This is a genomic window from Bifidobacterium sp. LH_417 (assembly GCF_056357035.1).
The window spans coordinates 57,672-115,342 of sequence record NZ_JBKEVI010000005.1 but is presented as its reverse complement, the minus strand read 5'-3'; the positions used below and the strand labels follow the sequence as shown (position 1 = coordinate 115,342).

The window sequence follows — 57,671 nt, the reverse complement described above, 5'->3', positions numbered from 1 at the left end:
GCACCAACGTCGGGCTCCACCCGAGGCGGGCGGCGAAACCGCTGCACACGCCGCCGAACCAACGGTCGTCGCCGCGCACCACGCCGGAGGCGCGGAACCAGGCGAACACCTTGGGCAATATCTTGTTGTTCTCGTTCATGTCTCCATTACATCAGCCGCACGCTTGCACAACCGTCGGGGAAACCCCTGATTCTTCCCTGAACCCCGGCTAGGAATCCCGATTCGGCACCCCGAAGCGGGCACAATGGAGGCATGACCGCCTCCATGAACCAGCCGGACCCGCGCATGGCATCCCCGGCGCCCCAAGCATCCCCGGCGACACCGCCGCCCCTGCATCCGGCGAAGCTCCCGCTCATGCGCCCTCGGCGCGGCCGCCGCATCGCCGGCGTATGCAAGGGCGTCGCCCTGCACCTCGGCGTATCGGCCGCCCTCGTACGCCTCGCGTTCGTCGTACTCGCCTTCATGGGCGGCGCGGGCATCGCCGCCTACCTGTTCCTGTGGATGTTCGTACCGGCCGGCGACCCGTTCGCCGCGGCCGCCATCCAATCGCAGGCCGCGGCGAACGTCGCGAACGCGCCGCTAGCCTCCGGCAACCGCGATATGGCGACCGGCCGCACACGCGCCGAATCGGACGCCGCGACGGTGCACGGCTCGTCGGAGAGCATGGTCACGGCGTTCAGGAACGTGCCTCTGCCGGCGCTCGTCGCGTGCATCGGCGTCGCGCTCGTCGCGATGAGCGTCGTGCTGGGCGGCACCGACCATGCCGACCTCATCGTCCCGCTGCTGCTCGCCGCATGCGGTCTCATCGCCGCGTGGTCGCGCTTCGACGCGAAACAAGGCCGTCTCCCGACGATGGTCGCCGGTCTCATCCTCATCTTCCTCGCCTACGTCGCCTACGTGACGACCGTCATGTATTCGGGCACGCCGTTCCCCCGACGCATCATCGCCGCCGGATTCCTCATGCTCGTCGGCGTCGTGCTCGCGATCCTGCCGTGGGCGGGCGCGACGCTGCGCACGCTGACCGCGGAACGCGCGATGAAGGAGCGCGAGGAGGAACGCGCCGACATGACCGCGCATCTGCATGACGGCGTGCTGCAGACGCTCGCGCTCATCCAGCTGCACAGCGCCGAACCGGACACCGTGTTCACGCTCGCGCGCGGCCAGGAACGCGAACTGCGCGCGTGGCTGTATCAGGAGCGCGTCACGTCGGACCGTTCGGTGAGCGCCGGCGTGAAGGCGATCGCCGCCGAAGTGGAGGACGGTCACGGCCGCGCGATCGACGTCGTGACCGTCGGCGACGCGCGTCCGAGCGCCGCGACGGACGCGCTGCTCGACGCGACGCGGCAGGCGCTCGTCAACGCGGTCACGCACGGCGGCGAGCCGGTGTCCGTCTACTGCGAGGCGGGCGCACGCGAAGTCGAGGTGTATGTGCGCGACCACGGCGACGGCTTCGACGTGGACGCGATTCCAGCCGACCGGCTCGGCATCCGCGAGTCGATCGTCGGGCGCGTGCGGCGACGCGGCGGTACAGTGGAGATCGTGTCGAGGCCCGGGTGGGGCACGGAGGTGCGCATGCGCATGCCGCTCGCCGCCGCACCGAGCGGCGACGGCGCGGACGGCGCGGCGCACACGTCGGGGACGACGGGAACGGCAACGAACGGCAAGGAGCGATGATGGACGGGACGACGAACGACGCGATGACGGACGGAATCGTCGACGCACCGCGCGACGGCGCAGGCGATGGCGCGGGAGGCGGCGAGACCGGCGGCACGCGCATCCGCGTGGTCGTGGTCGACGACCATGAGATGTTCCGCGCGGGCGTGACCGCCACGCTGCGCACCGAATTCGACATCGTCGGCCAAGGCGCCGACGTGGACGGGTCGATCGCGATGATCGCCGCGACCAAACCGGACGTGGTGCTGCTCGACGTGCACGTGCCAGGCGGCGCGGGCGGCGGAGGCGCGGAGATCCTGCTGAAATCGAAGGCCTACTCCCCCGATTCGGCGTTCCTCGCATTGTCCGTGTCCGACGCGCCACAGGACGTGGGCGCGGTGATTCGCGCCGGTGCGCGCGGCTACGTGACCAAGACGATCACCGGCGCGGACCTCATCTCGTCGATCAAGCAGGTGCATGAAGGGTATGCGGTGTTCTCGCCGAAGCTCGCCGGATTCGTGCTGTCCGCGTTCCAAGGCGCGGGCGGTGGGTTCGGCGGTGCAGGATACGCGTCGGGCGGCGCGAGCGGCGCCCCCGCGCACGACGAGGAGCTCGACCGGCTCTCCCGCCGCGAACAGGACGTGATGCGTCTCATCGCGCGCGGCTACACGTACAAGGAGGTCGCCGCCGAACTGTTCATCTCCATCAAGACCGTGGAGACGCATATGAGCGCCGTGCTGCGCAAGCTCCAACTGTCGAACCGCACCGAACTCACCCGGTGGGCGGCCGACCGTAGAATCGTGTGAATGGCATACGAGACTCCCGCCGACACCCCTAGCACCGCACCTGCCGCCGCACCCGGCGTACCCGCTTCCGACGCGGCCGGCACGCACGCGCAATCCCCCGCACGCCCCCGACCGGCGCGCGGCATGCGCAACATGCGCGTGGAGATGCTGCGCGTCGCCGCGATCGTCGGCATCGCCGTGTTCCACACGTTCCAACCATGGTTCACCGTGGTCGCCTCGACGACGCCGATCGACCAGCTGCCGGAAGGACTGCAGCCGGTCGCGGCGAATCCCGTGGCGATGTGGATACTCGGCATGACCGCGCTGCTCGGCGCGTGCGGCAACCACATCTTCTACATGATCTCCGGGTTCTATCTCATCCCATCCGCTGCGGGAAGATCCCTGCGCACGGACGGCACGGGAGATGCGAACGGCAAGGGAAGCACGGACGGCGAGAACGGCGCATGCGACGCGGAAAACCGTCGCACCGCCACCGGTTATTGGCGCGGGCAATGCGCGGCAACGGTGCGACGGGCCGCGATCATCATCCTGTCCGTACTGTTCTACGTCATCGTGTGCGCCGTGATCAACACGGTCGTCCCGGTGCCGCGCTTCGGTGCCATCGGCTGGTGGGGCATGGGACTGGAATTCGTCTGGCTGTATCTCGTGTTCGTGGCCGTCTCGCCGTTCGCCGGCTGGGCGTTCGCGCGCATGGACACACGGCTGCTGCGCGCGCTCGCCGCCGTCGCGCTCACGGTCGTGTTCGCGCTGAACGCGTACATCGCGTTCGTCGCGCCGGAGGGCGGCCGCGGACTGACCGACTGGCGCAAGCTGATGAGCGCCGTCACGTATCTGACATCGTTCCTGTTCGCCGGAATCCTCGGCATGCGCGTGCGCGCCGCGGCCCGCACGCGCGACGAGGCGCGACGAGGCGCGACGATGTCGCCACGGTTCTGGCGGCGTGCGCTGGTCGCCGTCATCATCGTCACGGCGATTCTCGAAGCCGTGTTCGCTGGCACTCTGGTACGCGGCCTGCTCATGGCGATGTCGTTCAAATCGACGTCGCTGGCGTCGTTCCTCGCCGCATGGTTCGCACTGATGACGGCGGCGAGCGGCGGCGAGACAACGGCCGCCCGCGCCGCCGCTCGGTCCGGTGCCACCGGCGGCACCGGACCGAGCGGCGGCACCCGCGGCGACGGGCCGGCGGCGTGCCCGAGGATCGTACGCTTCGCGGGCACGGTCGCATCGGGCATTCTCGGCTTCTATATCGCGCAATCACTGCTCAACGGCCTGTGGCATGACGAGTGCACGGCGTTCATGACATCGATCGCCATGCACGGAGGCTGGCATGTCGCCGCCGCGATCGCGTTCGGCATCGTGTTCTCGATGGTGTTCGTACTCGTCGTGACGATGGTCGATCGGTTCACCCGACAGCCGCTGCTGCGCGCGATGAGGTTGCTGCGCTAGACTGTTGCGCGGTTTCGACGACATTGCAGGATACATTGCAGGATATCGCAGGATTGGTTCCATGACTCACATTCCGATGACTCACCAGCACGATCGCATCACCCGTTGGGCGCCCTTCATAGCCGGACTGATCGGCATGATCGTAGCGTTCTGCATCGTGCTCGCATGGTTCCCGACGGCCGTGTGGGACAAACCGATCCAAGGCATCGACGCGCCGTCGCACTACTATTTCATCCGCAAACTGCTCAACCGCGGGCCGGGCGTACTGCTTACGCTGCAACCGCACGACGGCTTCTACCCGCCGCTGTTCCACACACTCGCGGCACTGCTCGTGAAGGTCGGCGGCATGCTCGGCATTCCCGCGCTCACGGGGAACATGGCGGTCATCGTCGCGGTCAACTGCGTGTGGATCCTCGGCGCCGGCATCCTCTGGCCGCTTGGCATGCTGCTGCTGTGCTCGTATTTCACGCGCCGCGCGTCGATGCCGGTACGATGCGCGCTGGCGGTCGCCGCGCCGATCCTCGCGGTCGGTTCCGGCGTCAACCCGTACCAGATGCTGTACGCAGGGCCGCTGCTCGCCTACGGATTCGCCAGTAACATGCTGCCGTTCCTCATGCTCGCCACTCTGCACCTGTTGGACGCGTTGGAGGACGCGTTCGCGGCTCGCGGGGCTACCGGCACGGCGGAAGGCTCCGCTTCCGGTCCGACACGACGACTGCGACTGCCGGCGGAGCTGCGCGCACGGCTCCTGCGCACGCTCGCGCTGACCATGCTGGCCGGATTCCTCGTCGCCGTCACCCAACCGAAGGTCATCTTCACGTACATCCTCATCATGCTGCCGTTCGTGCTGGTGCGCATGCCATGGAAGCTGGTCCTCGGCGTGTTCGCGACGCTTGCAGTGTTCGCGGCCGCGTTCTTCATCTACGCGTTCACATTCATCAAATCGGACAAGTACTTCCATCCGGAACGCTGGTTCCACACGCACAAGCCGGACATGTCGCTGCGCACGTCGCTCACCTACGCGTTCACCGACGGACTGGTCTCCGGAGACCCCGCCAACGGGCTGATCTCGTTCAACGTGCCGACCGTAGCCGGCTGGGCGATGATGGTGCTGCTCGTCGGTTCCCTGGTGATCGCGGGCATCACGGTGGCGCGCTGGTGGCGGGGGCCGCGCGAGGAATCGGACCGTCACCTCGGCGCGATCGCACTGTCGCTGATCCTGTCGTTCCTGTTCGTCCTGTTCGTGTTCGAGTGCAGTGCGACGTTCACCGGCGCGATCGCGAACATCGCCACCGCGGTCTGGTATCGCAACGAAGTCCGCACGATGACGTTCCTTCCCTACGTGATTCTGCCGCTCATCGCGTTCGCCGCCGCGCGTCTCGACGCATGGCTCGCGTCGCGGCGAGACGACGCGGAACGCGACGATGCGGCGGCCGCGCGCGAAACCGGTTCCGGCGCGGCGCAGACGCGACGCCGGAACCGTCCGCTGCGCGCGGTCGCGGCGATCGGAGCGGTGCTGGTGGCCGTCGCGACGATTACGGCGCCGATCGGCAACCCCGTCACCCGCGAGATGCACGCGGCGCTGACCGACGCGGCCCGACTCGACAAGGTCGATCCGAACGAGCAGCTGACCGGCGACAAACTCGACGCGCTCACCCGCATCGTGGACACGGTCGGCACCGACGCGCTCATCATCTCCGACCCGCTCAACGGCTCCATGTACGGTACGGCGCTGTTGAACGCGAACATGCTGTACCCGGTCTACAATCCGCAGGACACGATCCACGGGGCGATCTTCGGCCAGGTGGAACGCGACTTCGCATCCGGAGACCCCGCGACGATGCTCGCCTCGCCATGTTCGATCACACCGGGACGACCCGTCTACTTCCTCGCGATGGGACCGCAGGCACCGAGTCTGCAGATGTTCACGTACAAGGCACAGTTCTACCAGTTCCATGATGCCGGACTCATCGACACCTACGTGAAGGCCGGAGCGCTGAAGCCGGTGAAGGGCCTCGACCTGACCAGGTACGGTCAGCACGCCAAGGACTGGGGCCTCTACCAGATCGCCTGCCCGGCGCAGTAGGGCGCAGTAACCGCCCCACATTTCGAGCCTTGCATGGCTGGGTTAAGGGGAAAGACGGAAAGAAAAAGGTCTGGGCGTGATGCCCAGACCTTATTTGCGGACAGAGCGAGATTCGACGCAAAATAAGCTCTTACCCGTTGCAATCATTAGCGTGTCGCATAATTACAGAACATGCACGCCCCACATTTTGCCCCACTTCCCACGTTTTATTACGGTATTTCAGGGGTCTCGGAACAGGTTCGCGAGCGCTCGCCGGCATGATGTTCAGGTTACGGGCGCGACGCCCGATAGCGAGCGCCGCGCCTTAATGAGACGCTACACGAGCAGTCTCAGCAGCTGGTAGAGCTGCCATAGGCTGCGCACGTTGAAGTGCGTGCCGTCAACTGTGGCGGTTGCCTCGTGATCGCCTATATGGACGGTCACGGTGCGCCCGTTCACGGTGAGCGTGCCGTGCATCGTGATATGATTCATTTCGTAACCTTTGGTTAGGGGCGTAAGCCGATAACCACATCAAGGCCCGATGTTCCAGCACCGGGCCTTTTTGCTACCAGCTTCCGCCGGTAACGGCCCGTCATATCAACGGGGACACCGCATGTTACGGCGTCGCAGTCCAATCTATCAGCACACACGAATACACACGACAGCGCAAGCCCTGAATGTTTAATTTCGGGAAACTTGCGGCTCGCCTCACCGGCGGTCTGCGACTGCGCCCGTGGGGGTCTCCCCCTACCCCGGCGTATCGGGCTATCCCCAGCGACATAGCGCCAGCATCTCCCCGGCGATTTTCCCACACAACAGGCCGTGACGAACACCGTTAACCGTTAGCAGTCGCCGTTATCGAATCGTTATCGATTGACGTCACGCTTATAGGCGCGAACGCCAATGATTGCAAGGGATTACGGCCTATCCGTGACGTTAACCGTGACGCGTAAAAACGCCGGGGAGAGAACGGCCCTGCGCCCGAGGGGGCCGCGCCGGGGCGGGGCGGGGTGCTTCCCCCTACCCTTGGCGGTCGGTTCACCATTCGCCGCTAGTGCTCAGATCGAGCGTGGTGAACGGTATCGAGGTCATCGGCGGTTGCGGCTTGTGTGCGAGCCGGGCGCGCGCCCAGTCGTCCGTTTTATCGTTCTTGAGCCGGTTGCAGCGCCGGTGCACGAGACGGCAGTTACTGAAGGCGAGCGGGTCGCCGCCACGCGACACCGGCACGAGTTCGTCAACCTCCGCGCTCATTGGGTGCGGCGTCCTCAGGGTCTTGTCTACCGGCTTGCTGCATATCGCGCATGTGTCGTATGCGGCGAGTACCCGCTTGCGTAACTGGGTGCGTCTCCAGCCGTTCGCACGGCGCGGATTGCTGCTCTTGCTCATGGTCTTGTCATCTCTCCTATCCACTAGATCTAGCCGATGGGGGCGCTCGCTGACAGCGCCGCCGCGAATCTTTGAACCCCGCATACTTCTTGCAGACCTCACCGGCGGTCACATCCCCAGCGGGAAATAACCCCCTCCCCCGGTCTCGGGGGATATCGTGACACTCGCTGGATACAGACGGCAAACGTAATCGCGGCAACGGTTCCGGCTTTTTCGTCACCCCGGCAAAAAACGGCCGTCCGGACGGGGGAAAACAGGGATTCGCGGCGTATGCATGATCTGAAGTGCTATCCAGCGGTATCTTCCGCGTCTTATGGGAGACCTCCCCCACCACCGGGCCGGCACGTCGGGGGACGTCCGGCCTCGCAGCACGTTCGGCGTGACGCGAGCGTGACGTGAGCGCGTCACGGTGTGACATGCCGCCGACATGAGGGCCGGCGAGCGCGGCGGCGTTCCGTCGAGTCCTCGCGCGCGATGGGGTACCCGTTGTCGGAGGGAGAGGAAGAGCGGTCATGCGGGTGGTATTCCGACCTCGCGTGGTTTCGGGATTTTACCGCCCCTATCATCCGTCATGCCCGTGAGCGCTTGGGGGTGTGGTGTTGCTGTTGTTTCGTTATCGCACGGGTAGACGCGTCTACCCGTCTACCCGTTGCGGCAGTAGGGTTGACGGGCGTCTACCGTGAGCGTCTACCCGTCTACCATGCTGGACGCCGGACACTGTGGGTAGACGGGTAGACGGTATGGGTAGACGCCCGTAAGCCGTTGCAATCATTGGGGTAGACAGGTAGACGCGTCTACCTGCACTAGGAACCTTCAGACACACGCCATTTCGAGCCCGATATGGTGTCTCCGGCTTGCGTGCATGTCACCTTCGGCGGGTCGGCCTTCGCCATGCCGGCGAGCGCGTCATAGACGAACGGTCGCCATTGGGGGCGCACGCCGTTGCGTATCTGTTTGCCGGTGAACGATTGTCCCCGGCGTTCCTTTGTCGTGAGGAATCGGGTGATTTTGGCGGGCGTGCCTTCGCGTAGTTCCGCCTGTTCGTCCCGTGCCTCGCGGGCGGCGGTTTGCTTCAGCTTCGCGTATTCCGTGGCCTGTTCCCGGCGTGTGGCCTGTTCGGCCTCCATGCAGTGCCGGCGCGTGGCCTGAGAGTAGGCGAGTATTTCGCCGGCAAGCCGCCAGTCGTCCTCGGTCACGGTGTAGGGGTCTTCGCGGTTGGGGTCGAGCCACGGCAGCAATGCCGCCACCTTGAGCCGTAACAGGTTGCCGTGGGCGTCCAAACGGTCGCCAGCCTCTCCCACGAGATTGCGGCGGCGTTCCTCGAACGTCTCGCGCTCGGCGGTCTGCGGGTAGCCGATCTCGCGCAACGGGTATGCGCTGCCGTGGTCTATCATGTTCCACCGGTCTCCGGCGCGGTACAGGGCCTGAATTGTTTCAGGGTCTGCGGGGAAACGCGACATGTCAACCAATGGGGTGATAGGCGTATGCCGTCGCCACTGTTCATAGGTGATGGCATACGCCGGGCTGTCCTGCGTGTACGCCCATAGGATTCGTTGTGGCAATCCGGTTTCCGCCTCGTTGAACAGGACGCCGGCGTTGCCGTACTGCACGCCGGTTATCAAGCCGAACCGGTAGCCGTATCGGGGAGCTGTGAACGTTCCCGCCGCGTACTTGGTGTGCGAGCCCAACGGCTCTCCGCTCCATGCCTTCGTGAGTTCGCCGGCCAGCGTGGAGCCCTGCCGGGCCATGACAGCGCCCAACGCCTTCACCTCCGGGATGGACAGCAAGGCCCGGCTGTTCGCGCACTGCAAGATCGTACGCGCCTTGTCGTCGCCGTTCCCGCTGCCGCTTTCGTCGGCTATGCGCTCGCAGAACATCGTCACGAGTCCTTCGCCGCTGCCGGGCTGGGATGTCACGGCTCCCCGGATATCCGGCATGAGTGTTTCGGCCACGCCTTCGGCAGCGCCCTTGCCCTTGCCGCTGGGCCCCACCAACGCCACGAACAGGTTCAGCGACGCGGGGTGTGTGCCCACGAACGCGGGCACCACCACGTAAGGCGGCAGCGCGGTGGAGACGCGCGCCAGCAAGGCCATGAACACCGCCCAAGGTGCCGTAGACGATTGCCGGGCCGCGTCCCTTATCCGGGTCAGCCACGGCGTTTCAAGCCAAAACCGCTCGAACCGCTCCACATCCCCGGTATCGTCGCCGGCATCGTCTTCCCCGCTCTCCGGGGTGTCCTCGGCCTGTTGCGGGGTGATGGCCTCCAGCAGCTCGAACCATTCGCCCGGCACGTTCGCCATGATCGCGTCCGTCGTGTCATGCGCCCCTCCGGCGGCTTGCACCATTGTGAGAGACTTCACCACCGGGGTGAGCAAGGCAACGATCTGCGAGCGCCATTTAGCGCCCGTCGTGTCCTTGTCTGCAACGGCGATGACGTGAGCGCCGCCCAACGTGGCCTTGACGTTCTCGGGGTCGAGCACGCGCGCGAGGTTGCCGCCTCCACCGGGCGCGGTGGTCGCGGCGTACCCGCAAGCCCACAATACGGCGGCGTCCTTCTCGCCTTCCACGAGGAACACGGGACTGCCGGCCTTCGCATAGGGTGTCACATGGTCGGCCAGCCATAGCGGGTGCTTGCCCTTCGTGTTGCCGTGCTGCCTGATCTGCTTCGCCGGCGAGCGCGACACGGTAAGCCCGTCCCCGTACTCGTAGACCACGCCTCGCGGCGTATCGTAGGCCATGACTTCCAGCCCGTTCGAGCACACGCACGCCCGGTCTAGGCGTAGGGCGCTCGCCAGCTTCGCGGCGTATTCCTCGCCTCCGTGGCAGCTCTTGCACCTGAACAGGGTCGCACGCTGCAAGGGCGCGTACAGGACGCACAGCGCATCCATTTCACCGCATACCGGGCACACGGCCTTGAACGGCCTGAACGTCGGTATGACCTCCAGTCGTTCGCAGATCGCGCGGAACGCTTCGGACAACACGCCAAGCTCGGCAGCGGGCACGCATGGCTTCGGCAGCGCGAACGGCTCCACGCCGCCTGTCGGCCCCGTGGCGGCGTCCCGCGCCGTCGTATGGGGCTTATCCGCGAGCGCTCGCAGTTCCTCGGTGGTGAGCCTGTCCCAGCGGCGTGAGTACGCCTTTCGGGCCGCGTCCCGGCCCTTGGGGGCGTCGTACAGGTCGGGCCAGTCAAGCCCCAGCGCCTGAAGTATTTCAAGCGTAAGGTGCTTGTCCGTGCCGTCGTGTTGGTCGCAGATCATGGTGCAGCCGTCGCCGGCCCTGTAGGTGACGTGCACGCTCGGGCTGTTGTCCGGCTCGTGCACCGGGCATTGCATCATGTAGTCGTCCGTATGCGACTGCCTGACCTTCAGCCCGCGAGCGCGGGCCGCGTCAAGAACGCGTTCTATCGAGGTGGCAGTGGTCATGATTTCACCTCTTCAGCGAGGTTATTGTGTTGGTCGGCGGTAGAATAGGTGTGCTTGGTAAGCCCCTTGAAGCCTTGTGCTTCAGGGGTTTTCTTCTTGAATAGCATGCGGTTCAGCCTTCCACATATTTCACGAGGGACTGATAGGACACAAGGAATATGCGCCCTGACTTGCGAGCTTTGAGCTTGCCTTGGTGGATGAGGTTGTAGGTGCTCTTCGTGTCCTTGAAGCCGAGAAGGCGGGTGGCTTCAGGGACGGTTACAGAGATGGGCTTGAGCGTTGTTGCCGCTGTCGTAGTGGGCATGGGGGTTCCTTCCCGGCGAGCGCATACATGGGTATGCGTCCGCTTTGAACGTAGTGATAGCTAACCCATCGGAATGGCTTTGACGTGCCACAGCCGATGCTCTGTTATTCCGGGATTTTCCGTGTTGCCACGGGTGCAGCTCGGACTCTGCATAACCGTTCTTGTCGGAACGGGGCACGTCTAATGACGTGTCAACACTTAAGGATACAGCAAGACTCGGTGGAATCCAGTTGCCACCGAGTCTTAGCAGTTGTTGGGATTATTTAGCACCGAGTCTCTTTGCTGCTTCGGGGAATGGCGCTTTGCCGTTCTTGTATGCAGCCATGAATTTCTCTAGGGCTTCGGGCACGTTGCCTCCGCTCCACGAGCGTGAAGCACCGACTTGTGAATCTCTCCAATCGTCGAAATAGTCCCAGTTTCCTTTTTCGTGTTCATCTTCGGGGAACCATTCGATGCTTGTGTGCGTCGTGGCTAGGCGTTTCTCGATCTTCCAATGCGCATACGCGATACCCGCAAGCTCCAATATGCCTCTGCATACGAGGTTTTCGTCATCCGGGCTTTTCCTTATGGCTTCCAAGAATGCAGCACAGACACGATTAACGAAATCCTTCCGTCGCCGGCTTTCATCCTCAATCAGCCACTTGTGAAGCTCCGGGTCGTGCTCGATCATGGCATAGCCGCCTTGGTCTTCGACCAATAATCCCGGCCAATCCTTCTCCACAGACAATCTCATTGAGTGAGCGCCAAACTCAGCTATCTGAATGAAGGTTGCGCGCGCCACACTGTCGATTTCTTCGCGCTCGGACTCATCCGTGACGATCTGCCTAGCCTTATGCCAAATCTCCCACATGCCATTAGTACCTAGATTGATGCCATTCATAGTGCCCGCATATCGCGCGTTGTACCTCTCTGCCACCTCTGAAGGGTGCCATGCGCGCTCATCCTCAGCGACACCGGGATTCGTGCGCGTAAGCAGATAATGAATTTCCCAAATGTCATAGCGCTCCAATGTGCCTAACTCCAGCCCCAAGGCCACGAATTTCTTAAGGGTGCGCTTCTGCTCCTGTGTAACCTGCACCATGATCTATGCCACCTCTCTGAGTAGTTGGGTCATCGTCTCCGCCTGAGCCTCGGGACTGAAGCACGCGAGCACTCGCGAGCGCTGCGCCGTATCGTCCAAGTTCCTGAGCACCTGCACGCGAACAGGCAACGCCATACCTTCCAAGGCGCTCGCGAGCGCTCGTACCTCACCGTCAGGCTCCGAAACGGCTTGCGCGCCAGTCTTCGGGGTAGGCCGTGGCGCGCTCGCCGTCGGGGTGATTACCTCGCTGAGCTGTTGGCTTACCTTGCCGGTGATCTGTTGGGAGAAGGACTTGGTGACGCCATCCTGATATTTGCCCGCTACTTTGATATCGCTGTGTCCGGCTACCGCCATGACCATGTTCAGGGTAGCGCCGCTCTCCACGAGGTGCTGCAAGGCCGTATGCCTGAGGTCGTGGAACTTCATTTCGCCTTCGCGTAGTCTCGGTACGGCGGCACGGGCCTGACGCCAGTAGTACGAAAACACGTTCTCACGCATGACGCCGCCCTTCTTGGCCTCGAACAACAGCGCCGCCTTGCCTTTACCGGTGTGGTGCTTCAGGTGTTCGGCAACGATGGGCTGCAAGGCTTCGGGAATCTCAAGATAGCGGTCGCTGTTTGCCGTCTTGGTCTTGCCTCGCACGATTACCTGTTTATCGTTCTGCATGGCGGGCTTGACGCTGCCGGCCACGTGCAGCAGCCCCTTGCCTAGATCTATGTCGCCGCGTCGCAGTGCAAGCACCTCGCCAATGCGCAGACCCATCACGCCACCAAGATAGATAGAAAGCGCAAGCCGTTCGGGCATGCCCTCATACACGGCCTTGATCTCGAAGAGCTCGGCGGTCACGGTCTGATGCTTCTTGCGCACGGTGGTGCCACGTAGGCGGCATGGGGAACGGTCTATGAGGGTTTCGCCGTCCTCACCGATTGGCTCGGTTTCGGCGGTGTGCATGATGCTTTTCAGCAGCGTGTAGGCGTCGCTGCGCACCTGTGGCGGATTCGTGCCGTAAGAGTCCCACCACTTCTGCACGTCATCGGGCTTGATGGAGCTTACGGGCTTGTCTCCGAACGTCTTGAGTAGGTGGTTCTCCAGTTTCTCCATGTACTTGATCTTCGTGGAGCTCTCCAGCGGTTCACCATTGTTCTTACGCCGGTTCTCCACCCATGAAGTCGCGTAATCCCGGAATCTCACGCCCTTGGCCGCTGCACGAACGGCAACGGTCTTGGGCGGCTCCCATACGCCCGCCGCTATCTTGCGTTTCTCGGCAGCAAGCCACCCATAGGCTTCGGTTTCGTCCGCGAACGTCTTGTACTGTTCCTTGCCCACGCCCGGATACTTGGGAATCATCTCCACCGGCGTCTTGTAGCGGGCCTGATAGACCACGCCATGCGCGCTCTCGCGCTGCTTGACGCTGCCGAAGTCGTTGCGCTTCGCTTTCCTAGGCATGGCCCGCACCTCCGATAGATGTGGGGCGAGTTTCAGAGAGGCGATTATTCGCCCCACATTTCGCCCCACATCTCAAGTGTATAAGCGGCACCACACGTAATCAAACGTAAAAGAGGCAATCTGCTAGAATCGTTGAAATCACAGGCGTTTCAAGTAAAGAGAAGGGGCCTAGACAACTTGCCTAGGCCCCTGTTTGCGGACAGAGCGAGATTCGAACTCGCGGAAGGTTGCCCTTCAACGGTTTTCAAGACCGTCTCTTTAGACCGCTCAGACATCTGTCCGTATCGTGCATGTTCCGTTTCGGCGTCATGCACGACGTTCCATTATACAGAAGGCCGGGATGAACCCGTCGCCTCCCAAGCCGCCCGATCTCCCATCGCAGAGAGACCAGGACGAGAATCAGGCCTCCCACTTGGTCGGCTCGATGACTTCCTTGCCGCCCATGTACGGACGCATCGCCTTCGGAATCTCGATGGAACCATCCTTCTGCTGGTGGTTTTCAAGAATCGCGACGAGCCAGCGGGTGGTGGCCAGCGTGCCGTTGAGCGTGGAGACCGGGCGGGTGGAGCCGTCCTCGGTACGCTCGCGGATGTTGAGGCGGCGCGCCTGGTACTCGGTGCAGTTCGAGGTGGAGGTGAGCTCGCGGTAGCGGCCCTGGGTCGGCACCCACGCCTCGCAGTCGAACTTGCGGGCGGCGGAGGAGCCGAGATCGCCTGCGGCGGTGTCGATGATGCGGTACGGCACCTCGACCTTGGCGAGCATCTCCTGCTCCATCTCGAGCAGGTGCTGGTGCTCCGCGTAGGAGTCCTCCTGCTTCGCGTAGACGAACATCTCCACCTTGTCGAACTGGTGGACGCGGATGATGCCGGAGGTGTCCTTGCCGGCGGCGCCCGCCTCACGGCGGTAGCAGGAGCTCCAGCCGCAGTAGCGCAGCGGGCCGTTGCCGAGGTCGAGGATCTCGTTCTCGTGCATGCCGGCGAGCGCCACTTCGGAGGTGCCGACGAGGTACTGCTCGTCGGGCTCGCGCAGACGGTAGATCTCGTCGGCGTGGGAGTTGAGGAAGCCGGTGCCGCGCATCACTTCGGGACGCACGAGCGTCGGGGTAATGGCGAGCGTGAAGCCATGCTCCTCGGCCTGGTCGACGGCCATGGTGAGCATCGCGATCTGCATGCGGGCGACCTGACCGCGCAGGAAGTAGAAGCGGGAGCCACCGACCTTGACGCCGCGGCGCATGTCGATGCCGGCGACCTCGGTGCCGAGCGTGAGATGGTCCTTCGGCTCGAAGCCTTCGGCCGCGAAGTCACGGATCTGGCCGACCTTCTTGACGACGACGTAATCGTCCTCGCCGCCTTCCGGGGCCTCCGGCTCGACGATGTTGGACAGCTTCCACATGGCGGTGGTGTATTCCTCGGACGCGGCGTCCGCGGCGGCCTTGTATTCGGAGACCTTGTTGGCGAGCGCCTTGGTCTCGGCGATCAGCTGGGCCTTCTCGTCCGCCGGGGCGGCGGCGACCTTCTTGCCGATCTCCTTCTGCTGGGCGCGGGCGGCCTCGAATTCCTTGAGGGAGGAGCGACGCGCCTCGTCGGAGCGCAGCACCTCGTCGACGAGTTCGACGGACTCGCCGCGCTTACGCTGGGATTCCTTGACGACATCGGCGTGTTCGCGAATGAATTGAATATCAAGCATGCGGCCAAGCCTACCGCCGTAAGCCGACACGCGGGAGAGTGGAAGCGCGGAAGCGCGGCACGCTCCTCTCCCGCTTCCACCCGTCCCCGCATGTCCCACATGTCCCGCATGCCGACTCGCATGTAGATTTGCGGCGCACGTCGATCACGTATCGTGCGATGGCGAGGACGACACATTTCTTCAAACCGGAAGAGCTGCCCCGGCAATACCGCGGATGGTTCATCCGCGCCTCCGCGGGCAAGACGAACGGCGACGGAATACCATCGCCGTTTCCACTCGATGATCCTGTACGCAGCCAGCAAGCCACCCGCTATAAGTCTCCCATGTAAAGTCCCCTTACCAATTGTGGATAACCGGGGCTCCGACCACAGGGGATGGGAATCATTGCGGCGCCGTGTCGGCCCGCGTTACGGTGAGCGCATGAACGGCACGACAGCAACTCCCACACCGGGGACTCCCGCACCCGGCGCAGCGCCCGCCGACACGGCGACCCCCGGCATGCAGGACACACTCGGACGCCGCCGCGTGGAGACGATCCAGCAGTGCGTCGCCGCAACCATCCGTGCAAGAAAACAACTGCTGTTCGGCATGACCACGTCACTGGCGTTGCAATCCGTGCCGGTGCCGCGCGGATGCAATCTCGAACCGGACGCGCTGCACACCGTCGCCAGCACCGCCAATCTCCGCTGCCGCATTGACGGCAGCCGCGGAGGCAAGCTGGACTCCGCGCGTCGTCAAGCGGCCAAACGCGCCGACACCATAGCATCACTCAACGGGCAGAACGACGGTCGTGGAGAACCCGTGCCGCATCCGATTCGCGCGCACATATGGAAACCGCTCTCGCATCCGCCCATCGCACCACGCAACATTCAGATTCACTTCGACGTCTACGCGCTCGACCTGTTCCACACGTTCGTGCAGCTCGCCACCCACGTTCCGTTCGATTCGCTGGTCGCGCTCGGCGATTCCATCATCACTGCGACGGCGCAGCAGCCGATGCTTGCGAACAAACGCGACACCGCCGCCATCCACCGTGATTTCGTCACGTTCGTCGGTAACCTGCCGAAATGCAAGGGGAAGACCGCGGCGAGCCTCGCCATGCGACTCATCATTCCGAACGTGCTCTCGCCGATGGAGTCGGCGAACCGGCTCGCTCTGCTCGCGCACGGACTGCCCGATGCCGTCGCGAACTTTACCGTGCCGGATGCACGATTCCGGCAATCCGGCAAGCCGATGACGCTCGACCTCGCATGGCCGCAATGCCGGGTCGCCGTCGAATACGACGGCGACCATCACCGCACCGACCAGCGTCAGCAGCAACGCGACGCGGAAAAACGGGAACATCTCGCGGCACGGGGATGGAGAATCCTCGTAGCCGCCAAGGCGAATCTGGCCAATGACGCGGCACGAGCCGAGTTCGCGTTACGAGTCGCTCGGGAACTCATGCTGCGTGGCACCGAGTTCATGTTCTTCCCAGTCGCGAAGGATCTGCGGGATCTGGCCGGGGAGCGCAAGACCGCCGGATAACCGGATAACACGGGATTCCGCCTTCGCGGGGTTGTGTGGCACACCGGCCAGCCGCACAACTGCCCAACCGGCATATTGGAGGTAGCCGGTCAGGGTGCACGCCACATAACCCGTATCTCCCGGTTCCGGAGGTTATCCGGCACACGAGCCAGCCACACAACCCACATCTCCCGGTTCAGGAGGTTGACCGGCACGAGAACCCGCCACACAACCCCATCAATGGCCTCTTGGAGGTTAACCGGCAGGAAAAACTACCGCACAACCCCATATCCTCGGCCCTAGAAGTTACCCGGCAGACCGCGAGCCAGCCGGCCACCCCTCCACCGCCCACACATCGCTCCTCTACATCGCGTCCTTCGCCACCGCTCTCCCAACCGTGCAGGAATCGTTCAATTATCCCGTGGCGTTACGGGATTCCTAGCGTCAAGTGAGCAGAATAAGAACCATGCCCACAGCCGCAGTCATCATCGCAGTAGTTTTCGGCGTCGTCGCCGTCATCGTCGCAGCCGCGCTCGCCTTACGCGCGTACCGCAGGCGCCGTCTCGCCGCCAAACTCGTCAAACGCGATGACGACCAGGTGCATTACGCGTTCATCATCAACCCGTCGAAACCGCAGGCGGCGGCCCGTCGCGCGCATATCGAACGGTTCTGCGAGGCGCGAGGACTCACCGAAGTCGAGTACATCGATACGCAGCTCGACAAGGACGGCCGCGCGTGCGCGCTCGAAGCGCTCGAGCACGGCGCGGACGTGGTCGTCGCGGTGGGCGGCGACGGCACGGTGCGCACGGTCGCGAGCGCCGTGTCCGGCACTGGTCACGCGCTCGGCATCGTGCCGATCGGCACCGGTAACCTGTTCGCGCGCAACATGGGGATTCCCGTGGACGACATCGACGCGGCGCTCACGGTGGCGACGTCGCACGGCTCGCGGCGCGTGGACATGGGGCGTCTCGCGCTGCTCGATCATCCGGAGGAGGATCACGCGCACGCGTTCCTCATCATCGCGGGCGTCGGTTTCGACGCGGCGATGATCGACGACACGGATCCGGAATTGAAGAAGAACATCAGCTGGCTCGCGTATTTCGTAGGCGGCGTGAAGAACCTGTTCGCGCCGAAGTATCGCGCGAACGTGACGATCACGAGCGCGGACGGCAGCACGCATTCGACGCGCGGACTCGTGTTCCGCACGTTCATGGCCGGCAACTGCGGCCAGATTCCCGTGTTCTCGCTGATGCCGAACGCCTCATACAATGACGGTCTGCTCGATTTCGAAATCATCGACACGACGGGCGGCATCATCGGATGGGCGAATCTGTTCGGCGACGTGGTGCATCAGACGATCACCGGCAAGGCGGAGCAGAACCCGTTGTCCACGAATTCGACGATCGACCAGATTCAGGGCGTGAGTGCGGAACTCACGTTGGAGAAGCCGGCACTTGCGCAGGTGGATGGCGACATGCTGCCGGAGACGCGGCATATCCGGTTCACGGTGGACCGTGAGGCGTTGATCGTACGCGTGCCGGAAATCACGAGGTCTGATTCGTCCGCGACGGGCACGATGGAGCCGGTCAGGGTCTAAAATCCGGGAACCCGAGTCCGTGTGTCCGGTCACGCGGCGCTGACGCGCGCTACATGGAGGGCGAGGTAGGCGATCTCGTCTTCGGTGAGCGTGGTGTCGAGGCGCAGTTCGATGAGCGCGGCGATGCGGCGCGCGCATTCGGCGGCCTTCGGATAGGACTGCATGATCGACGCGACAATCGCCTCGGGTTCGCGCTCCAGCTGTCCGTGCTGGTGGATACGCACGAACAGGTAGCGCAGATGCGTGATGAACCGGCCCACGTTGACGGAGTGTTCGTCCAATGTGATGTCGTAGGTGCTTTCGATGACGGCGAGCAGCTGCTGGATGATGCCGGTCATCGCATACGTGTGGGACAGGTCACCGGTCGCGAATCCGGCGTTGACGAGGTGCAGCGCGAACGCGACGCCTTCGTTGTCCGATAGGACGCCGCCCAACCGCCGGTTGAGCGTGTCAAGCAACGCGCGACCTTGGGAGTATTCGCGCTCGTAGAGCGTCCGCACCTCTTCAGCGAGGGGGTAAGCGATGGCGGGAATACCGTTTTTTGCGCGACGGAGCGCTCCGCACACGTGGTCGGCGAGCGCCATGACGAGCGTGGGGCTTTGCGCGGCTGCTTCCCCAAGACCGATATCGTCCATCGCATCGGAGACGAGTTTGATGATTTCCGGCGGAATGTCGCCAAGCAACTGGGCCATGTGGTCGGGATCGCGGCCATCGGCCGGCACGAATACGCGCGCCACTTTGGCGCGGTCGACCGTCATGCCGGGTTTGGCTTTGAAACCGAGTCCACGCCCGGTGAGGATGACCTCTCGTCCTCCGCTCTTCGCCAGGACCACGTTGTTGTTGAAGACGCGAAGTATTTCCATGACATCCCTTTCACCTCATGACCGGCCCGGATTGTCCCGAGAGACGTTCCAAAATCCGCCCATAGCGCTCAGCATAGCCGACGCGCCGGCCCGGAGTCCGGTGGATGATTCCACCGAGACCCGGAACCGGCGCGTCGGACGATTAATGATCGATGATCACTTCTCGATGGCGATAACCTCGTCACCGGCCTTGACGTCCACGTCCGTCTTCGGCGTGACCGCCTTGAGCATCGCGGTGTTGAGGACCGTCATCAGCGTGGTGGTGCTGTAGCCGGCAGCCTTCACCTTGTCGAAGTCGACGGTGACGAGCGTGTCACCGGCGTTGACACGGTCGCCCTTGGCGACTGCCACGGCGAAGCCGTCACCGTTCATCTTGACCGTGTCGATGCCGACGTGCACGAGCACCTCGACGCCGTCATCGGTCTTGAGACCGAACGCGTGACCGGTTTCAGCGACGGTCTGCAGCACACCGGAGACCGGGGCCTTGACGACGGAGGCGGAGGGCTGGACGCCGACGCCTTCGCCGAGGGCGCGGGAGGCGAACACCGGGTCGCCGGCATCGTCGAGGGAGACGACGTGGCCGTCGACCGGAGCGACCACGGCGGTGGTCGGCGCGGCTTCGGAGGCCGGGGCGGACTCAGCCGGGGCTTCCGCGGTAGCGGTAGCGGCGGCCGGGGCGGACTCGACGGCGACGGTCTCACCCTTGCCGGCGGCCTTGGCAGCGGCAGCGGCGCGGGCCTTCACTTCGGCCTTCTGCTCCGGAGTGCGGTAGTCGAGCGTGATGATGAGGAACATCGAGGTGAGGAACGCGACGGCGATGGACACGCCGTAGACCCACATCTGGTTGAACACCGGGATGGTGAGCAGCGAGGTGAAGGCGAACGCGGTGGTGGTCACGCCGTGCACGGTCTCGCCGGAGGCGACGGTGGCCGGGAACAGCCAGCCCATGACGGCGATCACGACACCGCCGACGCCGCAGCCGACCAGCATGCGGGAGTAGATGAGCTTGTAGCGCAGGTGGATGCCGTAGAGGGACGGCTCGGAGACGCCACCGAGCAGGCCGGCGGCGAGGGCGCCGATGGAGGTCTGGCGCATCTGGTCGTCATGGTCGCGGATGGACAGGAACAGCACGCCGGCGGTGGCGCCGAAGCAGGCGAAGTTCCACACGCCCATCGGGCCCTGGATGAAGTCGTAGCCGAGCGTCTGGATGTTCATGAGCATGAGGGCGTTGAGCGGCCAGTGCAGGCCCAGCGGCACGAGGAACGGGTAGAGCAGCGGGATGGCGATGGCGAAGATGAAGGGCGCGTGGCCGTTCATCCAGGCGAGGCCGACACCGAGGCCGTTGCCGACCCACACGCCCAGCGGGCCGATGACGAAGGCGGTGAGAGCGCCGACGATGATCATCGAGAAGAACGGCAGGAAGACGAGCTGGACGCTTTCGGGGATGATCTTCTTGAGACCGTGGTAGATGAGCGCAAGCACTGCAGCCATCATCAGCGGCACGAACACGTTGCCGGAGTAGTCGGACAGCTGCATCGGCAGGCCGAATACGGTGGCGGTGCAGTCGGAAGTGCCGAGCGTGGTGTTCTCCACGCACTTGACGGCGTCACCCCAGGTCTTCGTGTCGGACAGGGAGGTGAACTGCGGGGTCATGAGGATGGCCATGATCGAGCCGCCCAGCCACGGATCCACCTTGAGCTTCTTGGCGGCGTTGTAGGCGACCATGATCGGCAGGAAGTAGAACACACCCTTCCAGATGGCCTTGATGAACATGAGGCCGGTGTTCGCCTCATCGTTCGGGATCACGCCGATGGAGATGAACAGGTTGACGAGCGCGATGATGATGGACGCGCCGAGCAGCACGCCCAGAATCGGACGGAAGGAGTCAGCCAGGTACTCGAAGAAGTTGTCGAGCCAGGCGACCTTGCCGCGCACGCCCTGCTGGCGCTTGGCGGCCTTGAGTTCGGCGTCGCTCATCTCGCCGTCGGAATCGTCGGAGGCGGAGCCGGAGCTGACGCTCGCCATCTCGGGCAGGTGCATGATCTCGTCGTACACGGTGGCAACCTGACCGCCGATGACGACCTGATAACGGTCGCCGGACTGGGGCACGCCGCCCAGCACGGTCTTGTTGGCGTCGAGCGAGGCCTGATCGACCTTGCCGGCGTCCTTGAGCTCGAAACGCAGTCGGGTGGCGCAGTGCGTCAACGACTTGACGTTGGCGGCACCACCGACGGCGGTGATGATCGCCTTGACATCGTCCTGATGCGACATCGGATTCTCCATTTCCTTCATTCCATGTGTCGCAGTTTCCCCGTATGCCAGGTCGACATTGGCCAGACAACGAAAAAAGACCTGAGGCAAGAGTCTGTAACCGTAGAATGCGCCACCTTGTGGGTGGAATGCTCCTATGGTTCGGCTCACGCCTCAGGTCTTGCCTCGAAATCTTGAGTAGCAACCCTGCTAAGGAAACTGACAATGCGTCACTATAACAGAACGATAACAATCACGCAAATGCCGCTCGTCCGATTCTGGGCCCATCGGCGTTTCCAAGGGGCTTTCGCACATCACCCCGGCGTTTCGCCCCGGCGCGCCCGGGCTACATGAAGTTCAACGAGTATTCACACACATTTCAGAACAATTAATCACAAAATATAACGTGTTGCGCGCACCCAACGCCGTACAATAGGGTTCATGGTAGCAAACAACGCGGGGCTTCCCGCCACCCCAGAAGATCTGATCAACGTCGATGAGGTCATCGGCAAGTACTATGACCTCGTCCCCGACCCGTCCGTCCCGGAACAGCGTGTCATCTTCGGCACCTCCGGCCACCGCGGATCGTCCCTGAAGACCTCGTTCAACGAGGCCCACATCGTCGCCATCTCCCAGGCCATCGCCGAATACCGCAAGAAGGCCGGCGTCACCGGTCCGCTGTACCTCGGCTCCGACACGCACGCGCTGTCCGGCCCGGCCAAGAAGACCGCAATCGAGGTGCTCGTCGCCAACGGCGTGCACGTGCGCATCGACTCCCGCGACGACTTCGTCCCCACCCCGGTCGTCTCCCAGGCGATCCTGACCCACAACCGCGCCGCCGACGGCACCCAGCGCTTCACCGGTGAAGGCCTGGCCGACGGCATCGTCGTCACCCCGTCCCACAACCCGCCGACCGACGGCGGTTTCAAGTACGATCCCGTCACCGGCGGCCCTGCCCCGGCCGACGTGACCAATGCGATCGCCGCCCGCGCCAACGAGCTGCTCGGCGACTACAAGAACATCAAGCGCGTGCCCTACGAGGAGGCCGTCAAGTCCGAGTACGTCGAAGGCTTCGACTTCCGCGAGCACTACGTGGCCGACCTCGGCAACGTCATCGACTTCGATGTGATCCGCAACTCCGGCGTGCGTCTCGGCATCGACCCGCTCGGCGGCGCCTCCGTCAACTACTGGCCGCTCATCAACGAGAAGTACGGCCTGAACATCGGCGTGGTGCGCCCCGAGGTCGACCCGACTTGGCGCTTCATGACCATCGACCACGACGGCAAGATCCGCATGGATCCGTCCTCGCCGTACGCGATGAAGGGCCTCGTCGACCAGCTCAACGCCGGCGCGTGGGACAAGTACGATCTCGTCGGCGGCACCGATCCGGATGCCGACCGTCACGGCATCGTCTGCCCGAACTGGGGCGTGATGAACCCGAACCACTACATCGCCGTGTGCGTCGAATACCTGTTCGGCGGCAACCGCCCGGATTGGCCGAAGGGCGCGGCCGTCGGCAAGACGCTCGTCTCCTCCTCCCTGATCGACCGCGTCGCCGCGTCGATCGACGCGAAGGTGCTCGAAGTGCCGGTCGGCTTCAAGTGGTTCGTCGACCCGCTGTTCTCCGGCGAGGTCGCGTTCGGCGGCGAGGAGAGCTCCGGCATGAGCTTCCTGCGCCGTGACGGCCGCGTGTGGACCACCGACAAGGATGGTCTCATCCCCGACCTGCTGGCCGCCGAGATCACCGCGAAGACCGGCAAGAACCCGGCCGAGCTGCACAAGGACCAGGTGGCCCGCTTCGGCGAGTCCTGGTACAAGCGCGTCGACACGCCGACCACGCTCGAGCAGAAGCAGAAGTTCGCTTCCCTGTCCGGCGACGACGTGACCGCCACGCAGCTCGCCGGCGAGGACATCACCGCCAAGCTGACCGAGGCGCCGGGCAACCACGCCAAGATCGGCGGCCTCAAGGTCACCACGAAGGACAACTGGTTCGCCGCCCGTCCTTCCGGCACCGAGAACATCTACAAGGTGTACGCCGAGTCCTTCGAGAGCCCCGAGGCCCTCGACAAGGTGCTCGCGGAAGCCTCCGAAGTGGTCGACAAGGCCCTCGGCGAGTGAGATAGTCCCGTAATAAGCGACATAAGGGGCCCGGACAGTTTCATCCTGTCCGGGCCTTTATGGTCTCCCCGGCGAAACAAACCGGTCACCACGCACCACACTCGATTCGCCCTCGCCCTCCCCCGCGAAACAAACCGGTCACCACATGGCCGCCCCGCTTCTCCCCCGCGAAACAACCCGGTCGCCACACAGCCCACCCGGCTCGGCCTCACCTTTCCCGCGAAACAAACCGGTTACCACACACCGCACTCGATTCCGCCCCCTCTCCCCGCGAATCGAACCCGCCACCACGCAACCTGCCCGGCTCGGCCTCGCCCATTACCCCCGCCGCGAATTGAACCGGCCACCACGCAACGCACTCGATTCGCCCTCGCCCTCCCCCGCGAAACAACCCGGTCACCACACACCGCACTCGATTCCGCCCCCTCTCCCCGCGAATCGAACCGGTTACCACACACCGCACTCGATTCCGCCCCCTCTCCCCGCGAATCGAACCCGCCACCACGCAACCTGCCCGGCTCGGCCTCGCCCCCCGCCGCGAATTGAACCGGCCACCACGCAACGCACTCGATTCGCCCTCGCCCTCCCCCGCGAAACAAACCGGTCACCATGTAACGCAACCGGTTCACCCATCACCGCAGCGAACCAACACGGTCACGTAATGGCCATATCGATTCGCGGACAGGTCTCCCAGTGAATCATCCCGGCCACCATCTATCCAAGATGATTCACTCACTCAGGCCGCATGCGGAATCCCCTGTCATACTTCGCATGACTGGTGGCATCACCTCGCAGCGCGGAACGACCAGCTAAGTCTTGGCCTCCGAATCCATGCCACGTGACGGCCTTAGACCGAAGTACGGCGTGATCCCTGCCGCACAACTCCGCAATCGCACCATCCGCGCTTACGCGGCGCAATCCCGCGCCACACAACACCGAACCCCCGCACGCAGGGTTGTACGGCACACGACCCTGCCACACAACACCGAATCCCCGCGCATGAAAGTTGTACGGCACGATCCCCCGCCGCACAACTCCGCAATCGCACCATCCACACATTGTGCGGCACAATCTCGCGCCGTACAACTATGAATTCCTCGCACACGACAGTGTGCGGCACGCAGCTCCGCCGCACAACTCCGGAATTGCATGGTTCGAGGTTGTATGGCACACTCCCCTGCCACACAACCGCAAAATCACCGCGCACGAAGTTGTACGGCACGGACACGCGTCACAACCCCCCACTTACCCTTTACATGGTCGTGGCCGCATGTCGCATCGTCCCGCCCGCGGGTGCCGTTAGGGTGGAGGCATGACTGACACGATTGTGGTATCGACGGACGGGTCCGCGCTCGGCAATCCGAACGGGCCGATGGGCTGGGCGTGGGCCGATCACGCGAAGGACGCGGGCGACGGCGGCGAACCCGGGCATGAGCATGATGCGCGAGGCTACGACGCGGGCGGCGCCACGAACGGCACCAATCAGATCGGCGAACTGTGCGCCGTGTTGGAGGCGCTGCGCACGCATCCGGGACCGCAGAAGCTCATCATCGAATCGGATTCGCAGTACGCGATCAACTGCTCGACGAAGTGGGTCAAAGGCTGGAAGCGCAACGGCTGGAAGAACTCGCAGAAGAAGCCGGTCAAGAACAAGGAGATCATCAAGGCGATCGACGAGGAGATCTCGCGGCGTCCCGGTCCCGTCGAATTCAAATGGGTGAAGGGCCACGCGGGCAACGCCGGCAACGAACTCGTCGACGAGCTCGCGCGCACGTACGCCGGCGACTGCCGGTCGGGCGCGCAGGACGGCTACCTGCCGATCGAGGGATGGCGGTCGCTGCTGAATTCGGAATACTCGCGTGGCACGGACGTACCGCCCGACGTCCAGCTCGTGCTGGACGGCAAGGCGGACGCGGCGAGTCTGCGCGAGTCGCGCGCGGGCGACGTCGCGCACGCCGGCACGTCGCGTCGCGGCGACGACGCGCGACGTGCCGCGTCACGTGCGACCGCGCCACACGCGACGCCGAGTCTCGCGGACATGCTCGCCGAGCCGGAAGGTGTTCCGGATGATCTCGGCGACGCGGCGGAGACCACGGCACGGCGGGATGCGCGCGACACGCGCGACACTCCCGCGGCCGCGTCGACGGTCGCCGCGACGCCTGTATCGACGGTTGCGTCGACAACCACATCGATGACCGACGAAACCGAGGAATCGCGGACGTCCGGCACGCGACGGGAAGCCGCGCCACGCGCCACGTCCCAGTCCACGCTGCAAGCCGCACCTCGCCCCGCGTTGCAGCCCGCAACGCAACCCACACCGCAACCTGCAACGCAGCCCACGCCGAGCGGACTGACGGTGTCGGGGGCGGTGCGCTTCTCGCCCGCGCCGAAGACGAGCCCGTTCTACGACGGCACGGCGATGCACGTGCGCGGGTATATCGCCGTGGACGGATTTGTGGACGGTGACGGCAATCTCACGATTACGAACGCGGATTTCCTGCGTAACTGAACACTGCGCAAACATAAGCGCACACAGCCGCGCACAATCTTCCACCCGCGTTAGGATGGAAACGACTTCTCACATGGAAGGAAAGGATTCACAACATGGATAAGGCACAGCAGGACGCCCTCAAGAAGGCCGCCGGCATCGAAGCCGCCAAGCTCGTCGAGAACGGCATGATCGCCGGCCTCGGCACCGGCTCCACCGTCAAGTTCCTCGTCGACGAGCTCGGCCGTCGCGTCCAGGAGGAAGGCCTCCAGTTCACCGGCGTGACCACCTCCCGCCGCACGCAGGCCCAGGCCGAAAGCTACGGCATCAAGATCGTCGACATCGACGACGTGGACCACATCGACGTGACCATCGACGGCGCCGACGAGGTCGACAAGGACTTCAACGGCATCAAGGGCGGCGGCGCGGCCCTCCTGTGGGAGAAGATCGTGGCCACCAACTCCGACAAGATCGTGTGGATCGTCGACGAATCCAAGGTCGTCGACACCATCGGCAAGTTCCCGCTGCCGGTCGAGGTCATTCCGTTCGGCGCCGGCCACGTGGTCAAGAAGTTCGAAGCCAAGGGCTACAAGCCGGTTCTGCGCCTCGACGCCGAAGGCAAGGAGGTCCGCACCGACGAGAACAACTACGTCGTGGACCTGCACCTGGAGAAGATCGAGCACCCGTTCGAGCTGGCCGAGGACCTCATCAACACGGTGGGCGTCGTCGAGCACGGCCTGTTCCTCAACATGGTCGACACGGTGATCGTGGGTGACCCGAACGGCCCGCGCGTCCTCACCAACGGCAACAAGTGAGCCGGTAGGCGACGGTAGGCCGGCCTCCGGAGGGCTAGTACCGCCGGAGGTCCGGTACCGCTGGCAGGCCAGCACCTCAGCGTCACATATCCCGGAGATAAACGGCTTCATCCGGGATTCCTGACGCTAGGAGCTGGTCAGCATCACATATCCCGGAGATTACCCTGATCGTCCGGGATTCCTGACGCTGAGGTGAAATCAGCGTCACATATCCCGGACGATGGGGAAGATTCCCGGGATTTCTGACGCAGAAGCCGAGGTGAGATGACACACTCCGGTGACTCCGGCGACTCTGGTAACTCCGGGAACTCTGGTAACTCTGGTAACTCTGGTAACTCTGGTAACTCCGGGAACTCTGGTAACTCCGACATACGACCTGCCCGGCAGTGCCATGCCGCAGACCTGCGCCAACGCATTGCCCCGGCCGCGCAATACCACATTGAGTTCGACCCAACATCCGCGCCATGCCGGGGGCTAAAAACACCACGTTTTGTTCCTATAGCCCCGGATACGGCACCTGCATCGACTGGAACGACCTCCGCACCCATGTCGCATGGAAATCAAACGACTAAAAACCAGAGTCTAAAACACCACAAAAGTTCCTATAGCCCGCACCATGCAGCAGACCTCACTGACGCTTTGCCCGGCATGATTCACCGGCTCCGGCATCAACTCACCGGCATCAACTCACCGGCACAACTCACCGGCTCCGGCATAGCTCACCGGCATAGCGAAAACCCCCGCCGACCTTCCGGTCCACGGGGGTTTCCCATGCCTTAATCGCAGGTAAGACTACTTGCGCTGGTGGCGGGTCTTACGCAGCAGTTTGCGGTGCTTCTTCTTGCTCATCCGCTTGCGGCGCTTCTTGATGACGGAACCCATCTGAAGCCTCCAATCCGATTAATCGTAAAAGTTGCAACTCGCACGAGTATACACGTTCTCGCGGACTACGCCACCTGCGAGCCGCACGTGCGTCGCGAGGCCGCGGATACCGCGCGCGGTACGCGTACCGAACATGCCGCGGACGCCACGAGCATTACGCATACCGAACATGCCGCGGATACCGATACCGCCTGCGTGTGCTACGCGTACCGCACGTGCCACCAAACCCGAGCCGCAGGGGCCATAGGCCACGGGGACGCCGACATCACAGCGGGAACTTCTGGTAGAACCGCTGGACCGAGTCCTTCGATCCGGTCGCCTGGAACACGACCGTGTCGTTGCGCCACAGCGCCGTGGCGTTCTTCGCGTTGCCGGAGTCCGTCTTCACCACATAGTCGCCGGTGGTGTCGCCCTTGACCTTGACCGCCCCCGAGGCGGTCGTCTTGCCGGTCAGTGCCTTGGCGAGCGCGTCGTACTGGGTCTTAGCCGGATCGGACGTGCTCCACTGGGCGACGACGAGCGTCACGTCGGCGGCTTTCTTGCCGGTCGAGTAGGTGAGCGTGTACTCTTCGAGCGGCGCGGCGGAGTTCCATGTGGTCGAGGCGTCGGCCTTGGTGCGCGCGTAGTCGAGCACGCTGTCAGGCATGGCCTTGAGCAGTTCGGTCGCGTTGTCCGGCAGGGCGGTGGCCTTGATGCTCGGCGAGGTCGGCGCGGTCTGGGTCGCGCTGTTCTGTGTGGTGCCGGCGTTCTTGTTGAGCGCCCAGCCGGGCCAGACGAAGGCGGACAGCAGCGCGAGAACGACGACGAGCGCGGCGGCGATGATGACGGCGATCAGTTTGCCGTGGCCATGTTGCGAGGAACTACGAGTATTCGACATGGTTCCGATTGTGGCACAGCCTTGTGACGCTGCGGGAGGTACGGAACGCCGTGGTTGTGCGGGCGGCGCGCGGTCGTCGCGACACTCCGGGAACGGAGGAAAAACCGGTATACATCTACCGGTCGATGCCTGTCGTGCGTATCGTCGAAGCATGGCGAAGACGAATGTGCAGTATCTGTGCTCGGAATGCGGCTGGACGGGCACGAAATGGTACGGGAAATGCCCCGAATGCGGCCAGTGGGGCACGGTGGACGAGTTCCACGAGGCCCGGCCGGCCGCAGCGCGCCGTAGCGGCGGCGCGGGCGTGCCCGGCGGCTCCGGCGCAGGTCGCGGCGCGGCGGGCAGCGGGCGCGTCGGGCACACGCAGGCCTCGGCGGTGGCCCAATCGGCGGCGGTGCCAATCACCGAGGTCGGCACGGATGACGTCACGCGCATCCCGACGGGATTCTCCGAATTCGACCGGGTGCTGGGCGGTGGCATCGTGCCGGGATCGGTGGTGCTGATCGCCGGCGAGCCGGGCATCGGCAAGTCGACGCTGCTGTTGGAAACGGCGGGCAACATCGCGCGCGCCCATGCGGCGGCGGGCGGCAAGGTGCTGTACATGTCGGGCGAGGAGTCGCAGGGGCAGGTGCGTCTGCGTGCGACGCGCATCGACGCGGTGGAGCCGAATCTGCTGCTCGCCGCCACCACCGATCTCGGCACGGTGCTGGGCCTGATCGAGCGGGAGCGGCCGACGCTGGCGATCGTCGATTCGGCGCAGACGATCGTCTCGCAGGATGTGGATGGCATCTCGGGCGGTTCCACGCAGGTACGCGAGGTGGCGAGCGCGCTGATCGACGTGGCGAAGACGCTGGATGTGCCGGTACTGCTGGTCGGCCATGTCACGAAGGACGGGTCGATCGCGGGACCGCGCACGTTGGAGCATCTGGTGGACGTGGTGTGCCAGTTCGAAGGCGACAGTGAGACGGCGTTGCGCATGCTGCGTGCGGTGAAGAACCGTTTCGGCCCGACGGACGAGGTCGGCTGCTTCGATATGAGCGGCGAGGGCATCGAGGAGGTGACCGATCCGGCCGGGTTGTTCCTGTCCGGCGGCGATGGCGCGTCCGGCGGCACATGCGACGACGGGAACGCGGGAGACAGCGCCTCCTCCGCTCCCGTGGAGGGCACGTGCGTGACGTTCACGTTGGACGGTCACCGGTCATTGCCGATCGAAATCCAGTCACTGGTCACGAATTCGGTGCTGCCGACGCCGCGGCGCGCGGTGAACGGCGTGGATTCGAACCGTATCGCGATGCTCGTGGCCGTACTGTACCGGCACGGCCACGTGAACCTGCTGGGCAACGATCTGTATATCTCGACGATCGCCGGCGGACTCGCGAAGGAGCCGGCGTGCGATCTGGCGATCGTGGCCGCGTTGGCGAGCGCCGCGAAGCATGCACCGATTCCCCGCACCACGTGCGCGATCGGCGAAATCTCCCTGACCGGTCAGGTGAGACCGGCGCCCCGGCTGGAATACCGTTTACGCGAGGCGGCCAGACTTGGGTTCACGACCGCCGTGGTGCCACGCATGCGCAAGCGCGTCGAGATTCCCGGTCTCGCCATCGTCCAGGTCGCCACCCTCAAATCCGCCTTGGGGGTGCTGCTATGACCAAATGACCCCACTCGCAGCGGCGTGCCTGACAGCGGTACGATTCGGTGCGCCCGCGCCACCGTATGCCACGCACGCACCGAATCGTCCGTCAGGCGGTGAGGCGCTTGGTCTCCTCGACGTTGCGGGCGAGTTCGGCCTTCAGGGCGTCGACGCCGTCGAACTTGACCTGCGGGCGCAGGAAGCCGGCGAATTCGACGCGCACCTTGTGGCCGTAGAGTTCCAGCCAGTCGTCGGTGATCGCGTACGCTTCGACGACGCGCTCGTTGAGGCCGGTCTTCTCGCTGAACGTGGGCTTCGTGCCGATGGAGATGGCGGCGGGCCAACGCTGGTCGCCGTCCACGAGCCAGCCGGCGTACACGCCGTCGACCGGCAGGTAGCCGATCACGTCGTCGCCGAGGTTCGCGGTCGGGAAGCCGATGGTGCGGCCGCGCTCCTCGCCGTGCACGACCTCGCCGACCACGCTGTGCGGGCGGCCGAGAATCGCGTTCGCGTCCTTGATGCGGCCGTGGCCGAGCAGGTAGCGCACGTTCGTGGAGCTCCACGCGCGCGCCAGCTTCGCCTGATGCTTCTTGCTCCACGCGCGGCGTTCCGCCTTGGTCGCGTTCGCGAACGGGTCGGCCGGCTCGCCCCACTCGGCGGGCATTTCCGGCTTCCAGTCGCGCGGGATGCGCACGTCGCCGGGGCCACGGTCGTCGACCACGTCGAGTTCGAACACGCCGGCGCCGGCGGCCAGGTTCGAGATGGCCTTCACGTCGCCCTTGCGGCCCGCGCCCATCGCCGCGTCGGAGCCGAGCACTAGCGTGCGCATGCCGATTTTGCCGACCAGTCGGCCGAGGAAGAAGATGTACGATTTCGCGGCGAACGCGAGCGTGTAGCGCACGACGAGCACGTGTTCGACGCCCGCCTGCTCCAGGTAGGCGAGACGGTCGTCCACGCCGCTCAGCGCGTTCGCATCGATGACGTCCGTGCCCGGCTCCTCGCCGTCGTGCGCGGCGGCCCAGCCGTGCACGAACGCGGGACGCGGGTCGAACAGGATGACGATGGAGAACGCGTCATGCTTGCGCGCGAGTTCGACCACGCGGTCGACCACGGCCTGATGCCCCCGGTGCATGCCGTCGAACGCGCCGACCGTGACGACCGATCGCTTGTCGTTGTCGAAGGACGGCCACTCGACGTCGCCGGTCTCGTCAGGGGTCAGATAGGTGATGTCCATTGCGCTCCTCATACTCGTCGCCGCGGTGCTGCCGCCGTGATGCCCACGGCACCGCCCGCGGCGATATCCGCGACCGCTCGCGGCCCGATTTCGCCGCGACCACTCTAGCAAACGGCGACGAAGTGGCCGCGACCCCGCCATCCGGAGCGGAGCCCACGTCTATCCGCGACGATCCCGCACGGCATCCGACAGCGTATTGGGAATCTCCGCGCGCAGCATCCACCGGCTCCGTGTGCGCGACTCCCGCCAGACTCCGCCATGTCGTTCGATGAGCAGACGGTACTGTGCGAGTCCCGAACGCAGTCCGGCGGTCGCATCGGACTCCTCGCCGCCGGCATCGCGTATGGCGTTCGTCGTTTCGACGACGGCGCATTCGCCCGTATAGGAGATCATCACCATGTAGGGCCGTGCGTGGTCGCCGTGTCGGCCGATGTTGCCGAACGATTCCCGGATGAGCCCCTGCATGAGGGATGCCGCTTCGGCGGTCATCGACGTGTCCGGCCGTCCGAAGACGAGGACGTCGCCGTCCATCCCCATATCGGCGAGCGTCCGCCGGCACCGGTCGACGGTCCGCCGCAACGTGCGCGCCGACGCCGCCGAAGCCGTTCGGGACGCGCCTTCCGCGGACGAGGTCTCCGCGGGAGTCTCCTCGGCGCGCAACGTCCGGATGACCTGCCTCGTATGCTGCAACGCGTCGACGGCGGTGTCTCGGACCGTGTCCAGTTGTCGCCGCGTCGCCTCATCCGGAACGTTCCGCCGCATGTGCTCGACGAGCATGACGATGTCGGTGAGATCGTTCGTCGTGTAATCGTGCAGTCTGCCTGCGATCCGTCGGTTGCTTTCCAGACTCAGATTCTTCTGACGCTCTGCACGCGTGTCACCCGTGGTCTTGATGATTCCACCGATGCAGATGAACGCCACCACGAAAGCCGAGAACGAATACGAGCCGCCATTCCCCACCAACGAGCGAGGTGCCGTCCCGCTGGCGATGAACGCGCATATCGACACCACGGCGCCGCATAGGATTCCACGTCGCATGTGCAAGTAGCTGACTATCGATAATGCGAGAAAAGCCAGCACCACCGTCGTAAACGGCGCTCGGATATTGGACATCAGATCCAACGCGGCCATGCCGCACATCGCATACGATCCCCATTCCGGAGTCAATACGAAGGCGGCGACGCAGATGATTCTGCATACAAGAAGAACCAACGACGCACGGCTATCGTCCACGGATACGCACAGATAGATGCTTTCGGCAACACAGATGGTTCCGGGAACCAGTATGAGCAGCGACATGTACGGATGCGGGACGTGCGCCCGCACCGCGGCCTGAATCCGCTGCCATGGTCGTTCACCCGTCACACGTCCGCCGGTCACACGCTCACCCATCACACGCCACCGTTCACGCGATGTGGAGCGCACGGCAACGGTCCAGCGCCTCGTACCAGGTCTCGACGCCGAGTTTCCGTCTGATGTTGCGCCGATGCGAGAACACCGTGTCGACGGAGATGTTCAGCTTGGCGGCGATCTGCTTCGCGTTCAACGATCCGAGACTCAACGCCACGATCCGCGTCTCCTGAGGCGTCAGCACGCCGGAATCTGGCACCGCAGCCGCCATATCCGCCGCATCCGCCGCCGCGACACCGCCGCCGTCCGTCCCGTCGCGCCGCCGCGCCGCCTGCGCGATGGCGGGCGCGAGCGTCCGTGCGAGCGTCGCCTTGTCCAGCAGCGGCGCGATGCCCGCCTGCCGGGCGCTTTCCGCGTAGGTCTGCGGATCGTAGGAGGTCAGTCCGATCAGCCGCGTCGACGGCGAGCGCCTGAGGATCTCCGGGGCGAGCTGCGGCCCCGTCACACCGTTGAGCGCCATGTCGACGAGCAGGATGTTCGTCGGCCGGGTCGCGTCGGCGCAGAGCATCAGCGCCTCCGTGGGGAACGTCGTGGACCAGACGTCGACGGGACGGCGGAAGCCGCGCGCGCAGGACCGCACCATGCGGACGATGCATTCCAGCGCGCACGCGTCGTTGTCCAGCACGCCGATGCGCAGATACTCCCCCGATGTCGCGGATTCCTGTACTTCCATGAATCCCAAGGGTAGTCGTCCGGCAATGTCATGGAGCACCGTCTGCAGTTTCCTGCACATCGCTGGAACTGGCGGACGATCGCGGATTACGGTGAACCGCAACGAATCGCACCACATCACATCGATGTCCACGTCAATATCACCAGAATCACACCGGATCGTACCGGTCGACGACCGGACCGGAATCATCATGGAGGTCTCGAACATGCGGATGCACGGATTGATGAAGGCCGCGGCGGCGATCGCCGCGACGATGCTGCTGTGCGCGGGATGCGGGCAGAGCGATGCCGCGTCCCGCGGAACCACAGTCGCGGACCGGAGCGACGGATCGTCGCGAACGCAGTCCACGCACGTGCCGACCGGCACGGTGCCAACCGGCACGCGTGCGACGGACGACGACCACATCGCCGGTCTCACGACCACATCGCCGTTCGACCAGTATTTCCTCGGGCGTGACGACCAGCGCACGGTCGAACAGGCCATCGTCGCGATGAACACCGCGTGCATGGCGGAACGCGGCTACCGGTACGAATACACCGGCGGTCTGGAGACGCGCACCGACGATCCGGAGGCGACGTACGCGCCGGAATGGGGTCCGCTCACCGTCGACTGGGCGCGTGACTACGGTTATGCGCCGCAGTACGACAAGATGTACCGGTCGTCCGAGTCTGACCAGACCAACGCATCCGACCAGACCGCCGCATCGTCGAAGGCGACGCGGTCCGTTGCCAACGACGCCACGCTCAAAGCGCCCTCCTCCCCCGGCTACATCCAGGCGCTGGCGAATCAGGACGGCACCGGCTGCGACAACCAGACCACCGCCGCGTTGGGCTACGACGCCGAATGGTTCGCCCAGATCGGCACCTATGACACGATCCGGCGCAACGCCGACGAGAACGCCCTGCGCGATGCCCGCGTGACCGGGGCGATCGGCGAGTGGAAGGCGTGCATGGCCGGCAAGGGCTACGGGTACGACGATCCGCGCGACATCGCCAACCACTACGCGCAGAGCGATTCCGCACACGGCGCGTCAGGCGTCTCCCACACCGTCACCGACGAGGAACGGACCGTCGCCGTCGCCGATGCCGGGTGCAAGGCATCCAGCGATCTGATGCGCACCGTGACCGACGTGACCCATGAGTACGAGGCGCAGGCCGTGCGCGACAACCAGTCGACGATGGACGCCATCAAACGCCTCTCCGCCACCATCCTCGCCAACGCCCAGCGCCAACTCGCCACCATCAACCAGTAGCGCCCCACTCCACCACGCCATCCTCTCTCCTCCGCGCGATTATGGTGCGCAACACACCCTCGTAGCGCACCATTCTCGCGTAAGCCCCCTCTCCGCGCGAAAACGATGCGCGAAAGCCCCCTTTTCCGCACGAGAATCGCGCAGAAAAGGGGGCCTTTGTGGTGTGGGTACCGCCGTTCCGCCGGTCACGCCGCTGGGAAGACGACGGCGGGCTTGGCTTGGGTGCGGTTGGCGCGTTCGATGATGGCGGCCACGTCGGCGGGAACCACGGTACCGGCCGCGTCACCGATACCACCGCGCGTTTCCGGCACGATGGCGGCGTAGTGGATGCCTTTCTCCAGTTCGCGGTCGATGCGGCGGCCGAAGCGCAGTTCACGTGCCTCGTCGGCGGTGATGGCGGCGACCGGCATCGCGCCGCGTGCGGCGTCGGCCATGCCGACGGCATGCGCGCGCAGCCAGTCGCCGCGCGCGTCGCCGGGCGTATCAAGCACGCAACGATTGCGCGTGACGGTCTCGCCGTCGCGGTTCGTGAACGTCTTCGGCTCGGCGTGCGCGGCGATCGCCTGCATCGCAGCGGGCGCGGTTTCGCCGGTTCCGGTCGTATCATCGCCGATTCCGGCGGCGTCCGTGACGGCCGGGAGGACAGTCGTCTGCGCGAGACCGGAACGGTCGTCGGACAGCGCGAACCGTCCGACGCGCGTGCGGCGCAGGCGGGTGAGATACCCGCCGACGCCGAGCGCCTCGCCGAGGTCGCGGGCGAGCGCGCGGATGTACGTGCCGGACGAGCAGCTCACGCGCACGTCCACGTCGATGACGGGGACGAATCGGGCGCTCTCGGAGACTCCCTCGGAACCACCCTCAGTCGGCTGCGCCGACAGCTCCCGCCAGCGGGAGCGGGACGTGGGGTCAGATTGCAGCGGGGAGGCGCCGTTGCGGGAGCGGGGTACGAGCGGGGAGGTGGGGTCGCTGGTGCTGGCGAGGCCTTCGTGCATGGCTAGCACGGTGAATTCGGCGATGTGGACCGGGCGCGCCTTCAGGGCGACGTCCTTGCCGGCGCGCGCGAGATCGTAGGCGCGTTGGCCGTCGATCTTGATCGCGGAGAACGTGTTCGGAATCTGTTCGATGTCTCCGGTGAACCGTTCGGCGATCGTCGATTCGATGACGGCGCGGAGACGGGCGGCGCTCGCGGCATCGTCATCCGACGCGTCCGGGGAACCACCCTCAGTCGGCTCCGCCGACAGCTCCCGCCAGCGGGAGCAGGACGATATGCCGGTCAAAGGCTCCGCCGACAGCTCCCGCCAGCGGGAGCAGAGGGAGGCGGTGTCGGGGACGATGATGTCGCCTTCGGCGTCGTCGGTGGTGGTGGCTAGGCCGAGGCGGATCGTCGCCTCATAGGTCTTGTCGTGTTCGACGATGTACTGCAGGAGGCGTGTGGCGCGGCCGAACCCGATGACCAGCATGCCGGTGGCCATCGGGTCGAGCGTGCCGGCGTGCCCGACCTTCTTCGTGTGCAGCGCGGCGCGCACGGCCGCGACCGCGTCGAAGCTGGTCACGCCCTGCGGCTTGTCGACGATCAGCAGGCCGTCGGCGCATGTGGTGTTGGTCATCGGCATTCCGGCACCTCCGCGGTTCCTTCCCTCATCGGAGGGAGTCAATGGTCGAGGTAATGGTCGTCATTCGGCGTCGTTCGCGGTGACGTCGAAATCGTCCATGTCGTCGAAATCGTCGTCGGAATCCGCGTCGTCGCCGTCGAAGCCGTCCGCATCCGCGTCGGCGTCTTCCGGCTCGTCGTGCTTGTACGGATCGGCGTCGCCCGCGTACTGGGCGGTGGCGCGCGCCTTGGCGAGCTCCTCGTCACGCTTGCGCGCAATGGCGAGGATGTCCTCGATCTCGTGGGCCTCGCCCGGCACCTCGTCGAACACGAACTGGAGCTGCGGGGTGAGGCGCAGGCCGGCCTTGTGGCCGACGAGCTTGCGCAGATGGCCCTTCGCCTGGTCGAGGGCCTGCTGGGCGCGCTTGCGTTCGCCCGCCTCCTTGCCCTCGTGACCGTACTGCGTCCAGTAGACCTTGGCGATCTGCAGATCGTTGGTCACGCGCACGTCGGTGATGGTGATGTTCGTCAGTCGCTTGTCATGCAGCTCGCGTTCGATGGAGGACGCGATGACGCGCTGGATCAGGGCCGCGATGCGCGCGGCGCGGGGATTCGTTCCTGCCATGAAAGTCCTTTCGATGATTCGCTCCCGCATCCGAGGGAGCCCATACAACGTGTTCCCGCTGGCGGGAGCCGGCGTCTCACCGTGGCGGTGGCGATGGTGACGCCGTCATACAACGTGCTCCCGCTGGCGGGAGCTGGCTCGCGAAGCGAGTCTGAGGGTGGTCCGCCGCGATCCCAAGACCATCGGAGACCGTCCGGGCCCGCCGGGAACCACCCTCAGTCGGCTTTCGCCGACAGCTCCCGCCAGCGGGAGCATGGAGTACGTCGCCTCCGTTTTCCGCGGAGGCGGCCATTTGCGTTACTTGCGCTCGACCTCGCGCATCTCGAAGGTCTCGATGATGTCGCCGAGCTCGATGTCGTTGAAGGTGCCGAGGTTGATGCCCGCCTCGTAGCCTTCCTTGACGGACTGCACGTCGTCCTTGAAACGACGCAGCGAGGAGATCTCCAGGTCGTTGACCGTGGCGACGCCGTTGCGCAGGATACGGCACTTCGTACCGCGCTTGACCTCGCCGTCCTGCACCATGACGCCGGCGATGTTGCCGAACTTGGAGGAGCGGAAGATCTCGCGGATCTCGGAGTGGGAGGTGACGACCTCCTCGTATTCCGGCTTGAGCATGCCCTTGAGGGCCGCCTCGATGTCCTCGATGGCACGGTAGATGACCGAGTAGTACTTGATCTCCACGCCCTCGCGGTCGGCGAGGTCCTGCACCTGACGGTTCGGACGCACGTTGAAGCCGATGATGACGGCCTTGTCGACCGTGGCGAGGTTGACGTCGTTCTGGGTGATCGCGCCGACGCCGCGGTGGATGACCTGGATGCCGACCTCGTCGGACACCTCGATCTTCATCAGGGAGTCCTCGAGCGCCTCGACGGAACCGGAGGAATCGCCCTTGATGACGATGTTGAGCATGTCCACCTCGGACTTGGCGAACTGCTCCTTCAGGGACTCGAGGGAGACGATCTTGCGACGCTTCGCGAGCTGCGCGGCACGCTCGGTGGCCTGACGCTTCTCGGCGATTTGACGCGCGGTGCGGTCGTCCGGGGCGACGAGGAACAGGTCACCGGCGGTCGGCACGGAGGTCAGGCCCAGCACCTGGACCGGCGTGGACGGGGTGGCCTCCTTCATGTGCTTGCCGTTCTCGTCGAGCATGGCGCGCACGCGGCCGTACGAGGTGCCGGCCACGATCGCGTCGCCGATGTGCAGGGTGCCCTGCTGGACGAGCACGGTCGCCACGGCGCCGCGGCCCTTGTCGAGTCGCGCCTCGATGGTGGCGCCGCGGGCGTCCATATCCGGGTTGGCCCTGAGGTCGAGGTCCGCGTCGGCGGTGAGCAGCACCGCTTCGAGGAGCTTGTCGACGTTGATGTTCTGCTTGGCGGAGATGTCGACGAACATGGTGTCGCCGCCGTACTCCTCCGGCACGAGGCCGAACTCGGTGAGCTGGCCGCGCACCTTGTCCGGGTTCGCGCCCGGCTTGTCGATCTTGTTGACGGCCACGACGATCGGCACGTGGGCGGCCTTCGCGTGGTTGATGGCCTCGACGGTCTGCGGCATGACGCCGTCGTCCGCGGCCACGACGATGATCGCCACGTCGGTGATCTCCGCACCACGGGCACGCATGGCGGTGAACGCCTCATGGCCCGGGGTGTCGAGGAACGTGATCTTACGCTTCTCGCCGTCCAGCTCGACGGTCACCTGGTAGGCGCCGATACGCTGGGTGATGCCGCCGGCCTCGCCTTCGATGACGTTGGTCTTGCGGATCGTATCGAGCAGTCGGGTCTTACCGTGGTCGACATGGCCCATGACGGTGACGACCGGCGGACGCGGCTTCAAGTCCTCGTCCTCCTGCAGCTCCTCCTCGTCCAGATTGATGTCGAACTGCTGGAGCAGCTCCTTGTCCTCCTCCTCGGCGGAGACGATCTGGATGTTCCAGCCGATCTCCTCGCCCAGGATCTGGAAGGTGGACTCGTCGAGGGACTGCGTGGCCGTGGCCATCTCGCCGAGATGGAACATCACGGTGACGAGGGCCGCCGGATTGACGTTGATCTTCTCCGCGAGGTCCGCGAGGGAAGCGCCCTGGCGCAGACGGATGGTCTGACCGTTGCCGCGCGGGATACGCACGCCGCCGATGGTCGGCGCTTTGATCTCCTCGTACTCCCTGCGCTTCTGCAGACGGTTCTTACGCGCCTTGGAGCTCTTACCGCCCTGACGGCCGAACGCGCCGGCCGCGCCGCCGCGACCACGACCGCCGCCGCGCGCGGGGCCGTTGCTCGGGCCGCCGTTGTTCTGGAAGCCGCCGGTACCGGTACCGGTGCCGGAACGGAAGCCGCCGCGGGCGCCACCGCCCTGCGCGCCGCCCTGACCCGGACGGTTGTGGCCCCACTGGCCCGGACGCGGAGCGCCGCCCTGACCCGGACGACCGTTGCGGAAGCCGCCGCGGGCACCGCCGCGACCACGACCGCCGCCGTTGCGGCTGTCGTTCACGGTCGGGCGCGCCATCGGGTGCGGACGCGGAATGTCACCGGGCGTGGGCGTGTGCATGCCCTGCTTGCGGCTGAACGGGTTGTTGCCCGGACGCGGAGCGCCCGAAGCGTGCGGACGCTGCCCCTGCTCCTGGCCGGGACGCGGAGCGCCCTGCTGCTGGCCGCCACGCGGCTGGTTGTTGCGCGGGCCCGGAGTCGGCGCGCCCGCCGGACGGCCCTGACCGCCACGACGCTCGCCGGCCGGACGCGGAGCGCCGGAATGGTTCTGGCCGGGGCGACGGCCCTGGCCGCCGCGCTCGCCACGCTCACCGCGGCGCTGGCCGCGCTCACCGCGCTCGCCACGGGAGCCGGCACCCTGCGCACCGGACTGGCCGGGACGATGCGGGCCCGGATGCGGAGCGGCCGGACGGGCGCCCGGAACCGGATGATGCTCGGCAGCGGCAGGAGCTGCCGGAGCTGCCGGAGCTGCCGGAGTCGGGGCCGCGGACTGGGACGCGGCCGGACGCGGCCCCGGAGTCGGGGCCGGAGACGGATGATGCTGGCCGGGACGCGGCGCGGACGCGGCAGCACCCGGACGCGCTCCATTGGGCGCGCCGTGCGAGCCGGCGCCGTTCTGACGGTTGCCACCCTGGCCACCGTTGCCGCCCTGCTTCGCGAAGGCGGACTTGAGTTTGCGAGCCACCGGGGGCTCGATCGTGGAGGAGGCGGACTTGACGAACTCCCCCATATCCTTCAGCTTCTCCAGCGCGGTCTTGCTGTCGATGCCGAGTTCCTTGGCAATTTCATAAACGCGTGGTTTCGCCACTACTTGTTCTCCTATCCGTGACCACGCGCTTGCGCGGTCAAAACTTGAAGACGACGAGCCTGTTCATCGTGCGACCATGATCGTGTAATCCTCGTTCTTTGGCCGGGCATGCTTACGCCCGGCATACCGCATCAAGCATACTCAAAGCGCTGGATGTGGGCACGCCGGGCGCAAGCCTTCCGCTACTTCGCCTCCGGGGCGGGATCCGCGTCGGCGGAACCGGCGGCGGCCTCCTCTTCGGCGACCTTCTTCGCGTGGGCCTCGGCCGACTCGATGCCGATCTTCCAACCGGTGAGCTTGGCGGCCAGACGCGCGTTCTGGCCCTCCTTGCCGATGGCGAGCGACAACTGGTCGTCGTGGATGAACGCGATCGCGGTCTTGTTCTTCTCGCTGATCACCTGCACGCCGGTCGCGACGGCCGGGGACAGCGCGGAGGCCACGAACTTCGCCGGATCGGCGGAGTAGTCGACGATGTCGATCTTCTCCGGTCCGAGGTTCTCCATGACGGCACGCACACGGGCGCCGCCGGGGCCGATCAGCGCGCCCTTCGGGTTCACGCCGTCCGTATTCGCCTTGACGGCGATCTTGGTGCGGGCGCCGGCCTCGCGCGCGATCGCCATGATCGACACGGCGCCGGAGACGAGCTCCGGGACCTCGCGCTCGAACAGCTTGCGCACGAGCTCCGGGTGGGAGCGGGAGACGATGATCTCCGGACCCTTCACGCCGCGGCCCACGTTCACCACGTACACGCGCAGACGCTGGCCGTGACGGTAGCGCTCGCCCGGCACCTGCTCGCGACGGGGCAGGATCGCCTCGACGTCGCCGACGGCGATGTGCACGTTGGACGGGTCCTTCACGTCCTGCTGGACGATGCCGGTGATGAGCTTGCCCTTCTGGCCGGAGAACGCGCCGAACACGCGCTCGTCCTCGGCACGGCGGAACAGCTGGGTGATGACCTGACGCGCGGTGGCGGCGGCGAGACGGCCGAAATCACGCGGGGTGTCGTCATACTCCTCGCCGAGCGTCGGTTCGGGATGCGGATCCTCCTCGGTGGGCGTGCCCGGAATCTCGTCGGCGGCCCACACGGTGAACGTGCCGGCGCGCTCGTCCAGTTCGACGCGCGCGTGCTTGGCCGGGTGCGAGGTCTTCATGTACGCGAGGCGCAACGCCTCGGCGAGGGCCGCGTCAAGCGCAGCCGGGTCGATTCCTTGCTCGGACGCGAGCTTATGCATGCCTTGCAGGTCCAGTTCCATGTCGCAAGACCTCCCTTGAGTTCAGTTATATCGGCTCTTGGCCCATTTGGTCATAGTCGATGTTTACTCTACTGTTTTATGCAGACACTTCGGGATTCAGCCGTGGGCGTGAGGCCCGTCATCACACGCATCGCGCCGCGTCTCGCCGCACTCGCCGTCTCATGCGCGCTCATCGCGCCGCTGGCGGGATGCGCCGCTCCTCATCTCGAATCACGCAATGCCGACGCGGCGAAACCCGGTGCCTGCGAAAGCGCGTATCTGACCGCGTCCGCCGGCACCGGTGGCGACGCGGGTACGGCGGACGAACAGCCGGTGATGATGCGCTATCTCAACGAGCTTGCGGCAACCAACGCGTGGATCGACGTCGCCTCCACGTGCACGTCCCGTTTCGCCGAAGGCGCGATGCGCTCGGCTCAGGTCGCCTACGCCGCCGAGACGCTCGGCACGGCGCTCGGCGTCACTCCGCCCACGCCGCCGACCGTCGACTACGGCGACGTCGTGCACCTGAACGCGGGTGCCGACGCGCTCGCGGCGATGTCGCTGGCGGAAGATCGTGCCGGTTTCGCACTCGAGGTGCTGGCGGCGCGCGGCGTCGAGAACGCCACGCTCGCCGCCTCCGACAACCACAAGACCGCGGCGCAGCGTCTGTTCTCCCTGTCCGGCGCGAGCAGCGACCCGCGGAAGAAGGTGTACGCGGTCGACAAGCTCATCGCGAATCCCGATATGATCGACGATTCCGCGGCAGGCGTGGTGGCACCGACGGTGGCCGTCATCGAAATGGACTGCGCCCGCGCCTACCTCGACGCGATGAGCGGCGCCACCGACACGGATTCGACAGATTCGACGGATTCGACGGAGACCACGGGCTCGACGGAGACCACGGACTCCGATGCCGTCTCCCCCTCACACAAGACATTGGCATGGCTGGCGCGTATGGCCGCCGCCCGTGCATGGCGCGCGATGGAACTCGGCTACCCTTCCGCCGACTCGGCGCTGTTCCAGTGACGACAAGAATATGAAAAACCTCCGCACACCCGTCAGAGGCCGCTTACCCTTGCTGCATTCCTGCCCTGGGGGGTTTGGGCGACATAACGCCGTGCGGAGGCTTGACTAACTATACACCATCCCCGGACGGACACGCTCAAGCGGCCGGCGGACGAGGCGGCAGCGGCACGACGCCCCCACTCCCCCGTGGATCGGGGCGGAAGTTGTGAGGATTCCAAGGAAAAGCAGTGCCGGATAACGTTCACACGGGCCATGCGCACACCCTTTTTCAGGGCGTATGGCTACGGTGGAGACCATGGTTTCACATTCTCGTAACGGCAGAGGACGTGCGCGCGGGCACGTCAGGAGCACGGCGGAGCGCAAACCCGCCGCCCGTCATTACCGGGGCGGCAACCATCGCGTCAAGGGCGGCAAGGGGCCGAAGCTCAAGGGACGCGGCAGGCATCTCGTCCTCAAATGGGTGCTCGGGCTGATCGCGGCGGGGCTCGCCGCAGGCATCGGTGCATTCGCATACCTCTACATCACCACGGAGATCCCCTCCCCGGAGAAGATCGCGCTGGCGCAAAACACGACCGTCTACTTCAACGACGGCACCACCGAGATGGGCACGTTCTCCGAACAGAACCGCGACATCATCGACTGCGCGGTACTGCCCGACTACGTGGGCAACGCGGTCGTCGCCTCCGAGAACCGCACGTTCTACACGGACAAGGGCATCGATCTGCGCGGCATCGGACGCGCGCTCGTCAACAACGTCACCAAGGGCACGCGCCAAGGCGGCTCGACCATCACCCAGCAGTACGCGGAACGCTACTATCTGGGCGAAACCACGTCGTACACCGGCAAACTGCGTGAGGCGATCCTCGCGTTGAAGATCGCGCAGACGCAGGATAAGAGCAAGGTCCTGTGCAACTATCTCAACACGATCTATCTGGGCCGCGGCGCCTACGGCATCCAGGCGGCGGCGCAGGCCTACTACGGCAAGGACGCGAAGGATCTGACGCTTTCCGAAGCGGCCACGCTGGCAGGCATCATCCCCGCCCCCTCCACATGGGATCCGGCCGACAATCCGACGATGGCGAAGCAGCGCTTCAAGCGCGTTATCTCCATCATGCGCGAGGACGGCTATATCACCGCGAGCGAGGCGAGCGAGGCGGCAATGCCCGACACCGTGCAGACCAGCACCGACGACGTGTATAAAGGCCCGAACGGCTATCTGCTGCAGATGGTGAGAGACGAGCTGGAGAGCCGCAAAGCGTTCACCAAGGACGAACTCGACACGGGCGGCTACAAGATCGTCACCACGATCGACAAGTCCAAACAGGACCTCATGCAGCAGGTCGTCAGCCCCGCATCCAACGGCATGCAGGGCACCGTGCCCGACGGCATGCAGTTCGGCGCGATGAGCGCGAATCCAAAGGACGGCTCGATCATCTCCCTGTACGCGGGCGACGACTATCTGACCAAACAGCTCAACAACGCCACGCAGGCGCAGTACGAGGTCGGCTCCACAATGAAGCCGTTCGCGCTGCTCGCCACCGTGGAGGCGGGAGTCAACCTCAACACCACGTTCAACGGCAACTCGTACCGCACGTTCCCCGGCATCTCCAGCACGGTGAGCAACTTCGCGAACCAGAACTACGGCTATATCAACCTGTACAAGGCGACCGCCTACTCGTCGAACACCGTCTACATGGATCTGCAGACCAAGCTCGGCACGAAGAAGATCGCGCAGACCGCACGCACGGCCGGCGTGTCGAACAAGGCGTTGGACGGCTCCGAACCGTTCACCGTACTCGGCAACAACGCGCTCAGCGTCGAAGACATGACGAACGCCTACGCGACACTCGCCAACCAGGGCAAGAAACCGACCCTGCACATCGTCGCCAGCGTGAAGAACGGCAACGGCAAGGACCTCTACCAAGCGCCCACCAGCACCGAACAGGTGTTCACCGCGAACGACACGAACCTTGTCACCAAGGCGCTCACCGGCGTCGTCCAATACGGCACCTCCACCGAAGCCCAGCAGACCGGACACACCATCGCCGGCAAGTCCGGCACGTCGAACAACTCGTATGCGGCAAGCTTCGTCGGCTACACGCCGTCCGTCGTCTCCACATTCGCCATGTGGTACCCGGACGCGAACGGCAACCCGCAGGAGATCCCCGCATTCGGCCAGTGGACCGGCGGCTCCGACTATCCGGTGCACCTGTTCACCCAGTACATGACGCAGGCGCTCGCCGGCACCGACAACGAAGCGTTCCCCACCGCGAAGGATACGGGCAAGATCGGCGGTTCCGACGGCACGTGGGGCACCGGCTCGAAGAGCTCCACGACGAAGAAGGACACCACCCAGCAGTCGCTGGAGGATCAGTGCGCCGCCAACCCGCAGTCGAGCAGCGCGTGCGCCGGCTACGGCACGACCGAAGGCGACACGACGACGGGCGGCGGCACCGGAAACGACACCAGCGGCGGCACCAGCGGAACCGGTGGCAGCGAGACCGGCGGCGAGTCCGGCGGCAACGAGACCGGCGGCGGCACCAGCGGCGGCGGCACCAGCGGCGGCGGCACCAGCGGAGACAACGGCAATACCGGCGGCGGCACGGATACCGGCGGCGGTTCGGAAAGCGAATCCAGCGGCACCCAGTCATCCACGCGTTAGCCGCTGCCACGGCGCAAGCCGCACCACGCCGCACCAATGAGTTGGCCCCCTCACTGTTGAGGGGGCCAACTCATTGGTGCGCTATGGGATGCGCGACTCAGCGACGACCGGCGTTAGCGCGGTTGATCGCGGAGATGATCGCCTTGAGTGAGCTCGTGATGATCGAGGAGTCGATGCCGACGCCCCAGATGATCTGCGCGTCAGCATCCTCACCCACCTGGCATTCGACGTAGGAAGCGGCCATCGCGTCCGTGCCGACGGACATGGTGTGCTCCACGTAGTCCATCACCGACGCCTCGATGCCGAAGTTGGCGAGCGCGTTGAGGAACGCGGCGATCGGGCCGTTGCCGATGCCGGACACCTCACGCACCTGCTCCTCGTCCTTGCCGACGTTGATGCCGCGGTCGAGGACCTTCGCCTTGAGCACGGTGTCGGAGCCGTCCTCGCCGGAGGAGACGGACACCTTGAGCAGCTTGAGGCGACCCCACGGGGCGAGCGTCTCGTCGTGCGTGTCGCCGACGACCACGCCGGCGGCGGTCATGCCCGACTGCTCGACCGGCAGGTACTCGTCCTTGAACAGGCGCCAGATGTCCTCGTCCTTGACTTCCTTCTTGGTGTCGTCCGCGTACTTCTGCACGATCTTGTCGAACTCCACCTGCAGGCGCTTCGGCAGGTCGAGGTTGTGGTTCGTCTTGAGCAGGTACGCCATGCCGCCCTTGCCGGACTGCGAGTTGACGCGGATGATCGCCTCGTACGTGCGGCCGATGTCCTTCGGGTCGATCGGCAGGTAGGGCACGAGCCAGACGAAGTCGTCAAGGTTCGCGCCGGCGCGGTCGGCGGCCACCTGACGGGCTTCGAGGCCCTTCTTGATGGCGTCCTGATGCGAGCCGGAGAACGCGGTGAACACGAAGTTGCCCGCGTACGGGTGGCGTTCGGAGATCTTGATCTGGTTGCAGTACTCGACGGTCTTGCGGATCTCCGGCACGTTCGAGTAGTCGATCTGCGGGTCGACGCCCTGCGTGAGCAGGTTGAGGCCCAGCGTGACGAGATCGACGTTGCCGGTACGCTCGCCGTTGCCGAGCAGGCAGCCTTCGACGCGGTCGGCGCCGGCGAGCACGGCCAGCTCGGTGGCGGCCACGCCCATGCCCTCGTCGTTATGCGGGTGGAGGGACAGCACGATGGAGTCGCGATCCTGCAGGTGGGTGGAGACGTACTCGACCTCGTCGGCGAACACGTTCGGCGTGGTCATCTCGACGGTGGCCGGCAGGTTGATGATCATCGGATGCTCGGGTGTCGGCTTGATGACGTCGATCACCGCGTTGCACACCTCGACGGCGTACTCCGGCTCGGTGCCGGTGAACGATTCCGGCGAGTACTCGTAGTACAGGTCGATGCCCTTGGCCTCGCCCTCAAGGCTCTTGCACAGTTCGGCCGCGTCGGTGGCGAGCTTCTTGATCTCCGCCTTGTTCTTGCGGAACACGACCTCGCGCTGCAGCACGGACACGGAGTTGTAGAAGTGGACGACCGCGCGCTTGGCGCCCTTGAGCGCCTCGTAGGTGCGGCGGATCAGGTGCTCGCGGCACTGGGTGAGCACGACGATGGTGACGTCGTCCGGAATCAGCTCACGTTCGATGAGCATGCGGATGAAGTCGAAGTCGGTTTCGGAGGCGGACGGGAAGCCCACCTCGATCTCCTTGAAGCCCATGGAGACGAGCAGGTTCCAGAAGCGCAGCTTGCGCTCGGAGTCCATCGGGTTGACGAGCGCCTGATTGCCGTCGCGCAGGTCGACGGAGCACCAGCGGGGCGCGCGCTGGAGCTTCTTGCCCGGCCAGGTGCGCTCCGGATAGTCGAACGGCACCTGCTTGTCGTAGGCGACGTACTTGTTGTACGGCATCCTGCTCGGCTTCTGCGGGTCGCCGATGAAGCGCGCGGGAGGCAGCAGCGGGTCGTTGTTCCCTCCGTTGGACGCTGCGGCGACCGCCGCGAGATCGAATACCGATGATTGATCCTGACCCATCGTTCCTCCTTTGCTTGGTGCGTGGCCGTCTCCCGGCGGCCATTTCCCGCCGGTACCACCGGCGAATGATCCGTTTACGCGCATGTAACATGCGCAATCCCCCATCCTACCTACGCCGCGTCCCAACGCCTCGCCGGTTCCACCATTCAGCAATTCCGGCGCCGTCGAACCGCGCGCGTCAGCCAGTACGCGCCGGCGCCGGCGAGCGCGGCGATCGTGGCGAACACTTCGGGGCGGCGCAGCTCGTTGCGCACGGTCGCGCCGTCGGTCACGCAGTGGTCCTCGAACCAGACGCGCAGCTCGTTGCCGGAGTAGCGGCCGACCAGATCGCCCCATGTGAGCATGTGCGTCACGTAGTCGGCCGGGTTCTCCTCGTGGAATTCGAACAGGCGGATGCCGCGGTAGCGTGACTTCGGCCCGTAACATTCGAATCCGCAGGTCGGCGCATAGCCGAGGTCGATGCCGTCCGCGTGCCCGACGAACACGTTCTTGTGGTCGTGCCCGCAGAACAGCGCGAAATAGCCGCCGGCCTCGCGCATCGCGTCGACCTCGCCCGCGTTCTCATCGGCGCATCCGATGGCCTCGCCGAGCCGCGAGCCGGGCAGGCATTTGGATTCGTCGAGCACGTAGCAGCGTCCCGCGTGCGTGCGTGCGCCCTCCACCGCGTTCGGCGTCCAGGCGGGCACCTCTTTGAGCACGTCGTAGAACTCCTGCGGCGGAATGTGCTGGAACGCGATCGTCGGCACCGGTCTGCCGTCGCCGTTGCGGCCGCGCAGTTCGGCCTGCGCGTCGCCCAGCCAGTTGATCGCGTCGTTCGACGGCGTGCCGTAGCCGTCGGAGTCGGCGAGGTCGAGACGACGCGGATTCGCCGCGTACAGCGGGTATTGCGCGTCGCGTTCGTCGGGCGTGTTCCGATCCGCGTAGTCGCCGGAGTTGATCATCGTGACGCTCATCGCGATGCGCCCCGACCCGTCGGACGCTTCGACCGGCATCGCGAACGTGCCCGGTTCGAACGCGAGGTCGTCGGCGTCCGGCGCGAAGGCATCCGGGTTCATGCATCCGGGGAATTCGCGGTAGATGTCATCCTGTTCGTCGGCGAGGATGCCGCACTGGAAGTCATGGTTGCCGTAGGTCGCGGCGAACGGCACGCCCGCGTTCATCACCGGTGCGAGGAACGCGGCGAACGTGGCGCGCACCTTGTCGCGCGTGTCGCCCATGAGCTCGTCGAGCGTGACGACGTCGTCGACGGGCGGCACGCTCGGGTCGCGGCGTTGCGCCATACGCCGCCGCACGCCCTGCAGTTTCGCCTCGATCTCGGTGATGAGGCGGACGCGCGCGCCGGGATGCTCGCCCCGGCGGCGCAGGAACGTGTCGATGTACGCGGGATCGTAGCCGCGGATCTGGTCGCCGGTGAAGACGACGAGATCGGGATCGGCGACGTGGATCGCCTCCTCGATGAGACGGATCGTGTCCTTGTCGACCTCCGGCTTGTCCTGGATGTCGGCCATCTGCAGCACGCGGAACGTGCCGTTCTTGCGAAAACGCAGTGTCATGGCACCCAGTCTAGTCGTGCGGCGTGGGCGTGCAGTGTGATGCGCGGCACGACGCGCGATCACGCGACGTGGCCACGCAAACCGACCACGCAAACCGCCCGCACGACGCGGCGGCATGTCATGACATGCGGAGGAACAGCGCGCCGGAACCGTGGTCGGCGGCCAGGACGACGGCCTTGCGGCTGGGGTCGAGGCCTCCCACGCCCCAGGCGCCCGTCGCGTCGCGTACCTCCTCCAGCGTGGTGTCGCCGGAATACCATCGCCATGTGCCGCATGGCGCCATGCCGCTGTCCTTCTTGGCCGTGTCGGAGCCGCCGTCCGCGACCTTGAGGGATTCCGCATCGCATTTGAGCGTGTAGCCGGTGTCGGTCTTCCTGATGGAGGAGAACCGGCCGGTGACGTTCACCGTGGTGGAGGGCGTGTCGTAGTTGAGATGCGCGACGTTCTCGTCGTCGGCGACCATGTAGGCCGCGTTGAACGTGCCGTCGGAACGCAGAGTCAGATCGGTGCGGGAGATCGCCGAACTCGACCACGAATAGTTGCCGGCGACCTCCCTGAACATCGCCTCCGATGCGGAACCGCCGGAACCATCGGAGTCACCGGAACCGGAGTCGCCGGAACCGCCGGAACTGTTGGAACCGGAGTCGCCGGATTGCCCGGCGTTCCCGGATGATTGCGCGGATTCCCCGCCGGCGGCGGAGGCATGGGACGCTTTCCACGCCTCCACGTTGTAGCCGATCAGCATGCCTACGCCGAGCATGGCGATCGCCGCCACCACCGACACCACGGCGATCATCATCGTTCTACGGTTCATTGGTTCCTCCCATCGTTGACCACACCGCCGTCGACCGCTTCGTATTGGGCCGGGGGCTGGGCGTCGGCGAGCTTCGACCAGTCGATGCCGGCGGCATCGTCGAGATAGTAGACGGTGGCGTCGCTCGGCGCGGGTTTCATCGCGACGAGATGGTTCGTGCCGTCACCGTCGAGGTTGCCCGGCACGAACGGGTTCGGCACTTTGATGCCGTCGGCCGAAACCTCGGTCTTCTGGTATTGGCTCTTGTCGCGCATGATGATGAACGGACGCGACGTGTCCACGGCCTTCTGCTTCTTCGCAGCCGCCAGCGCGCCGGAGTCGAAGTAGCCGGAATCCTCGAGCTTCTTCAGGTCGGAGCCTACCGGCACGTAGACGAGGAAGTCCTTCATCCTGTACGTGAGGCCGGAGTTGCCGGTTGAGGGGAAGCCGTCACTCGGATCATAGGTACTGTATTTGCCCGCCTCGCAGTGTTGTCCCACGCCAAATACGTCCGTCACGTCGCCGCAGTTCGCCAATCCCTGCCCCGCGTAGAGTTCGAACATGCCCCAGTTCTTGATGAGCAGATGGTTCCTCATCGGCATCTGTTGCTCGGATATGTACTGGGATGGACCGAACATGTTGGAACTTGGATTCTGGGAGTAGTTGGTCATGCCGAACACATCGTATTTGTCATCCGGCTCGCGGCCTTTGATCTGGAGGTACCCGGCGTCCGTCCCCGAATAACCGCCGTATGGTGACGGCCCTTGCTCCAGCGTGATGCAGTCCTTGTTCCGGTCCGTGACCTGCGTCTTGCAGTAGGTGCCGAGCATGGGGCCGGAATCCTGTTTCACGATCTCGTAGCCGTCCTGCTGCTCGCTGAACAACGCTTTGACGTCGGAGGCGCCGACCCCGTAGTACAACGTGACGGATTCGCCGGATGCGAGCGGCGTACCGGGAGCCGGATCGGAGCCGGAGATCTTGCCGACGTACCGTTTCGCGGCGAAATGCGGTTCGAGCGTGACGTCGTACCCTTGCCGTTCGAGCAGGGTTTTCGCCTCGTCCTTGCCCATGCCGGCGATGTCGAGGGGGACGCCGTCGCCCTTCGCCGCGACGCCGATGGTGATGCCGTCGTCCATCGCGTCCTTCGCGACCGGCTGTCCGGCGGCCGGTTCCGTGGCGACGACCTCGTTCTCCTTCATCTTGCCGTCCGTGCTGACGATGACCTGCTTGTAGTGGAGCGGCACGCCCATGTTCGCGAGCGTGGCGGCCATGCTCCTGTCGTCCTTCTGCGTGCCGATCGCGTTCTTCGGCACGCCGGGACCGGCGGATTCCCGCACGACGACGGTCGTGCCCGCGCTCACGCGGTCGCCCTGCTGCGCACCGTCGCCATAGCCGATGAACGTGCCCGCATCCTGACCGGAGAACACCTTCTCCGTGCGCGTTCTGAGCCCCTTCGCCTTGAGCGCGGCGGTCACGTCCTTCGCCTTGACGACGGATGTCTTGTTGCCGTCGGCGTCCGTGACCGTGGTGGATGGCAGGTCCGCCGGAGCGGGCAACGTCCTGCCGCCCCACACACCGGCCTGGTAGCCGACCAGCAGGCCGCCGCCGGTCACCACCAGCGCGATCGCCGCGATCAACGCGACGATCAGCGCGGTGCGGCCGCGGCGACGATGCGGGACGGCGGGTGCGACGGCGGCGGACGATTCGGCCGATGACGGAATGGTGTTCGACGATGCCGTCGTATAAGACGGTTCCTGCGGCAACGGTACCGGGCGCGACGAGCCCGTCGGGGATGGTGCCGGCGCGCGCCCGGGCATCGGGACACCACCCGTCACCGTGCCGTCCGCAGGCAACGGCGCTCCACATTCCGTGCAGAATCGCGCGGCCTTGTCGTTGACCGCGCCGCACCGCCAACACGTCATGATTTCTTGTTCCTTCCTGTTCGAGGACCGTTTATTCGACGAGGTAGAGCACGTTCTCGTCGGTGGGAGGAATGTTCATGCGATAGGCCAGAAGTTTGATGAACGGTTTGGAGCTGTCCGGCTTGGCCTGACCGGCGACCTGCGGGTCATCGTACGACGACTTGGCCAGTCCTTCGAGCTTGTCGCTGCTGACTCCGGCCGGCACATAGACCATGTCCGCAGGCCGCTGAATCTGGTATTCCGCGTACGACGAGCCACTGCCGTAGCAGGTCTGGCCGCCTTTCTCGCTACCGCACCGATAATCGCTGTCCGGTCCCATGAGCTCGATGCCCACGTCCTCGGGCACGTCCCACCAGCCATCGGTGTCCGTGCCATAGGTGACGGCGTGCAGCGTCGTCGATTTCGGATCGTCGGGGCTCAGCGAGAAGCCCTGCGTGCCGGATTCCTTGGCTTTGCCTTTCTTGTCGATGGTGAGGCACAGCGAATTGTCCTTCATGCAGTATTTGCCGGCGATCGGCGTGAAGTCGCCATCGTCGAGCGTGGAGCGGATCTCGGAGAGGGACATGTCCTTCGTGGACTTGGTGGACTTCTTCGACTTCGTGTCGGAGTCGCCGGTCTTCTTGCCGGATTTCGTGCCATCGGAACCGGTGTCGATCTTCGCGTCGGCGAGCGACGACCAGTCGTAGTCGCCGGTGGAGTCGACGAGATAGTACGCGCTCGCGTCGCTCGGCGCCGGCTTGAATCCGACCATGTCGTTCTTCGTGTTCGCGCTCATGTTGAACGGCACGAACGGGTTCGGCGTGCTGGATCCGGAACGGGAGGCAGTGGTCTTGTCGTACAGTTTCGGGTCGCGGTACAGCAGGAACGGACGGTCCGTGTCGACCTTCTTCTCCTTCTTCGCGGTCTCCAGCGCTGCCTTGTCGAAGTAGCCGTCGCTTTCCAGCTTGTCGAGCTTCGACCCGGCCGGCACGATCAGGAAGTAGTCCTGCATGTGGTATTCGGCCTTGCCGGAGCATGACGACGAGCTGCCGCCGCGCTGTTTGGCGCCATCGCACCAGTAGTTCGTAAGGCTCTCGTAGGGCATCTCCTCGAACGCGCCGACGTTCTGCTTGAGCAGGAACGCGTCGCTCCCGCAATACGGGTCGGACATGTTGGCGCAGGCGGTCAGCGTGCCGTATTCGCCGTAGTCCGTGCCGTCACGGCCTTTCTCGTACGGCAGCGACCCCGGCCCGAGATCCTCGGATTCACCGTCCAACGTGATGCAGTCGCCGTCGTTCCGGCACCATGTGCCGGCGGCGATGGCCGACGATCCGAGCATCATGTGGGTGCCGGTCTCCGGCGAATCGTAGGAGAACGCCTCCTGCACGTCGTCGGCGCCGATGCCCTCATAGAGGGTGATGTCGTCGCCGGAGTCGAGGGAGGAGCCGGGGGCCGGGTCGGAGCCGGTCACCTTGCCGATGTTCTTCTTCGACGAGAAGCGCTTCTCGACGGTCACGTCGTAGCCTTGCGATTCGAGGTCGGATTCGACGTCGTCCACGTCCTTGCCGACGATGTCGGCGCCGAGACCGTCGCCCTTCGTGGCGACGCCCACGTAGATGCCGTCGTCCATCTCGTCCTTGGCGACCGCCTGGCCCTGATTCGGGTAGGTCGCCATGATCGTGCCCTCCGGCGTCTTCTTCGTGTCGGTGACGATGATCTGCTTGTAGTGGACGGGCACGCCCATGTTCGCGAACGTGGAGACGACGCTCGTGGCCTTCTTGCCGACCGTGCCCTTCGGCACGCCCGGGCCGGCGGACTCCCGCACGACGACGGTCGTGCCCGCGCTCACGCGGTCGCCTTGCTGCACGCCGTCTCCGTAGCCGACGAACGTGCCGCTGTCCGCTCCGGAGAACACCTTCTCCGTGCGCGTGCTGAGGCCTTTCGCCTTGAGCGCCGCGGTCACGTCCTTCGCCTTGACGACGGACGTCTTCTTGCCGTCCGCGTCCTTCACCTCACTGGTGAGCGACGACGGATCGGGCAGCGACTTGCCGCCCCACACCTCGCTGCGGTACGTGAGGAACGCGACGATGCCGCCGACGACGACCAACGCCGCCACGACGATCGCGAGAATCAACGGCAGACGGTTCTTCTTCGCGGCGGTCTGCGTCGCGGACGGCACGGGAGCCGGAGCCGGAACCGGCCGTGTGCCCGCGGCACCCGGCAATGGCACCGAGCCGGGCAATGGCACCGACGGACGACCTGCAGCCGCGCCGGCACCGCCCGCGGGATTCAATGCCGCCCCGCATGTCACGCAGAATCGCGCGCCGTCATCATTGCGCGTACCGCATTGCTCGCAGAACATCAGATGATTCCCTTTCTCTTCTTCTCTCCCCCGGTCTCCTATACCGGGGTGCGTGATGGCATGAGTCGATTTGCCTATCCGCCTATTGTCGGTAACTCTCGAATGTGGCCTTGCCACCGTCGTTGATGAGCAACGGGGTCTTCCACGAATCGCCGTCCTCTCCCGAAACCGAGACCAGCCATGATTTGACTTCGACCTTCGTGTCCATGTCGTCATACGGAGTGCCTGCCGGGTACCAGTGCCATGTGGTACACGGATCGATGGCCCAATAGGGATTGGAACTCTTGCCTGATGTCGAATCGGCCAGTTTCAGTGCATCGGCGTCGCATTGCAGGTCGTATCCGCCGGCATCGTTCTTCTTCGCTGACTTGAACTTCCCTTGGAATTTGGATTCCACGCGATCCGCGGTCGCGTTGGACTGGCCGGGACCGGGATTCGCCACGCTGTTCTTGCCGGAGAACGTGCCGTCAGCTTTCACGACGATTTCGGTGTAATCCGATCCGTCGCCGTTCTCCCAACGGTATGTGCCGGCCACGCCTTTGAACGAGGCGGTGCCGGTCGCACCGTTGGACCCGTTGCCGGACTTCTTCGCGCTCGGCTGCTTCACCTGGGCGTCGGGGAGGGACGACCAGTCGTAGGAGGCGCCGGTTCCGACGAGATAGTAGGCGGACGCGTCGGTGGGAGCCGGCTTGAACTTGGTCACACTGGCCTCGTCGCCGCTGTAGCCGTTGTACGGCACGAACGGGTTCTGCATGTCCATCGACGTGATGTCGACGGTGGTCTTGTCGTACTGCTTCGGGTCGCGGTACAGCAGGAACGGGCGGGTCGTGTCCACGGCCTTGGCCTTCTTCGCGTCCGCGAGCGCGGTCTTGTCGAAGTAGCCGTTCGCTTCCAGCTGGTCGAGTTTCGCGCCGACCGGCACGACCACGTACATGTCCTGCATGCGGTATTGCGCGCCCTGCATCACGCTGTCGAAGTCGAAGGTGCCTCCGCTGTACCCGTAATCGCCGGTGCATCCGCCGAGGAACGAGCCGTCGCCGCCCTTCGGCGTGTCGTCGCCGCAGAAGTAGCCGGTGAGGCTCTGGTGCGGCATCAGTTCGAACGCGCCGGTGTCGCCGTCGATCAGATAGTCGGCCTGCTTGTTGCTGCAGTATGCCTGCTGCACGGCGTCGCAGGCGATGAGCATGTCGTCGTAGCCGTTGCGCTCGTAGTCGATGCCGTCCCGTCCTTGCCCGTAGGGGATCTGCCCGTTGCCGTACTGGGAGTCCTCGTTCTTCGCGTCGAAGGTGATGCAGTCGCCCGCGTTGTTGCACCATGTGCCGGCGGCCACGGCGGACGAACCGAGCAGCCCGTCACCGTAGACGCTGTCGCTGGTGGTGTCCGTGTACGCGTCCTTCACGCCGCTCGCGTCGATGCCGTAGTACAGCGTGACGCTGGCGCCGCTGGACACGTCGCTGCCGGGGGCGGGGTCGGAGCCGACGATCTTGCCGACGTTCGCCTTGGAGGCGAGACGCGGGTGCAGGGTCACGTCGTATCCCTGCGATTCCAGATTGGATTGCGCCTTGTCCGTATCCGTGCCGATGATGTCCGCGCCGATGCCGTCGCCCTTCACGGCGACGCCGATGTCGATGCCGTCGTCAAGCCGGTCTTCGGGCACGCCCTGGCCGTCGGCGGGGTACGTGGCGACGATCTGGTTCTCGGGGATCCGCTTCGTGTCGGTGACGATGATCTTCTTGTAGTGGATGGGCACGCCCATGCTCGCGAACAGTTCGGTCATCTGGTCGACGTTCTTGCCGACGGTGCCTTTGGGCACGCCGGGGCCGGCGGACTCCTCGACGGTGACGGTGCTGCCCGCCTTCACGCGTTGGCCCTGCTGCGCGCCGGAATAGCCGACGAACGTGCCGACGTCCTGACCGGAATACACTTTGACGGTTTTCGTCGTGAGACCTTTGGCCTTCAGCGCGTCGGTCACGTCCTTCGCCTTCACGGCGGACGCCTTGCCTCCGTTCGCGTCGGTCACCTCCTTGGCAATCGACGCCGGATCGGGCAGCGTCTTGCCGCCCCATACCTCGGCGCGGTAGGTGAGGAAGGCGATGAGCGCCGCCGCGACGATGGCGAGCGCGGCGACGATCGCGATGATGAACGGCTTGCGGTTGCGCGGGGCGGCCGTCGCGGCGACGGGACCTCCGCCGGGCATGCCGGATGGCCCGTTGGCCGCGGGATTGGCCGGAGACGGCACGGGGCCGGGCATCGGTACCGGTGGGTGTCCGCTGACGGGACCCGTCAATGGCGCGCCGCAGCGCCCGCAGAATCGCGCGCCGTCATCGTTGCGCGTACCGCATTGTTCGCAGAACATCGGTCATGCTCCTTTCCGGTCCGATATCAGGACGCCGGGCCATCCGTATCCGAACTCAGTTGCCCAAGTCGAAGAACGTGTATTCCATGTCCGAGGATTCGGTGTTGTACAACGCCGGACCGGGCAGTTCGGAAGAGTTGGCCACCGTGCTGGAGGCGCCGCCGGAGAACATGAGCTGGTCGTCGCTGAGCTTCGACGTGTCGTAGCCCTTCGGGTAGAGCGTGAACTCGCCGCACGGTTCCATGCCGACCGGCTTGACGGTGTTCACCTGCACGCCGTCCTCGATACGGGACGTGCCGACCTCGCCGTCAATCTTGAACGCGCTGGCATCGCATTGCAGCGTGTACGTGCCGTCACTGTTCTTCTTCGCCGACTTGAACCTGCCGGTATAGCTCGACTCGTCGCGCGACCCGTTCGGATGGTCGTCTCCCGTGACGCCCATATTCGTGTCGTAGTACGACCCCTTGAACGTGCCGTCCTCGCTGATGGTGAGGCTCGCGCCCCACGCGCCCGCGCCGGAGCCCATCCCGTATTCGGCGGCGCCGGCCTTCATCGCCTCGGCGAGGGTCTTGTCCATCTTCGAGGACTTGCCGGAATCGTCGGATGAATCCTGCTTCGCGCCGGACTGCTTCACGTCCGCGTCGGGCAGGGAATCCCAGTCGAGGTCGCCGTTCTGTTCGACCAGATAGTACACGGTCGAGTCGCTGGGCGCGGGCTTCATGCCGACGAGATGGTTCGTGCCCTTGTCGTTGGTCGGCACGAACGGGTTCTTGAGATAGCTCGTGCCATCCGCGGAAACCTTGGTCTCGCTGTACAGGCTGGGATCGCGCATGACGATGAACGGGCGCGACGTGTCGACCGCCTTCTGCTTCTTCGCGGATTCCAGGGCCTTCGAATCGAAGTAGCCGGAATCCTCGAGCGACTTCACGTCCGCGCCGACCGGCACGTACACGAGGAAGTCCTTCATATTGAAGGTCTCGCCGCTGTTGCCGCCGCTCGGGAAGTCATCCATGTCGGAGACTTTCCCGTACGTGCCGGACTGGCAGTATTCGAGCATGGCGCCGGTCATCACCGTGTCGCCGCAGTTCGGCAGGCCCATGCCGGCGTACAGTTCGAACGCGCCGGTCTTTCCGAGCAGCAGGTGGTTCGCCATCGGCAGATCGCTCGCGCTCATCGACCCGGCGCCCTTCGTGGAGACCATCACGCCATCCACGCCTTGCGAGAAGTTGTTGAGCCCCAACGTGTCGAAGTCGTTCGACGGCTCATGCCCCTTGATCTGCAGGAAGCCGCCGCCTTCGCTATCGCCGTACGGGCCTTCCGCCTCCTCCAAGGTGATGCAGTCCTTGGAGGCGTCTTTCACATCGGACTTGCAGTACAT

Annotated in this window: 39 protein-coding genes, 1 tRNA gene, 1 other RNA gene and 1 pseudogene (2 of these 42 cut by a window edge); 13 read left to right on the top strand and 29 right to left on the bottom strand. The window is 65.1% G+C overall.

Annotated features, from left to right (window positions below):
- On the bottom strand, positions 1 to 139 hold the start of the coding sequence (locus AC1AYR_RS05025) for a PspC domain-containing protein (protein ID WP_476511691.1). The gene continues 1,814 nt to the left of window position 1, outside the view; the window shows 139 of its 1,953 coding nt (coding positions 1–139); it begins with the start codon at positions 137 to 139; its stop codon lies off the left edge, out of view.
- Positions 140 to 264: 125 nt separating this feature from the next.
- On the opposite strand from AC1AYR_RS05025, the gene AC1AYR_RS05020 reads away from it, so the two are divergent.
- The 4 genes from AC1AYR_RS05020 to AC1AYR_RS05005 are packed head-to-tail and all read left to right on the top strand — an operon-like array spanning position 265 to position 5,991.
- Positions 265 to 1,674: an ATP-binding protein gene (locus AC1AYR_RS05020; protein ID WP_476511721.1), complete on the top strand. Its 1,410-nt coding sequence runs from the start codon at positions 265 to 267 to the stop codon at positions 1,672 to 1,674.
- 23 nt (positions 1,675 to 1,697) lie between these two features.
- On the top strand, positions 1,698 to 2,459 hold the full coding sequence (locus AC1AYR_RS05015; RefSeq protein WP_476511720.1) for a LuxR C-terminal-related transcriptional regulator: 762 nt from the start codon (positions 1,698 to 1,700) through the stop codon (positions 2,457 to 2,459).
- A complete protein-coding gene (locus tag AC1AYR_RS05010) occupies positions 2,460 to 3,905 on the top strand; it encodes a hypothetical protein (protein ID WP_476511690.1) in 1,446 nt (481 codons plus the stop codon).
- Positions 3,906 to 3,909: 4 nt separating this feature from the next.
- Positions 3,910 to 5,991, top strand: a complete 2,082-nt coding sequence (locus tag AC1AYR_RS05005) for a DUF6541 family protein (protein ID WP_476511689.1) — start codon at positions 3,910 to 3,912, stop codon at positions 5,989 to 5,991.
- A 315-nt stretch (positions 5,992 to 6,306) separates the two neighbouring features.
- On the opposite strand, the gene AC1AYR_RS05000 is transcribed toward AC1AYR_RS05005, so the two are convergent.
- The 8 genes from AC1AYR_RS05000 to serS form a co-directional block, all read right to left on the bottom strand.
- Positions 6,307 to 6,462, bottom strand: a complete 156-nt coding sequence (locus AC1AYR_RS05000) for a hypothetical protein (RefSeq protein WP_476511688.1) — start codon at positions 6,460 to 6,462, stop codon at positions 6,307 to 6,309.
- Positions 6,463 to 7,008: 546 nt separating this feature from the next.
- Positions 7,009 to 7,356 (bottom strand): HNH endonuclease signature motif containing protein, encoded by a 348-nt coding sequence (locus tag AC1AYR_RS04995; RefSeq protein WP_476511687.1) that lies wholly within the window; start codon positions 7,354 to 7,356, stop codon positions 7,009 to 7,011.
- Positions 7,357 to 8,159: 803 nt separating this feature from the next.
- Positions 8,160 to 10,778, bottom strand: a complete 2,619-nt coding sequence (locus AC1AYR_RS04990; RefSeq protein WP_476511686.1) for a toprim domain-containing protein — start codon at positions 10,776 to 10,778, stop codon at positions 8,160 to 8,162.
- 112 nt (positions 10,779 to 10,890) lie between these two features.
- Complete coding sequence (locus AC1AYR_RS04985) at positions 10,891 to 11,082, bottom strand: helix-turn-helix domain-containing protein (RefSeq protein ID WP_476511685.1); 192 nt, start codon at positions 11,080 to 11,082, stop codon at positions 10,891 to 10,893.
- Positions 11,083 to 11,341: 259 nt separating this feature from the next.
- Positions 11,342 to 12,163 (bottom strand): hypothetical protein, encoded by an 822-nt coding sequence (locus AC1AYR_RS04980; protein WP_476511684.1) that lies wholly within the window; start codon positions 12,161 to 12,163, stop codon positions 11,342 to 11,344.
- A 3-nt stretch (positions 12,164 to 12,166) separates the two neighbouring features.
- A complete protein-coding gene (locus AC1AYR_RS04975) occupies positions 12,167 to 13,609 on the bottom strand; it encodes a tyrosine-type recombinase/integrase (protein WP_476511683.1) in 1,443 nt (480 codons plus the stop codon).
- 196 nt (positions 13,610 to 13,805) lie between these two features.
- A tRNA-Ser gene (locus tag AC1AYR_RS04970) sits at positions 13,806 to 13,890 on the bottom strand.
- Positions 13,891 to 14,008: 118 nt separating this feature from the next.
- Positions 14,009 to 15,295: a serine--tRNA ligase gene (gene serS, locus AC1AYR_RS04965; protein WP_476511682.1), complete on the bottom strand. Its 1,287-nt coding sequence runs from the start codon at positions 15,293 to 15,295 to the stop codon at positions 14,009 to 14,011.
- A 420-nt stretch (positions 15,296 to 15,715) separates the two neighbouring features.
- On the opposite strand from serS, the gene AC1AYR_RS04960 reads away from it, so the two are divergent.
- Both AC1AYR_RS04960 and AC1AYR_RS04955 read left to right on the top strand, forming a co-directional pair.
- On the top strand, positions 15,716 to 16,822 hold the full coding sequence (locus tag AC1AYR_RS04960) for a hypothetical protein (protein WP_476511681.1): 1,107 nt from the start codon (positions 15,716 to 15,718) through the stop codon (positions 16,820 to 16,822).
- Between the two features lie 445 nt (positions 16,823 to 17,267).
- The gene (locus AC1AYR_RS04955) at positions 17,268 to 18,398 is read left to right on the top strand and encodes a diacylglycerol/lipid kinase family protein (RefSeq protein WP_476511680.1); all 1,131 of its coding nucleotides are present in this window, start codon (positions 17,268 to 17,270) and stop codon (positions 18,396 to 18,398) included.
- A 29-nt stretch (positions 18,399 to 18,427) separates the two neighbouring features.
- Here AC1AYR_RS04955 and AC1AYR_RS04950 read toward each other — a convergent pair whose 3' ends face one another.
- Positions 18,428 to 19,261, bottom strand: a complete 834-nt coding sequence (locus tag AC1AYR_RS04950) for a PRD domain-containing protein (protein WP_476511679.1) — start codon at positions 19,259 to 19,261, stop codon at positions 18,428 to 18,430.
- 156 nt (positions 19,262 to 19,417) lie between these two features.
- Positions 19,418 to 21,532, bottom strand: a complete 2,115-nt coding sequence (locus AC1AYR_RS04945) for a glucose PTS transporter subunit IIA (RefSeq protein ID WP_476511678.1) — start codon at positions 21,530 to 21,532, stop codon at positions 19,418 to 19,420.
- Between the two features lie 420 nt (positions 21,533 to 21,952).
- Between AC1AYR_RS04945 and pgm the strand changes: the two genes are divergently transcribed.
- The 3 genes from pgm (at position 21,953) to rpiA (ending at position 26,932) form a co-directional block, all read left to right on the top strand.
- Positions 21,953 to 23,629 (top strand): phosphoglucomutase (alpha-D-glucose-1,6-bisphosphate-dependent), encoded by a 1,677-nt coding sequence (pgm, locus tag AC1AYR_RS04940; RefSeq protein WP_476511677.1) that lies wholly within the window; start codon positions 21,953 to 21,955, stop codon positions 23,627 to 23,629.
- A 1,312-nt stretch (positions 23,630 to 24,941) separates the two neighbouring features.
- A complete protein-coding gene (locus AC1AYR_RS04935) occupies positions 24,942 to 26,138 on the top strand; it encodes a ribonuclease H family protein (RefSeq protein WP_476511676.1) in 1,197 nt (398 codons plus the stop codon).
- A gap of 95 nt (positions 26,139 to 26,233) precedes the next feature.
- Entirely contained in the window at positions 26,234 to 26,932 is a 699-nt protein-coding gene (gene rpiA, locus AC1AYR_RS04930; protein WP_476511675.1) for a ribose-5-phosphate isomerase RpiA, read from the top strand.
- Between the two features lie 792 nt (positions 26,933 to 27,724).
- Here rpiA and AC1AYR_RS04925 read toward each other — a convergent pair.
- Positions 27,725 to 27,814 (bottom strand): 30S ribosomal protein bS22, encoded by a 90-nt coding sequence (locus AC1AYR_RS04925; protein ID WP_004268639.1) that lies wholly within the window; start codon positions 27,812 to 27,814, stop codon positions 27,725 to 27,727.
- A 265-nt stretch (positions 27,815 to 28,079) separates the two neighbouring features.
- The gene (locus AC1AYR_RS04920) at positions 28,080 to 28,691 is read right to left on the bottom strand and encodes a hypothetical protein (protein WP_476511674.1); all 612 of its coding nucleotides are present in this window, start codon (positions 28,689 to 28,691) and stop codon (positions 28,080 to 28,082) included.
- A gap of 151 nt (positions 28,692 to 28,842) precedes the next feature.
- Between AC1AYR_RS04920 and AC1AYR_RS04915 the strand changes: the two genes are divergently transcribed.
- Positions 28,843 to 30,339: a DNA repair protein RadA gene (locus AC1AYR_RS04915; RefSeq protein ID WP_476511673.1), complete on the top strand. Its 1,497-nt coding sequence runs from the start codon at positions 28,843 to 28,845 to the stop codon at positions 30,337 to 30,339.
- A gap of 91 nt (positions 30,340 to 30,430) precedes the next feature.
- Here the strand turns inward: AC1AYR_RS04915 and ribF are convergent, their stop codons facing one another.
- From ribF to AC1AYR_RS04900, 3 genes are all read right to left on the bottom strand, one after another.
- Positions 30,431 to 31,555, bottom strand: coding sequence for a bifunctional riboflavin kinase/FMN adenylyltransferase (gene ribF, locus AC1AYR_RS04910; RefSeq protein ID WP_476511672.1), 1,125 nt, complete (start codon positions 31,553 to 31,555; stop codon positions 30,431 to 30,433).
- A gap of 159 nt (positions 31,556 to 31,714) precedes the next feature.
- Entirely contained in the window at positions 31,715 to 32,593 is an 879-nt protein-coding gene (locus AC1AYR_RS04905) for a histidine kinase (RefSeq protein WP_476511671.1), read from the bottom strand.
- Between the two features lie 367 nt (positions 32,594 to 32,960).
- Complete coding sequence (locus AC1AYR_RS04900) at positions 32,961 to 33,638, bottom strand: LuxR C-terminal-related transcriptional regulator (protein WP_476511670.1); 678 nt, start codon at positions 33,636 to 33,638, stop codon at positions 32,961 to 32,963.
- Between the two features lie 205 nt (positions 33,639 to 33,843).
- On the opposite strand from AC1AYR_RS04900, the gene AC1AYR_RS04895 reads away from it, so the two are divergent.
- Positions 33,844 to 34,890, top strand: a complete 1,047-nt coding sequence (locus AC1AYR_RS04895) for a hypothetical protein (protein ID WP_476511669.1) — start codon at positions 33,844 to 33,846, stop codon at positions 34,888 to 34,890.
- A 185-nt stretch (positions 34,891 to 35,075) separates the two neighbouring features.
- Here the strand turns inward: AC1AYR_RS04895 and AC1AYR_RS04890 are convergent, their stop codons facing one another.
- From AC1AYR_RS04890 to nusA, 5 genes and pseudogenes are all read right to left on the bottom strand, one after another.
- Positions 35,076 to 36,497, bottom strand: coding sequence for a tRNA pseudouridine synthase B (locus tag AC1AYR_RS04890; protein WP_476511668.1), 1,422 nt, complete (start codon positions 36,495 to 36,497; stop codon positions 35,076 to 35,078).
- A gap of 66 nt (positions 36,498 to 36,563) precedes the next feature.
- On the bottom strand, positions 36,564 to 37,106 hold the full coding sequence (rbfA, locus tag AC1AYR_RS04885) for a 30S ribosome-binding factor RbfA (protein WP_476511667.1): 543 nt from the start codon (positions 37,104 to 37,106) through the stop codon (positions 36,564 to 36,566).
- A gap of 297 nt (positions 37,107 to 37,403) precedes the next feature.
- Positions 37,404 to 40,313: a translation initiation factor IF-2 gene (gene infB / locus AC1AYR_RS04880; RefSeq protein WP_476511719.1), complete on the bottom strand. Its 2,910-nt coding sequence runs from the start codon at positions 40,311 to 40,313 to the stop codon at positions 37,404 to 37,406.
- Positions 40,302 to 40,391: pseudogene (locus AC1AYR_RS04875) on the bottom strand (translation initiation factor IF-2 N-terminal domain-containing protein); the annotation flags it as partial. The pseudogene AC1AYR_RS04875 and the gene infB, both read right to left, overlap by 12 nt.
- Before the next feature lie 182 nt (positions 40,392 to 40,573).
- Complete coding sequence (gene nusA / locus AC1AYR_RS04870) at positions 40,574 to 41,644, bottom strand: transcription termination factor NusA (protein WP_476511666.1); 1,071 nt, start codon at positions 41,642 to 41,644, stop codon at positions 40,574 to 40,576.
- 102 nt (positions 41,645 to 41,746) lie between these two features.
- On the opposite strand from nusA, the gene AC1AYR_RS04865 reads away from it, so the two are divergent.
- Entirely contained in the window at positions 41,747 to 42,649 is a 903-nt protein-coding gene (locus tag AC1AYR_RS04865) for a hypothetical protein (RefSeq protein WP_476555143.1), read from the top strand.
- Between the two features lie 9 nt (positions 42,650 to 42,658).
- Here AC1AYR_RS04865 and ffs read toward each other — a convergent pair.
- An RNA gene (gene ffs, locus AC1AYR_RS04860) (signal recognition particle sRNA small type) lies at positions 42,659 to 42,755 on the bottom strand.
- A gap of 189 nt (positions 42,756 to 42,944) precedes the next feature.
- Here ffs and AC1AYR_RS04855 point away from each other — a divergent pair.
- Positions 42,945 to 45,311 carry a transglycosylase domain-containing protein gene (locus AC1AYR_RS04855; protein ID WP_476511664.1) on the top strand — a complete coding sequence of 789 codons (2,367 nt, stop codon included), beginning with the start codon at positions 42,945 to 42,947 and terminating at the stop codon, positions 45,309 to 45,311.
- Between the two features lie 97 nt (positions 45,312 to 45,408).
- Here the strand turns inward: AC1AYR_RS04855 and leuA are convergent, their stop codons facing one another.
- From leuA to AC1AYR_RS04820, 7 genes are all read right to left on the bottom strand, one after another.
- Positions 45,409 to 47,328 carry a 2-isopropylmalate synthase gene (gene leuA, locus AC1AYR_RS04850; RefSeq protein ID WP_476511663.1) on the bottom strand — a complete coding sequence of 640 codons (1,920 nt, stop codon included), beginning with the start codon at positions 47,326 to 47,328 and terminating at the stop codon, positions 45,409 to 45,411.
- 146 nt (positions 47,329 to 47,474) lie between these two features.
- The gene (locus AC1AYR_RS04845) at positions 47,475 to 48,881 is read right to left on the bottom strand and encodes a metallophosphoesterase family protein (RefSeq protein WP_476511662.1); all 1,407 of its coding nucleotides are present in this window, start codon (positions 48,879 to 48,881) and stop codon (positions 47,475 to 47,477) included.
- A gap of 118 nt (positions 48,882 to 48,999) precedes the next feature.
- Positions 49,000 to 49,695 (bottom strand): hypothetical protein, encoded by a 696-nt coding sequence (locus AC1AYR_RS04840; protein ID WP_476511661.1) that lies wholly within the window; start codon positions 49,693 to 49,695, stop codon positions 49,000 to 49,002.
- On the bottom strand, positions 49,692 to 51,596 hold the full coding sequence (locus tag AC1AYR_RS04835; RefSeq protein WP_476511660.1) for a PASTA domain-containing protein: 1,905 nt from the start codon (positions 51,594 to 51,596) through the stop codon (positions 49,692 to 49,694). Before AC1AYR_RS04835 ends, AC1AYR_RS04840 begins: the two co-directional genes overlap by 4 nt.
- 31 nt (positions 51,597 to 51,627) lie before the next feature.
- Positions 51,628 to 53,937: a PASTA domain-containing protein gene (locus AC1AYR_RS04830; RefSeq protein ID WP_476511659.1), complete on the bottom strand. Its 2,310-nt coding sequence runs from the start codon at positions 53,935 to 53,937 to the stop codon at positions 51,628 to 51,630.
- 82 nt (positions 53,938 to 54,019) lie between these two features.
- Positions 54,020 to 56,293, bottom strand: coding sequence for a PASTA domain-containing protein (locus AC1AYR_RS04825; protein WP_476511658.1), 2,274 nt, complete (start codon positions 56,291 to 56,293; stop codon positions 54,020 to 54,022).
- 55 nt (positions 56,294 to 56,348) lie between these two features.
- Positions 56,349 to 57,671 carry the 3' portion of a PASTA domain-containing protein gene (locus AC1AYR_RS04820; protein WP_476511657.1) on the bottom strand. The gene runs 1,215 nt beyond the window's last position, so 1,323 of the gene's 2,538 nt are visible here — the last part of the coding sequence; its start codon lies off the right edge, out of view — the gene reads right to left on this strand; it ends in the stop codon at positions 56,349 to 56,351.

Coding starts and splice junctions, on each gene's coding strand:
- nusA (WP_476511666.1), bottom strand. CDS start 41,644: ATGGAACTGGACCTGCAAGGCATGCATAAGCTCGCGTCCGAGCAAGGA.
- ribF (WP_476511672.1), bottom strand. CDS start 31,555: ATGGACATCACCTATCTGACCCCTGACGAGACCGGCGACGTCGAGTGG.
- AC1AYR_RS04920 (WP_476511674.1), bottom strand. CDS start 28,691: ATGTCGAATACTCGTAGTTCCTCGCAACATGGCCACGGCAAACTGATC.
- AC1AYR_RS05020 (WP_476511721.1), top strand. CDS start 265: ATGAACCAGCCGGACCCGCGCATGGCATCCCCGGCGCCCCAAGCATCC.
- AC1AYR_RS04985 (WP_476511685.1), bottom strand. CDS start 11,082: ATGCCCACTACGACAGCGGCAACAACGCTCAAGCCCATCTCTGTAACC.
- AC1AYR_RS04845 (WP_476511662.1), bottom strand. CDS start 48,881: ATGACACTGCGTTTTCGCAAGAACGGCACGTTCCGCGTGCTGCAGATG.
- AC1AYR_RS04840 (WP_476511661.1), bottom strand. CDS start 49,695: ATGAACCGTAGAACGATGATGATCGCCGTGGTGTCGGTGGTGGCGGCG.
- rpiA (WP_476511675.1), top strand. CDS start 26,234: ATGGATAAGGCACAGCAGGACGCCCTCAAGAAGGCCGCCGGCATCGAA.
- AC1AYR_RS04925 (WP_004268639.1), bottom strand. CDS start 27,814: ATGGGTTCCGTCATCAAGAAGCGCCGCAAGCGGATGAGCAAGAAGAAG.
- AC1AYR_RS04890 (WP_476511668.1), bottom strand. CDS start 36,497: ATGACCAACACCACATGCGCCGACGGCCTGCTGATCGTCGACAAGCCG.
- rbfA (WP_476511667.1), bottom strand. CDS start 37,106: ATGGCAGGAACGAATCCCCGCGCCGCGCGCATCGCGGCCCTGATCCAG.
- pgm (WP_476511677.1), top strand. CDS start 21,953: ATGGTAGCAAACAACGCGGGGCTTCCCGCCACCCCAGAAGATCTGATC.
- leuA (WP_476511663.1), bottom strand. CDS start 47,328: ATGGGTCAGGATCAATCATCGGTATTCGATCTCGCGGCGGTCGCCGCA.
- infB (WP_476511719.1), bottom strand. CDS start 40,313: ATGGGGGAGTTCGTCAAGTCCGCCTCCTCCACGATCGAGCCCCCGGTG.
- AC1AYR_RS04855 (WP_476511664.1), top strand. CDS start 42,945: ATGGTTTCACATTCTCGTAACGGCAGAGGACGTGCGCGCGGGCACGTC.
- AC1AYR_RS04975 (WP_476511683.1), bottom strand. CDS start 13,609: ATGCCTAGGAAAGCGAAGCGCAACGACTTCGGCAGCGTCAAGCAGCGC.
- serS (WP_476511682.1), bottom strand. CDS start 15,295: ATGCTTGATATTCAATTCATTCGCGAACACGCCGATGTCGTCAAGGAA.
- AC1AYR_RS04980 (WP_476511684.1), bottom strand. CDS start 12,163: ATGGTGCAGGTTACACAGGAGCAGAAGCGCACCCTTAAGAAATTCGTG.
- AC1AYR_RS05015 (WP_476511720.1), top strand. CDS start 1,698: ATGACGGACGGAATCGTCGACGCACCGCGCGACGGCGCAGGCGATGGC.
- AC1AYR_RS04935 (WP_476511676.1), top strand. CDS start 24,942: ATGACTGACACGATTGTGGTATCGACGGACGGGTCCGCGCTCGGCAAT.
- AC1AYR_RS04960 (WP_476511681.1), top strand. CDS start 15,716: ATGAACGGCACGACAGCAACTCCCACACCGGGGACTCCCGCACCCGGC.
- AC1AYR_RS04830 (WP_476511659.1), bottom strand. CDS start 53,937: ATGTTCTGCGAGCAATGCGGTACGCGCAATGATGACGGCGCGCGATTC.
- AC1AYR_RS04900 (WP_476511670.1), bottom strand. CDS start 33,638: ATGGAAGTACAGGAATCCGCGACATCGGGGGAGTATCTGCGCATCGGC.
- AC1AYR_RS04945 (WP_476511678.1), bottom strand. CDS start 21,532: ATGTCGCATCAGGACGATGTCAAGGCGATCATCACCGCCGTCGGTGGT.
- AC1AYR_RS04825 (WP_476511658.1), bottom strand. CDS start 56,293: ATGTTCTGCGAACAATGCGGTACGCGCAACGATGACGGCGCGCGATTC.
- AC1AYR_RS04995 (WP_476511687.1), bottom strand. CDS start 7,356: ATGAGCAAGAGCAGCAATCCGCGCCGTGCGAACGGCTGGAGACGCACC.
- AC1AYR_RS04915 (WP_476511673.1), top strand. CDS start 28,843: ATGGCGAAGACGAATGTGCAGTATCTGTGCTCGGAATGCGGCTGGACG.
- AC1AYR_RS05010 (WP_476511690.1), top strand. CDS start 2,460: ATGGCATACGAGACTCCCGCCGACACCCCTAGCACCGCACCTGCCGCC.
- AC1AYR_RS05000 (WP_476511688.1), bottom strand. CDS start 6,462: ATGAATCATATCACGATGCACGGCACGCTCACCGTGAACGGGCGCACC.
- AC1AYR_RS04895 (WP_476511669.1), top strand. CDS start 33,844: ATGCGGATGCACGGATTGATGAAGGCCGCGGCGGCGATCGCCGCGACG.
- AC1AYR_RS04990 (WP_476511686.1), bottom strand. CDS start 10,778: ATGACCACTGCCACCTCGATAGAACGCGTTCTTGACGCGGCCCGCGCT.
- AC1AYR_RS04950 (WP_476511679.1), bottom strand. CDS start 19,261: ATGGAAATACTTCGCGTCTTCAACAACAACGTGGTCCTGGCGAAGAGC.
- AC1AYR_RS04955 (WP_476511680.1), top strand. CDS start 17,268: ATGCCCACAGCCGCAGTCATCATCGCAGTAGTTTTCGGCGTCGTCGCC.
- AC1AYR_RS04835 (WP_476511660.1), bottom strand. CDS start 51,596: ATGACGTGTTGGCGGTGCGGCGCGGTCAACGACAAGGCCGCGCGATTC.
- AC1AYR_RS04905 (WP_476511671.1), bottom strand. CDS start 32,593: ATGCGACGTGGAATCCTATGCGGCGCCGTGGTGTCGATATGCGCGTTC.